General features: G+C 56.2%; 51 protein-coding genes and 4 tRNA genes (2 of these 55 running past the window's edge). 36 read left to right on the top strand and 19 right to left on the bottom strand.

All coding sequences use genetic code 11. From position 1 onward, the window contains the following. From IM313_RS04890 to IM313_RS04800, 19 genes are all read left to right on the top strand, one after another. Nucleotides 1-1,156, top strand: partial view of an anti-CBASS protein Acb1 family protein gene (locus IM313_RS04890; RefSeq protein WP_192971350.1) — the 3' portion only. The gene continues 194 nt to the left of window position 1, outside the view; 1,156 of the gene's 1,350 nt are visible here — the last part of the coding sequence; the start codon falls outside the window, past its left edge; the stop codon is at nt 1,154-1,156. Then, nucleotides 1,116-2,042, top strand: coding sequence for a phage minor head protein (locus tag IM313_RS04885; RefSeq protein WP_192971351.1), 927 nt, complete (start codon nt 1,116-1,118; stop codon nt 2,040-2,042). The genes IM313_RS04890 and IM313_RS04885 overlap by 41 nt, the downstream gene beginning before the upstream one ends. A 2-nt stretch (nt 2,043-2,044) precedes the next feature. Beyond that, nucleotides 2,045-3,310, top strand: coding sequence for a hypothetical protein (locus IM313_RS04880; protein ID WP_192971352.1), 1,266 nt, complete (start codon nt 2,045-2,047; stop codon nt 3,308-3,310). Between the two features lie 12 nt (nt 3,311-3,322). Beyond that, nucleotides 3,323-3,772: a hypothetical protein gene (locus IM313_RS04875; RefSeq protein ID WP_192971353.1), complete on the top strand. Its 450-nt coding sequence runs from the start codon at nt 3,323-3,325 to the stop codon at nt 3,770-3,772. Nucleotides 3,773-3,789: 17 nt separating this feature from the next. Next, entirely contained in the window at nt 3,790-4,866 is a 1,077-nt protein-coding gene (locus IM313_RS04870; RefSeq protein WP_192971354.1) for a major capsid protein, read from the top strand. A gap of 9 nt (nt 4,867-4,875) precedes the next feature. Beyond that, a complete protein-coding gene (locus IM313_RS04865) occupies nt 4,876-5,169 on the top strand; it encodes a hypothetical protein (protein WP_016245425.1) in 294 nt (97 codons plus the stop codon). A 62-nt stretch (nt 5,170-5,231) separates the two neighbouring features. After that, nucleotides 5,232-5,633, top strand: a complete 402-nt coding sequence (locus IM313_RS04860) for a hypothetical protein (protein WP_192971355.1) — start codon at nt 5,232-5,234, stop codon at nt 5,631-5,633. Further along, the gene (locus tag IM313_RS04855) at nt 5,633-5,806 is read left to right on the top strand and encodes a hypothetical protein (protein ID WP_061351789.1); all 174 of its coding nucleotides are present in this window, start codon (nt 5,633-5,635) and stop codon (nt 5,804-5,806) included. Before IM313_RS04860 ends, IM313_RS04855 begins: the two co-directional genes overlap by 1 nt. Next, the gene (locus IM313_RS04850; RefSeq protein ID WP_058648025.1) at nt 5,806-6,156 is read left to right on the top strand and encodes a hypothetical protein; all 351 of its coding nucleotides are present in this window, start codon (nt 5,806-5,808) and stop codon (nt 6,154-6,156) included. The genes IM313_RS04855 and IM313_RS04850 overlap by 1 nt, the downstream gene beginning before the upstream one ends. 2 nt (nt 6,157-6,158) lie before the next feature. Next, complete coding sequence (locus IM313_RS04845; protein ID WP_192971356.1) at nt 6,159-6,599, top strand: HK97 gp10 family phage protein; 441 nt, start codon at nt 6,159-6,161, stop codon at nt 6,597-6,599. Next, nucleotides 6,596-6,979: a hypothetical protein gene (locus IM313_RS04840; protein ID WP_109174252.1), complete on the top strand. Its 384-nt coding sequence runs from the start codon at nt 6,596-6,598 to the stop codon at nt 6,977-6,979. Before IM313_RS04845 ends, IM313_RS04840 begins: the two co-directional genes overlap by 4 nt. Before the next feature lie 62 nt (nt 6,980-7,041). After that, a complete protein-coding gene (locus tag IM313_RS04835; RefSeq protein ID WP_192971357.1) occupies nt 7,042-7,785 on the top strand; it encodes an Ig-like domain-containing protein in 744 nt (247 codons plus the stop codon). A gap of 57 nt (nt 7,786-7,842) precedes the next feature. Then, the gene (locus IM313_RS04830; RefSeq protein WP_192971358.1) at nt 7,843-8,514 is read left to right on the top strand and encodes a DUF6246 family protein; all 672 of its coding nucleotides are present in this window, start codon (nt 7,843-7,845) and stop codon (nt 8,512-8,514) included. A gap of 12 nt (nt 8,515-8,526) precedes the next feature. Beyond that, on the top strand, nt 8,527-11,469 hold the full coding sequence (locus IM313_RS04825; RefSeq protein WP_192971359.1) for a tail protein (tape measure): 2,943 nt from the start codon (nt 8,527-8,529) through the stop codon (nt 11,467-11,469). 1 nt (nt 11,470) lies between these two features. Continuing rightward, nucleotides 11,471-11,965 (top strand): hypothetical protein, encoded by a 495-nt coding sequence (locus IM313_RS04820; RefSeq protein WP_192971360.1) that lies wholly within the window; start codon nt 11,471-11,473, stop codon nt 11,963-11,965. Further along, nucleotides 11,965-12,435, top strand: coding sequence for a hypothetical protein (locus tag IM313_RS04815; RefSeq protein WP_192971361.1), 471 nt, complete (start codon nt 11,965-11,967; stop codon nt 12,433-12,435). Before IM313_RS04820 ends, IM313_RS04815 begins: the two co-directional genes overlap by 1 nt. Next, a complete protein-coding gene (locus IM313_RS04810) occupies nt 12,428-12,865 on the top strand; it encodes an NlpC/P60 family protein (protein ID WP_192971362.1) in 438 nt (145 codons plus the stop codon). The genes IM313_RS04815 and IM313_RS04810 overlap by 8 nt, the downstream gene beginning before the upstream one ends. Further along, the gene (locus IM313_RS04805) at nt 12,807-15,290 is read left to right on the top strand and encodes a host specificity factor TipJ family phage tail protein (protein ID WP_192971363.1); all 2,484 of its coding nucleotides are present in this window, start codon (nt 12,807-12,809) and stop codon (nt 15,288-15,290) included. The genes IM313_RS04810 and IM313_RS04805 overlap by 59 nt, the downstream gene beginning before the upstream one ends. 57 nt (nt 15,291-15,347) lie before the next feature. Further along, nucleotides 15,348-16,859, top strand: a complete 1,512-nt coding sequence (locus IM313_RS04800) for a hypothetical protein (protein ID WP_192971364.1) — start codon at nt 15,348-15,350, stop codon at nt 16,857-16,859. Here the strand turns inward: IM313_RS04800 and IM313_RS04795 are convergent. Together IM313_RS04795 and IM313_RS04790 are read right to left on the bottom strand one after the other, a co-directional pair. Then, entirely contained in the window at nt 16,856-17,971 is a 1,116-nt protein-coding gene (locus tag IM313_RS04795) for an SGNH/GDSL hydrolase family protein (RefSeq protein ID WP_192971365.1), read from the bottom strand. The genes IM313_RS04800 and IM313_RS04795 overlap by 4 nt on opposite strands. After that, the gene (locus IM313_RS04790) at nt 17,968-19,038 is read right to left on the bottom strand and encodes an acyltransferase (RefSeq protein ID WP_193034373.1); all 1,071 of its coding nucleotides are present in this window, start codon (nt 19,036-19,038) and stop codon (nt 17,968-17,970) included. The genes IM313_RS04795 and IM313_RS04790 overlap by 4 nt, the downstream gene beginning before the upstream one ends. Before the next feature lie 144 nt (nt 19,039-19,182). Between IM313_RS04790 and IM313_RS04785 the strand changes: the two genes are divergently transcribed. Further along, nucleotides 19,183-19,488, top strand: coding sequence for a hypothetical protein (locus IM313_RS04785; RefSeq protein ID WP_192971367.1), 306 nt, complete (start codon nt 19,183-19,185; stop codon nt 19,486-19,488). A gap of 1 nt (nt 19,489) precedes the next feature. Beyond that, nucleotides 19,490-20,755, top strand: coding sequence for a Y-family DNA polymerase (locus IM313_RS04780; protein WP_192971368.1), 1,266 nt, complete (start codon nt 19,490-19,492; stop codon nt 20,753-20,755). Here IM313_RS04780 and IM313_RS04775 read toward each other — a convergent pair. Further along, a complete protein-coding gene (locus tag IM313_RS04775; protein ID WP_192971369.1) occupies nt 20,748-21,419 on the bottom strand; it encodes an SOS response-associated peptidase in 672 nt (223 codons plus the stop codon). The genes IM313_RS04780 and IM313_RS04775 overlap by 8 nt on opposite strands. Before the next feature lie 405 nt (nt 21,420-21,824). Here IM313_RS04775 and dacD point away from each other — a divergent pair, with 405 nt between their 5' ends. The 4 genes from dacD (at nt 21,825) to IM313_RS04755 (ending at nt 25,229) form a co-directional block, all read left to right on the top strand. After that, complete coding sequence (gene dacD, locus IM313_RS04770) at nt 21,825-22,991, top strand: serine-type D-Ala-D-Ala carboxypeptidase DacD (protein WP_192971370.1); 1,167 nt, start codon at nt 21,825-21,827, stop codon at nt 22,989-22,991. A 119-nt stretch (nt 22,992-23,110) separates the two neighbouring features. Continuing rightward, complete coding sequence (gene sbmC, locus IM313_RS04765) at nt 23,111-23,584, top strand: DNA gyrase inhibitor SbmC (RefSeq protein WP_028013756.1); 474 nt, start codon at nt 23,111-23,113, stop codon at nt 23,582-23,584. A 92-nt stretch (nt 23,585-23,676) separates the two neighbouring features. Beyond that, nucleotides 23,677-24,735: an FUSC family protein gene (locus IM313_RS04760; RefSeq protein ID WP_028013755.1), complete on the top strand. Its 1,059-nt coding sequence runs from the start codon at nt 23,677-23,679 to the stop codon at nt 24,733-24,735. Between the two features lie 158 nt (nt 24,736-24,893). Next, on the top strand, nt 24,894-25,229 hold the full coding sequence (locus IM313_RS04755) for a DUF496 family protein (RefSeq protein WP_028013754.1): 336 nt from the start codon (nt 24,894-24,896) through the stop codon (nt 25,227-25,229). Between the two features lie 163 nt (nt 25,230-25,392). On the opposite strand, the gene IM313_RS04750 is transcribed toward IM313_RS04755, so the two are convergent. After that, nucleotides 25,393-25,468 (bottom strand) — tRNA-Asn (locus IM313_RS04750). 161 nt (nt 25,469-25,629) lie between these two features. Between IM313_RS04750 and emmdR the strand changes: the two genes are divergently transcribed. Both emmdR and IM313_RS04740 read left to right on the top strand, forming a co-directional pair. Beyond that, the gene (gene emmdR, locus IM313_RS04745; protein WP_120266864.1) at nt 25,630-27,084 is read left to right on the top strand and encodes a multidrug efflux MATE transporter EmmdR; all 1,455 of its coding nucleotides are present in this window, start codon (nt 25,630-25,632) and stop codon (nt 27,082-27,084) included. 103 nt (nt 27,085-27,187) lie between these two features. Further along, nucleotides 27,188-27,263, top strand: a tRNA-Asn gene (locus tag IM313_RS04740). Nucleotides 27,264-27,405: 142 nt separating this feature from the next. On the opposite strand, the gene IM313_RS04735 is transcribed toward IM313_RS04740, so the two are convergent. The 3 genes from IM313_RS04735 to shiA all read right to left on the bottom strand — a co-directional run bounded on the left by IM313_RS04735 (nt 27,406) and on the right by shiA (nt 32,035). Then, on the bottom strand, nt 27,406-29,172 hold the full coding sequence (locus tag IM313_RS04735; protein WP_192971371.1) for an aminopeptidase P family protein: 1,767 nt from the start codon (nt 29,170-29,172) through the stop codon (nt 27,406-27,408). Between the two features lie 18 nt (nt 29,173-29,190). Then, nucleotides 29,191-30,645, bottom strand: a complete 1,455-nt coding sequence (locus IM313_RS04730; protein WP_041909184.1) for an AMP nucleosidase — start codon at nt 30,643-30,645, stop codon at nt 29,191-29,193. Between the two features lie 73 nt (nt 30,646-30,718). Continuing rightward, nucleotides 30,719-32,035, bottom strand: a complete 1,317-nt coding sequence (shiA, locus tag IM313_RS04725; RefSeq protein ID WP_045260388.1) for a shikimate transporter — start codon at nt 32,033-32,035, stop codon at nt 30,719-30,721. Between the two features lie 255 nt (nt 32,036-32,290). On the opposite strand from shiA, the gene pagP reads away from it, so the two are divergent. Next, nucleotides 32,291-32,866, top strand: a complete 576-nt coding sequence (pagP, locus tag IM313_RS04720; RefSeq protein ID WP_041909188.1) for a lipid IV(A) palmitoyltransferase PagP — start codon at nt 32,291-32,293, stop codon at nt 32,864-32,866. On the opposite strand, the gene IM313_RS04715 is transcribed toward pagP, so the two are convergent. From IM313_RS04715 to IM313_RS04705, 3 genes are read right to left on the bottom strand one after another with little or no spacing between them, the layout of a single operon-like run. Beyond that, complete coding sequence (locus tag IM313_RS04715) at nt 32,863-33,828, bottom strand: acyltransferase (protein ID WP_045629806.1); 966 nt, start codon at nt 33,826-33,828, stop codon at nt 32,863-32,865. The genes pagP and IM313_RS04715 overlap by 4 nt on opposite strands. Then, entirely contained in the window at nt 33,825-36,887 is a 3,063-nt protein-coding gene (locus IM313_RS04710; protein WP_192971372.1) for an efflux RND transporter permease subunit, read from the bottom strand. The genes IM313_RS04715 and IM313_RS04710 overlap by 4 nt, the downstream gene beginning before the upstream one ends. Continuing rightward, complete coding sequence (locus tag IM313_RS04705; protein WP_192971373.1) at nt 36,887-37,972, bottom strand: efflux RND transporter periplasmic adaptor subunit; 1,086 nt, start codon at nt 37,970-37,972, stop codon at nt 36,887-36,889. Before IM313_RS04705 ends, IM313_RS04710 begins: the two co-directional genes overlap by 1 nt. A gap of 395 nt (nt 37,973-38,367) precedes the next feature. Between IM313_RS04705 and IM313_RS04700 the strand changes: the two genes are divergently transcribed. From IM313_RS04700 to ldtA, 3 genes are all read left to right on the top strand, one after another. Then, nucleotides 38,368-38,799, top strand: a complete 432-nt coding sequence (locus IM313_RS04700; protein WP_063154988.1) for a universal stress protein — start codon at nt 38,368-38,370, stop codon at nt 38,797-38,799. A gap of 47 nt (nt 38,800-38,846) precedes the next feature. Beyond that, nucleotides 38,847-41,540 carry a cation-transporting P-type ATPase gene (locus tag IM313_RS04695; RefSeq protein ID WP_192971374.1) on the top strand — a complete coding sequence of 898 codons (2,694 nt, stop codon included), beginning with the start codon at nt 38,847-38,849 and terminating at the stop codon, nt 41,538-41,540. A gap of 61 nt (nt 41,541-41,601) precedes the next feature. Continuing rightward, complete coding sequence (gene ldtA / locus IM313_RS04690) at nt 41,602-42,498, top strand: L,D-transpeptidase (RefSeq protein WP_192971375.1); 897 nt, start codon at nt 41,602-41,604, stop codon at nt 42,496-42,498. A 145-nt stretch (nt 42,499-42,643) separates the two neighbouring features. Here the strand turns inward: ldtA and IM313_RS04685 are convergent. Next, nucleotides 42,644-42,719 (bottom strand) — tRNA-Asn (locus IM313_RS04685). A 320-nt stretch (nt 42,720-43,039) separates the two neighbouring features. Between IM313_RS04685 and nac the strand changes: the two genes are divergently transcribed. Both nac and cbl read left to right on the top strand, forming a co-directional pair. Next, complete coding sequence (gene nac / locus IM313_RS04680) at nt 43,040-43,957, top strand: nitrogen assimilation transcriptional regulator NAC (protein ID WP_028013742.1); 918 nt, start codon at nt 43,040-43,042, stop codon at nt 43,955-43,957. Nucleotides 43,958-44,053: 96 nt separating this feature from the next. Continuing rightward, nucleotides 44,054-45,004 (top strand): HTH-type transcriptional regulator Cbl, encoded by a 951-nt coding sequence (gene cbl / locus IM313_RS04675; protein ID WP_192972127.1) that lies wholly within the window; start codon nt 44,054-44,056, stop codon nt 45,002-45,004. A 48-nt stretch (nt 45,005-45,052) separates the two neighbouring features. Here the strand turns inward: cbl and IM313_RS04670 are convergent, their stop codons facing one another. Then, nucleotides 45,053-45,973, bottom strand: coding sequence for a LysR family transcriptional regulator (locus IM313_RS04670; protein ID WP_192972128.1), 921 nt, complete (start codon nt 45,971-45,973; stop codon nt 45,053-45,055). Nucleotides 45,974-46,114: 141 nt separating this feature from the next. Here IM313_RS04670 and IM313_RS04665 point away from each other — a divergent pair, with 141 nt between their 5' ends. Together IM313_RS04665 and IM313_RS04660 are read left to right on the top strand one after the other, a co-directional pair. Then, nucleotides 46,115-46,504 carry a RidA family protein gene (locus IM313_RS04665; RefSeq protein ID WP_192972129.1) on the top strand — a complete coding sequence of 130 codons (390 nt, stop codon included), beginning with the start codon at nt 46,115-46,117 and terminating at the stop codon, nt 46,502-46,504. Between the two features lie 48 nt (nt 46,505-46,552). After that, complete coding sequence (locus IM313_RS04660) at nt 46,553-47,512, top strand: zinc-binding alcohol dehydrogenase family protein (protein WP_192972130.1); 960 nt, start codon at nt 46,553-46,555, stop codon at nt 47,510-47,512. A 92-nt stretch (nt 47,513-47,604) separates the two neighbouring features. On the opposite strand, the gene IM313_RS04655 is transcribed toward IM313_RS04660, so the two are convergent. From IM313_RS04655 to IM313_RS04630, 6 genes are all read right to left on the bottom strand, one after another. Further along, nucleotides 47,605-47,680: transfer RNA gene (locus tag IM313_RS04655), tRNA-Asn, on the bottom strand. A gap of 164 nt (nt 47,681-47,844) precedes the next feature. Continuing rightward, entirely contained in the window at nt 47,845-50,034 is a 2,190-nt protein-coding gene (locus tag IM313_RS04650; protein WP_192971729.1) for a TonB-dependent siderophore receptor, read from the bottom strand. A 26-nt stretch (nt 50,035-50,060) separates the two neighbouring features. Continuing rightward, a complete protein-coding gene (locus IM313_RS04645; RefSeq protein WP_192971730.1) occupies nt 50,061-51,386 on the bottom strand; it encodes a lysine N(6)-hydroxylase/L-ornithine N(5)-oxygenase family protein in 1,326 nt (441 codons plus the stop codon). Beyond that, complete coding sequence (gene iucC / locus IM313_RS04640) at nt 51,383-53,125, bottom strand: aerobactin synthase IucC (protein ID WP_370528567.1); 1,743 nt, start codon at nt 53,123-53,125, stop codon at nt 51,383-51,385. Before iucC ends, IM313_RS04645 begins: the two co-directional genes overlap by 4 nt. After that, nucleotides 53,122-54,069, bottom strand: a complete 948-nt coding sequence (locus IM313_RS04635) for a GNAT family N-acetyltransferase (RefSeq protein ID WP_192971731.1) — start codon at nt 54,067-54,069, stop codon at nt 53,122-53,124. The genes iucC and IM313_RS04635 overlap by 4 nt, the downstream gene beginning before the upstream one ends. Continuing rightward, nucleotides 54,069-55,811, bottom strand: coding sequence for an IucA/IucC family siderophore biosynthesis protein (locus IM313_RS04630; RefSeq protein WP_192971732.1), 1,743 nt, complete (start codon nt 55,809-55,811; stop codon nt 54,069-54,071). The genes IM313_RS04635 and IM313_RS04630 overlap by 1 nt, the downstream gene beginning before the upstream one ends. 138 nt (nt 55,812-55,949) lie before the next feature. On the opposite strand from IM313_RS04630, the gene IM313_RS04625 reads away from it, so the two are divergent. Continuing rightward, nucleotides 55,950-57,161, top strand: a complete 1,212-nt coding sequence (locus IM313_RS04625) for an MFS transporter (RefSeq protein ID WP_049000087.1) — start codon at nt 55,950-55,952, stop codon at nt 57,159-57,161. Here IM313_RS04625 and mtfA read toward each other — a convergent pair. After that, nucleotides 57,158-57,529, bottom strand: partial view of a DgsA anti-repressor MtfA gene (gene mtfA, locus IM313_RS04620; protein WP_192971733.1) — the 3' portion only. 426 nt of this gene lie beyond the right edge of the window; 372 of the gene's 798 nt are visible here — the last part of the coding sequence; the start codon falls outside the window, past its right edge; its stop codon occupies nt 57,158-57,160. The two genes, IM313_RS04625 and mtfA, sit on opposite strands and share 4 nt — an antisense overlap.

Genomic DNA, 57,529 nt, shown 5'->3' with positions numbered 1-57,529 from the left:
CGGTGCAGTAGAGAAGCTGGTGGGCAAGTGCTGGCAGACTAACCCGGAAATCATTGAGGGTGATGATGCCGACGAGAGCAAGGATGAGACTACCTGGGAGAAGATCACCAAAAAGGTTTTCACAAAGCGCCTATGGCGGGCCTTTGCTGAAGCTGACCGCCGCCGCCTGGTCGGTCGCTATGCTGGCATCCTGCTGCACATCAATGATTCCAGAGAGTGGGACCAGCCGGTTGTTCGTGGGAAGTCACTAAAAAAGGTGACGATCGCATGGGCTGGGTCACTAACAGTTAGCGAGTGGGTTACTGACCAGAAATCGGCAGATTACGGCCAGCCAAAGCAGTGGAAATACGTTGAGAGCTTGCCAAATGGCGGGACAAATAAGCGCTTCGTACATCCCGATCGCGTCTTCATCCTTGGTGACTATTCTAATGATGCTATTGGCTTCCTTGAGCCTGGCTATAACGCCTGCGTCAGCCTTGAGAAGGTCGAGGGTGGTTCTGGTGAGTCATTCCTGAAGAACGCCGCGCGGCAGCTTAATGTAAATTTTGAGAAGGAAATCGACTTCAACAATCTCGCGTCACTTTATGGCGTGAGCATTGACGAGTTGCAGGATAAGTTTAACGAAGTTGCCGGGGAAATGAACCGTGGTAACGATGTTCTGATGACAACCCAAGGGGCTACAGTCACACCACTGGTCACAGCTGTAGCGGATCCGTCAGCGACCTATAACGTCAACCTACAAACCTTCGCTGCATCTGTTGATATCCCTGTGAAAGTTCTGGTTGGGATGCAGACGGGTGAAAGGGCAAGCACCGAGGATCAGAAATATTTCAACGCGCGCTGCCAGTCACGCCGCGGTGACCTGTCATTCGAAATTGAAGACTTCAGTGACAAGCTCATTGATCTGAAAATTATTGATGCAGTCAGCGAGAAGACGGTTATCTGGGATGACCTCAACGAACAGACTGGAACTGAGAAGCTCGCCAATGCAAAAACCATGGCTGAGATTAACCAGACGTTCCAGGGCAGCGGAGAAAATCCGGCATTCAGTCGCGAAGAAATTCGCACAGCCGCCGGTTATGAAAACGTTGATGAATTCCCGTTAGGAGAAGAGGATGGCGACGAAGAAGACGAAGCCACCAATTCTACCGCGTAACTATCAGGATCCGACCGGAGCCGATGCGCTGGAACGCCGGGCAATGAAAGATTTCGCCAGGCGGATGAATAAGATTGGTAAAGCGTACAAATCAGCACTCGACAAAATACCTTCCTCCCTCGCAGTAAACGCCAGATACGAATACCAGCTAAACCCAACGCTACTCTCCATCATCCTGAACGATGCCAGTTACCTGGTGGATCAGGTGCTGCTTGAAGGTGGCGATTACGACCTGTGGTTTTACGAGTACATCGATCTGGCATCGGAGAAAGGGACCGGACAGTCGTTCTACAACCTCAGCCAGCAATCCCCGGTGTACGCCGCCGGGCGTGAGTCGCTGACGTCCATCCTCGCAAGCGACCCGTACCAGCAACGCATGGCGCTGGTGCATGCCCGTGTGTTTGAGGAAATGAAGGGACTGAGTGCGGAAGTTAAGCGCGACATGGCGCGCGTGCTGACTGATGGCGTGGGCCGTGGTCTCAATCCGCTGGACATTGCCCGCAACCTGACGGACCAGGCCGGTATCGAGAAACGCCGGGCGAACAGAATAGCGCGTACAGAAGTGACCACCGCGCTGCGCAGGGCTAAGTGGGATGAAGATCAAGAAGCGAATGACCTCTTCGGCCTGAAAACGCTGCTGGTTCACATCTCGGCACTCTCACCGACAACCCGACACACCCACGCAGTGCGCCATGCCCACCTCTACACCAATGAAGAGGTCCGTGACTGGTACAGCAAGGATGGCAACTCCATCAACTGCAAATGCAGCCAGCAGTCGGTGCTGGTGGATGCGGACGGTAAACCGGAATACCCGGACACCATCACGAAACTCAAACAGGAATATAAATCGATGCAGGCGCGCGGTTACGCCTGGGCGGAGAAATAACTATGCCTATGCAGGTCAACATCACCACGAAGGTGAACAGCCAGTCTATCCGGCGCGAAACATACAACGGGCGTGAGCATCTGGTGCTGCCGAGCTACACGCTGCCAGCAAACGTCGTCATGAATGGCGGCTTGTACACGCAAGAGCAAATCGACGCCCACTATAAGGGGCTGGAAGGCACCCTGGCACCGCTTGGGCATCCTCAGGTTAACGGTCAGTTCGTGTCTGCTTTCTCCCCAGAGGGGATTAACGCAGGCCATATCGGCGCGTGGAACCGCAACGTTAAGAAGTCCGGTAATCGCATCTACCTCGAAAAGTGGGTTGATGTGGCCCGTGCCAGTGAGTCAGAAGGCGGTAAAGAACTACTTGAACGTGTCGCTGCTATTGAGCGTGGTGAAGACGTTCCGCCGATTCATACCAGCGTCGCCGCATTCCTTGACCAACTCGAGCCCAACGAGCAGCAGCGCGCAACAGGTGCGGAGTGGGTTGCCGACATCCATGGCATGGACCACGACGCGATCCTGCTGCACGAAGTCGGAGCCGCCACCCCTGAGCAGGGCGTTGGCCTGATGGTTAACGCTGATCTGGCTCAGCCGCTTAAAGCGAACTCAGGCGCGCTGGTGGGTGAATCATACCGGGAGCGTGAACAGCGCCTCGATCGTGCAGCCAAAGCTAAGTTTGCGCCGGGTACGGATGAATATGCCTGGGTTGCTGACTTCACTGACTCGCAAGCGGTAATCATCAGCAACGGCGGAACCGCTGAGGTGTTTGGCTACAGGTCTGAGGGGGGCGTTATCACCTTCGACGATGCCGGAACCGCAGTAGCGCGCCAGGAATCGTGGGTGGCCGTCGTGGCCAACAAATTCAAAGCTCTATTCACACCGCAGGAACAGCCTGCACCAAACCACAAAACGGAGGGCGACATGCCTTTAACCACTGAAGAGAAACAAGAGCTGATCAGCGAAATCGGTAAAGGCCTGGCCGCTAACTTCGCCGATGCCCTGAATCCGATTAAGGATGCGATCACCGGTCTGCAGGCCAATCAGGACAAGCTTACCGAAACCCTGACTGCTAACTCTCGCGCCGAAGAGAAAACAAAGCGCGAAGCGGTTGCGAAGGTCCATGGCGATATCGTGGCCAACGCACTGTCAGGCGAAGCGCTGGACGCCATGTTCAAGTCGCTGGGCGAAGCTGCTCCGCTGGGTGCTAACAATGCACAGCAGCACAAAGAAACCGGCGCACCTGCCGCTGACGAACACTTCAAGTAAGGAGCCGGAATAATGCCTCGTTATCGTCGCGTTAATATCGACGGTCAGTCTCTGTACAAGACCGAAACCCGCACTACGGCCGCCGCGCTGCTTCCCGGTACTGCGGCAACTATCAACTCATCCGATAAATTCGCCCAGGCCACTGCGCTAAACGGCCGCCTGTACATCATCGATGTTGGTTATCACCAGGGCTTAACAATCACCGAATCAATCCCTGCCGGTGATTCTGCTGTCGGCAACTACGTCGAAGAAGGGCGTGAGCTGGCATTACGTTGCCTGCCTGGCGCGTATAAGAAAGACAGCCCGATCAAGCTGGGCACAGCTGGTCAATTCACCCTTGCCACCTCCGACACTGATTCAGTGATCGGCTACAGCCAGGATGAATATACCATCGCAGCCAGCACCACCGACTTCATTCGCGTGCGCATGCGCGTTGGCACTGTCGCCGCAGCTGGCGCGTAACAAAAGGACAAACACATATGTACTTCTCTAAAGAGACGCTGGCGACTAACTCCCGCCTCGGCGGGCACTGGAGCGAGCTGTGGGCAAACCGCAACATGTGGAACCTGCAGAACGATTCCATCATCGCGGCTAACCGCGCAATCATGACGCCTGATATGCTGGCTTGTAACGCTGTTGGCGGCTTCTCCCGTGACTTCTGGGCTGAGATTGACAACCAGGTGCTGCAACTGCGCGATCAGGAAGTTGGCATGGAAATCGTGAACGACCTGATCGGCGTTCAGACCGTGCTGCCGGTCGGTAAAACCGCCAAGTTGTATAACGTGGTTGGCGACATCGCTGACGACGTGTCAGTAAGCATCGATGGTCAGGCGCCATTCTCCTTCGATCACACTGACTACGCGAGCGACGGTGACCCGATTCCGGTGTTCACTGCTGGTTACGGTGTTAACTGGCGTAATGCTGCTGGCCTGAACTCTGTGGGTATTGACCTGGTGCTGGACTCGCAGATGGCGAAGATGCGCAAGTTCAACCAGAAGCGCGTTAACTACTACCTGAACGGCGATTCAAAAATTCAGGTTCAGTCCTATCCGGCGCAGGGCATCAAGAACCACCGCCACACCAAGAAGATAAACCTCGGTTCTGGTGCTGGTGGCGCAAACATCGATCTGACCACCGCTGACATGACCGCGATCTTTGCATTCTTCGGTAAAGGCGCATTCGGCACCACCGCACGCACGAACAAAGTCGCCGCATACGATGTGATGTGGGTTTCCTCGGAAATCTGGGCAAACCTGGCGCAGCCTTACGTGGTGAATGGCGTTGTAAGCGGCACTGTGTTGCAGGCTGTTCTGCCGTTCGCGCCGGTGAAGGAAATCCGCATGAGCTTCGCGCTGACCGGTAACGAGTTTATCGCGTACGTTCGTCGCCGTGACGTAATCTCTCCACTGGTGGGTATGGCTGTAGGCGTTGTTCCGCTGCCGCGTCCACTGCCTAACGTTAACTACAACTTCCAGATTATGTCTGCTGAAGGTCTGCAAATCACCGCAGACGATCAGGGCCTGTCTGGCGTTGTCTACGGCGCTAACCTGGCGTAAGGAAACAGCATGGCTAAATACGAAGTTGTGCGCCCATGGTTCGGCGTGAAGGTAGGACAGGTGGTGGAGTTGAAAGAACTGCACCCGGCGCTGAAGTCTAACGTCCGTCTCATGAATGGTGAGGCAGGCGGAGAACTTACCCCATCTACTCCTGATGCCGGTACCGGTGAGAAATCTCGCAAAGAGATTATTCAGGGCCGCCTTACTGAGTTGGGTATTGAGTTCAAAGGCAATTTGGGCGCTGAAAAGCTCAGTGAGCTGTTGCCTGATGGCGAGCTCGAAAAGCTTTTCCCTGCTGAATAACAGCCGCCGCTAAGGCGGTTTTTTTATGCCCCGCTCCGGCGGGGTATTTCACGGAGTCGATAATGGTAACTCTCGAACAGGCGAAGGAGTATCTGGAGAGCCAGGGAATTACCATTCCCGATTTTGTTCTTCAGGCTCTCGTCGACCAGGCCAACAGCATTCAGGAGTGTCTCGATGCGCATTATCCGGCATCGACAGCTCTGCTGATTCAACTCTATCTACTGGCGCTTATGGGGCTCGGGCAGGGAGATAAATACATCTCCAGCCAGACGGCTCCGAGTGGTGCGTCTCGCTCGTTCCGTTATCAGTCGTTTGCCGACCGCTGGAAAGCCTCCGTGAACATGCTGCGCGGGCTGGATAAGTACGGCTGCGCCACCTCTCTAATTCCTGCTGACCCTACCGCCGCCCCGGCATTCGCTGGTATCTGGATCGGGAAGGGCGGCTGCATGTGCGGGGATAAGTGATGACGTACAAATCAGTTAAGCACGGGCTACCGCGTTCCTTCACTCGCGTATGGGTGATTACCGACACAGGGCGGGAGACTACTGGCTACGTGAAATCGGACGGTGAGTGGCACATCAACTGCCCGCGCATCCGGGCGACTGGCGCGAAGGTGCTGCGCTGGAAGGAGGGCTGATGTCATCGGTAGCGAACTGGAGCTATACCGCCACGGCGACCATCTGGCGAAAGCTGGAAGGTAATGACGAATACGGCGATCCGCTGGGCTATGCCGAACCTGAGCAAATCCTCTGTGATTACGAGGGCGGGCTCAGCAAGAAGTTAGCCAGCCTGGGCGCCGAAATCGTCGTGAAGAACACCGTCTGGACGGAGTTCGCTCTGGCCGCCGCGGGTGATTATCTGCTGATTGGCGTGTCTACCGAACCCGACCCGGTCGTGGCAGGTGCCGACGAGGTGCGGCAGGTTATCCGTTACGCCGACACGTTTGAACGACTGGCGGATGATTACGCCATCCTGACCGGAGTGTAGCCATGGGCATCAAAGTGAAGGGCATCAGCCAGGCGAAGAAGCACCTGAATGATGTCATCAACGACGTTAAGGGGCGCAAGGTAATCCGTGCGTTGCAGTCGGCGATGATTCTCATCGGCGCCCGGGCAGCCTATTACACCCCGATCGACACCTCAACTCTGATTAATAGCCAGTTTCGGGAAATCGACGCTGGCGGCGTGTTCATTACCGGGCGCATCGGCTACTCAGCCAACTATGCTGCGTACGTCCATGAGGCGTCAGGCAAGCTGAAAGGCCAGCCGCGCGCGCACTTCGGTACGACCCGTTCAAGGCAGCAGTTCGGCGGCGGGACAGGAACGGGCAACTACTGGGATCCGCATGGCGAGCCTAAGTTCCTGACCAAAGGTGCGAATGACGAGCGCGATAACGTTGACGCGGTGATGCGCAAGGAGCTTTCGCTATGACACCCATGATGCACGAGCGGGTGCGCAACATGTTCGGCGACGCCGGGCTAACGACCGGATTCACGGTGCAGCAGTTGATGTACGACGACCCTGGCGACCTGTCGAAGGCGATCATGGTCTTCAGGCCAAACGGCGGGTCGAATATTCGAACTGACCTAGGCTCTGAGTATCACGTCCTGGTCGACGTCGTCGGCGCGAAGGACAAGCGCAAAGACGCGCTCAATGCCGTGCAGCGCATCGTCGATTATGTCAAGGCCAACCCCATGGCTGACGAGTGTGTCGGCTACATCCAGAACATGGGCGCAATTCCTGCGCCGGTGCTCACAGAAGAAGGGCGAATAGTCTTCCGACTCCAGTTCGCCTGTACTTACGGCGAATAGCCATCCCAAACAAATAACCCGCTCCGGCGGGTTTTCTTTTATACGTCAAAGAGGAGTTTCACATGGCTAATTGCCAGAACTCGAACGAGCGCCTGTTCGGCGGTGCGGTCGTGCTGGAAGTCGCCGATGGCTGCCCGGACGTCAAACCACTCGAAGGTGAGTGGATGGCGCTGGCCGCTGGTACGTCGAAGGGCTTCGACTTCAACCCGAACTCGGTTACCTCTGATGCGGATGACGGCGGCGGCTATGTCGAGACCATCATCACCAACAGTGACTTCACCCTGAGCTTTGAAGGCGAAGTGCGCAAGAAGGACAAACTGGATCAGTACGGCGTTGGCAAGTTCATCAAGTATTTCGCTGACGAGCTGAAGGCCAAGCGCCAGCCCGGTATCTGGGTGCGCATGGACTACGGTCCGGTCGAATTCATCGGCTACATGAACATCACGGCGCTGAGCTCTGACGGCGGCACCAACGACATCGTCACGTTCTCGACCGAGTTCAAAGTCGGCGACGCGAGCACCATCGAAGTGAATGAACTGACCGCAGTGGCAGTGACTGGCGTGACGGTAACCCCGGCAACCAGCACCGGCACGGCAGGCGGCACCAGCACCTTCACGGTGAATATCGCACCAACTGGCGCTACCAACAAAGACTTCACTGTAGCGACTACCGACGCGACCAAAGCAACGGCAACCGCCTCCGGAAACGCCGTTACCGTGACGCGCGTCGCCACCGGCAGCGCGCAGATCATCATTAACACCGAAGACGGCAACTTTGTGGCCGTGCATACGGTTACCGTTACCTAACGGATATTCCAAAGGGCGGCGTGCTGCCCTTGATAATGTCCGTTTACTGGAAGGCTTATGACCGCTTTAACCGATATTGGCGAACTCTCGATCAGCGACAGCCGCGAAGGTGGGAAGGATTACCTGTTGCGACCTTCATTCGAGGCCATGACCAGGATCGGCACTCCCGAAGAGATTGTGCAGGCGTACGCCACCATCCACGGCAATGATGTCGCTCAGCTCATGGAGGTGTGCGCAGGCGCGCTGGGGTACTTCCCCGCCTGGTTATCTCCATCATTCAATCGCGCCGCTGAGAAGCTGCTATCAACATGCATGCTGGTGCTGCAGGCGTGCTGCGAGGAAGACCTGACTCCAATGATCGGCGAGTGGAAAGGGTGGCGGCACTGCGTAGTCTACCGCCCGGGCCAGATGCCGAAGAACGACATAATCGTACTGGCGCAGCATCTCATGCAGCACGGTGTCGTCGGAAAGGCAAAGGTTCGCCAACTGCAGCGCCACGAAACAGGTGCGAGAACGAACGAATTTAAAGCCTTCGACTACATCAGCGCGGCACGCAGCCACTTTGAAATGAACCGAGCCGAGGCCTCTCAGTTAACGATGACCGAATTCCAGATGCTGCTGGCGTCGAAATACCCTGACCAGAAAGGCTTTACTCGCGAAGAATACGACAGCATCGCCGACGAGTACCTGGCTAAACAGGCCGCACGCAGGGCAAAAGCAAAGCAATAACCGGAGAATGACATGGCAGGTGAGAAGAACGCCGGTAGCATCGTGTATGAAATCAGCGCCGACGTTGAGCCGCTGCTACAGGGCGGGAAACAGGCCATTGATGCTCTGGACAAACTGGATGCTGCGGCCCAGCAGTCAGGTAAGGGAATGGACAACCTCGACCAGAGCGCGTCTCAAACCGGATCCGCATTTACTGAACTGGCCGGTTATGCCAACTCGATGGATAACCAGCTGCGCAAGCTGAACACCAACGTGAGCGGAATTGCCCGCGCAATGGAAGAGGCCCGCAGCGGTACCGGCGGTGCGAGCAGCGAATTCAGTCGTGCAGAATCAATCATCGAGGCGCTGGGTAACCAGCTGGCTGTGCTGGACGAAGCGCAGGAGAATGGCGCGCGTAGTGCCGCAGTCCTGGCTGCGCAGTTGCGTGCCGGGTCGAAAGCGACAGACGAAGAAAAGCAGAAGATCGGCGAGCTTACTGGTCGCCTGTATGACATGAAGACTGGCGTTGAAAATGGCGCAAAAGGCACTGGCAGCTGGAAGTCCAGCATGCAGCAGGCAGGGTACCAGGTTCAGGACTTCATTATCCAGGTGCAGGGTGGACAATCTGCTCTGGTGGCTTTCGCGCAGCAGGGGTCACAGCTTGCTGGTGCGTTCGGCCCTGGTGGTGCGATTGTCGGTTCAATCATTGCGCTGAGCTCGGTTCTTGCTGGTGTTCTTATCACCTCGCTTAATGGCGGTAAAAACGCCATGGAAGCTCTGAAAGATGCAGCTGAAGCGATGGATAAGGTCATTACCGTCTCTCAGAATGGTGTGGCCGCCCTCTCAGATAAGTATGCCAACCTGGCAAGAACTAACGCAGAGGCAGCAACCATCCTGAGAAATCAGGCAATGATTGAATACAACGCTGCCATTGCGAAGATCCCTAAATCAATCAACGATGCGTCAAACTCCATTGTTGGCTTCACCGATAAGCTGAAAACGTCATTCGTAGGCGGTATCGCGTCGATTGACGAATTCAATAAAAACCTTTCGACCGTCGGCGTAACTGCAGATGGCTATTCGAAAGCTATGGAGCAGGCGAGGAATGCCGGGGCGAAATTCACTGTTAACGCTAACGCGATCCAGAACACCGTAACCACACTTGCGGATAAATTTGGCGTATCGGAACAGCGGGCATTCGAGCTAAGCAAGCAACTCTCTGATGTGGCGAATAATCCTACGCCTGAAGCACTGCAAAGACTGGTCCTTGAGCTCCAGAGCACCGAAAGCTCGACTAAATCCGGTGCCGATGCAATCAGGACTTTCCTTGGGCCACTAACCGAACTCGTACGCGTTGCTGGTGAAGCACAGATCAATCTTTCTGGAATGAAAAAAGAGGTCGACAACCTGACCTCCGGCCAGAAAAACCTGATCAAGCAGTCTGAGCGAAACCTTGCTCTGTCGAAACTACAGGGCGAGGCCCGCGCGCGGCTGCAGGCGCAATACGCCGCCGAAGATGCCGGGTTTGCGAAGGATGATCCGCATGCCAAGCAGATGGAAGATGATGCTGCTGCTACGTACAAAAATACGCAGGCGCAGAAGACGCTTCAGTCTGAGCAGAAGAAGGGGGCTTCCCAAGCTGATTCTATCGCCCAGAAGCTGGCGAACCTGAAACAGCAATCAGAACTGGCGGCAGACTCAACGAACAAGCTGAGTCGCGAGCAGGCCATCCTGACTGCGCAGCAGTCGCTCGGGAAAGGAGCTACTAAAGAGCAGATAGCGCTGGCAGGTCAGTATGCGGCAAAAAAATGGGATACAGCCAACGCCATCAAAGCTGAAGCTGCAGCACAGAAGCTTCTCCCTGAAGCGGCTGAGAACGCCAGTTACAAACAGGATGTTGAGGATCTGAATACGGCGCTGGCTGCGAAGAAAATCAGCCAGGAACAGCACAACCAGACCTCAGAACGACTGGCGGCAACGCACCAGGCTAACCTCGCGAAAATCCAGTCTCAACAGGCTGTGACGCCACAGCAGGAAGCGGTCGGCGGAGTTGACCCTGTTCAGCAGCTGGCTAACGAGAACGCCAAGAAACTCGCGCTTATTCAGGCATACGAGCAACAGGGGCTTATTACTCACCAGAACGCCATGGCATTGCGTGCTGCAACTGACACGCAGTATGAGCAGGCGCGCATCGCTGCCCAGTGGGAGATTTTCCGCAACCAGAGTATGGGTAATGAGTTGCTGGCCGCGAGTTTTGACTCTCTCGCAGGCAATGCATCCAATGCCTTTACCGGGATCCTGACCGGAAGCATGTCGGCACAGGAGGCAATGCAATCTCTCGCCAGCAACGCCCTGAATAGCCTGATTAACGGCTTCGTTCAGATGGGAGTCGACTGGGTTAAATCAGCCGTGATGGGTGCTGCTGCGCAAACTTCTGCGATAGCCACAACCACTGCGGCGCAAACTGCTGGTTTAGCGACAACCACTGCGGCAAGCACCGCGGCGGCCACTACCACAATGGCGGTCTGGACCCCTGCGGCGGCCGTTGCCTCAATCGGTTCATTCGGTGGTGCTGCGGCTATCGGTATTGCGGCCCTTATTGCTGCTATGGCGATGGCTGGCGGTATTGCCGGGAAGCGTAAGAACGGCGGCCCGGTATCGGCTGGACGTACGTATCAGGTGGGTGAGGGCGGCATGCCTGAAATCTACCAGGCCAACAATGGCAGCCAGTACATGATCCCCGGCGACAACGGAAAAGTCATCAGCAACAAGCAGATGAATTCCGGTGCCGGCGGTAGTTCTGTGCCTGTCACTATCAACATTCAGAACTATACCGGTGCAACTGTCGACGCGCAGGCGACCCAGAACGGTAACGGTGTGACGATCGATATGATTGTTGCCGATATCAGCCAGGGCGGGCGCATCGGCCAGGCTATCCAGCAAAACCACCAGGCACCACGCAAAGCAAGGGGATAACATGCCAATTCCGTACCCTGACTGGTTGCCGCTGGCCCAGAAAGGGAAATCGCCAACCACCGATACCGGATTTCGCGTCGACCAGCCGACGGTCGGCGCGCCGGTATTTCAGAAATTAACCGACGACCTGAAGACGTCCTTCTCGTTGACGTGGATCTTCACACAGGATCAGCACCGGGCATTCATGCAGTGGTTACGCAGCCCAAACTACCTCGACAACTGCAATAAATGGTTCACGATGCCGCTCGGCACCGGGACAGGAGACACCGGCGTCGAGGTGCAGGAATTACACTTTCTCTCCTGGCCGTCATGGTCACAGTCCGGGTCAATTTTCACGTGGAACGGTGATGTCGTTGCGCGCGAGCTGGTTAACTCCGATGATGAGTTTGACGACATTATCGTTGAGCTGCCTCCACCGTGGGCCTCCTGGCTGGACATCATTGTCACGGGCTATCCTGACGGGCGCGACCCGGAGAGCTTACCGAAGGTGCCATAATGCCGACGCTCAGAGAATTCCAGAGCCGAAGGCCAAACCGAATCCTGTACGAAACGATTACGTTTTACAGCCCGGTCTTTGGCCATATCAGGCTCGTTAATAACCAGATTTTCCCCAAAACGCTTGGCGGTCAGGTCTACACACCATGCAGAATGGAGTTAACCGAAAGCCAGCAGAGCAACACGCCGATCCTCGACAGCACCGTCAAATTTGGCCGTCTGGCGCAGGACTTCAAGCAACAGCTCAAACAGTGGAAAGCCTACTCGCGCATCACGCCTATCTCGGCGACGTACCAGCAATTTGATGCAGCTGACATGTCCACGGCCATCAAGTCGTGGACGCTCTACGTCAGCGACTGCTCGATGGACGACAAGGACGTGACGTGCAGCCTGACGCGCGTAAACCCGCTTAATCGCAACGTCGGGCGGCTGTATACCGTCGAAGAATATCCGGGGCTCCAGAATGCTTAAAGACGAGTTTATATCACGTATAGAGGGCATCCCCTGGAGTGACCGCGCCTGCAGCTTTGAGGCTGCCGACTGCTGGGGCCTGGTGGTGCTCTATTACCGCCATGTCCTGGGAATTGAGATCCACCAGTCCGCGGATTACGAATCCGGGCGCGACTTCATGACGTGCTATGGCGCTGATGTCGTTTTCTGGAAGCCCGGCACCAAGTTCACCGAAGACGGAATCTTCGTCGCCTGGGTTGGCAGCCAGCCAGTGCACGTTGGATTGATTGTCGACGGTCGTGCGCTGCATAGCCGTGGGGAAAATGGACACGTCAGGTTCGACGCAATCAGGACCATTCAGAAGCTATTCACCAGAGTGGAGTTTTACACCTATGCCGGTAATCGAGATTCAGCGCGTTCCGGGGATGCCGAAGGACCGGGCGGTAGTTAAAAGCGGCACTGTATTTTCGGAGTGGCTGGAGCAGGAAAGTTTTCACCGCGATATCCGCATCAACGTTAACGGCAAAGAGCTGCATCCTGATGATGAGCTGAAGTTTGCACTTCAGGAAGACGACCGGGTAATCATTTTCGACCAGCCGAAGAGTGGCGGCCTTGTCGGTACGCTGCTAAACCCCCTTGAGCATTTCAACCCGATAAAGTTCACCCAGAAGGTGCTGTCTTCGCTGATGCCGAAGCCAAACACCAACGCCGCCAGCGGGAACAGCAAAACCTCTCCGAACAACAGCCTGAAAGGGCAGACGAACATAGCGCGCAATGGCGAGGCGAAGCCGGACAATTTCGGCCAGGTTCGTTCCTTTCCGGATCTGGCTCAGGAGTCGCTATTCGAATATATCAGCAACCTGAAATACATCACTGAACTGATGGTATTCGGTCTGGGGAAATACGATGTAACGTCTGTGCGCTTCTCAGAATCGAATCTCGGTTCTATGGCCGGTGCCAGTTATACCATTTACCAGCCAGGTGATGTCATTCCGGTTGTGAATGAGGGCTATCAGTTCGACGACGTTGACGGGCAGGAAGTGCCCGGTCTGAACGAAAGCGACGATTTCCCGATCGAGACGGCAACAGCAAACACCGTCATCAGTGGCGTTTATGCTGGCGGGCAGATAGCGATGAAAATCGTTAAACAGGCGGACTTCGACTACTTCGCTGACCTGACCTTCCCGCACCCGGTCACGTTCACAATCAACGTGACGTACCCAATCACCGGCGGAACGCGCACGGAAGACGTAACGCTTTCCGGTAGGCTCATCAGCTTTGCGGAGACAAACGATGGATCAGTTGTCAGCCCTGTTTACTATTACACTTTCACGTTCGACAACCTGAATGGTCCGTCTATTCCCATCCAAGACGCAACAATCAACACAACCAAGTTCATCTTGAACGATAACGCCGCGCTGATCGTCGGTCCGTTCTTCTCGCCGATACCCTCAAGTCAGCTGTGGCTGCATACGCAGTCCGGGCTCGGCGGGAACAGCGAAACGAACTGGGTGGTCAACATCTGGAAAGTGGACAATGACAACAACCTGATCCCAGGAACTGAACAGACGTTCACCTACCGTCAGACGACGCCGCACGACTACATGTCGGAGACGTTTAACCGGACCGACAAAATCACCCCGGCTGGCGGGTTTGGGCGCTATGCTATTACCTTCCAGAGGACGGATAACAGCAGCGACGCGAGCAAACTGCAGGTAGAAGAGATTCATGCCGTAAACGTCAGGACGAACGTTATTCATGCGGAAGATTCACTGGTTATGGTGAAGGTGCGCGCTACCGAGAACGCCACAAGCGGGCGTGACAGGAAGTACAACGCGTTAATCACCCGCCACGTCATCAGCTACAACATGACGACGCAGCAGGTCGACTACACGCTCAGGCCATCGCGCAAGTTTGCTGATATCGCGCTGTTTAACTGGCTGATCGTCGGGCAGCAGCCGGAGTCGAGCATTGATATCTACGGCCTGTACCAGATACAGGCTGAAATTGACGCTATCGATCCACGCCTGGGGTTTTTCGATTACACCTTTGACGATGAGGATGTGTCGCTCGGTTCTCGTATGGAGACCATCTGTGACGCTGCCAGCGTCTCGGTTTACGACGACAACGGCGTGCTGTCATTCACACGGGACAGCAAAAAGACATCTGCGGCCACGATTTTCAACCGCTCGAACACCAAACCTGATGGTTACTCGCTCTCCTACGACATGACGCTACCTGGTGGCTATGACGGGGTAGAGGTGCAGTATCGCAACCCGGACACCAATAAGCAGGACTTTGTCAGGTACCGGATATCCGGCAATTCAATCATTGAAGGATCGCCGGCAAAAGCGAAGAAGTTCGAAATGCTGTACGTCAGGAATCGCTTCCAGGCCGACGAACGAGCGCTTCGGGAATGCAAGAGACTCATCTACTCTCGTATGACCATGCAGATCACCGCTATGGCAGACGGAGAATGGGTGAACATTGGCGATATGGTGCAGGTGCCGGACACATACGACACCAACCAGCAGGCCGGTTATATCGTGTCGCGGGCCGGGAATGACTTCGAGACGAGTGAACGAATCAACTTCTCCGGAACTATGTTTGTGCAGGTCACGGATTCGTTCGGCGCCACCACGGCGCGATACCCGGCTTCTCCGCGTGCTGATACTGCGTTCGGCTTTACGGCAGCTATCCCGAATATCGAGCTCAACCTGTTTGATGGGGTAGATGTTCAATCACCATCTAGGTACGCCATCGCGACATCAGAAGAACTCGATGCAGGCAGATGGACGATTACTGCAAAACAGCCAGATGGAAAGGGCAGTACCGCGTTAACCCTCGATGAGTACAGCGATCTGATTTACCAATAAGACCCATCCCGATCACCTCAACCCGGCCACTGCGCCGGGTTTTTTTATGGAATCAATATGGCTACGCAACCGACGCAAGATGCAGTACCAAGCGAATCACCTCGAGACCTTAAATTTAACGCTGGCAGAATTGACGAATTCGTCACCTCATTTGTCAAGCAATACATTGACCGTTTTGGTAATGCCCATTACACGATTGAAGGGCTTAAACAGCTGGTGCTGCAGCAAATTTATAACCTCGGATGGAGTTTTGCAGGCTCTTTCCAGGATGGTGGCACTGTGACGTCCGCTGGCGATCTGTTGCAGGATGAAAGCACTAACATCTGGTACCGATGGGATGACCTCGAAACCCTGCCAAAAACTGTACCAGAGGGCTCTACCCCAGCGACTGCTGGCGGAGTCGGGGAAGGAAAGTGGCAGCCTGTCGATGTGAGTGATGTGCTCAGGAAGCAACTGGCACAAGACGACGGCATGAAGCTGATTGGGCAGAAAGTTAACTATGGAATTCCTTCCGGTTCGAGTTTAACGAGGGGGCTTATCTGGGCGTTTGATAAGATTAAGGGCTGGTTACGAGTAGGTGGGTCGGACCTCGAACCGCTTGATGACGAAAAAAACTATTGGCGCGGATTGCCTTCTAAAAACTCCTGGGGTGACCCTGCAAATATAGGTGACTATTCTATTTCATTTGGACGAAATGGGGCGTCTTTTGCTGTTTACACCGTGACGCTCGGGCATGACTGCGTCACTTACGGAGTGGCATCCTTAGCAGGCGGTGCAGGTAGTGCAACTGGTAACCCAGATGATATTACATCTCCAAATGGTGAGGGGTATTGCTCATTTGCGTACGGTAAAAACGTAATTGCACTCGGATCTAAATCAGCGGCTTTTTGCGAGGAAGTAGAGGCAAATTCACGAGCATCATTTGCTGCTGGGTATTTTACGCAGGCGCGAGAAGGATTAACGTCTGACCCGGGCGGTGTAGCCAGTGATGGGATCGGTGCTACTGCGTTAGGTTACAGCACACGCGCTGCGGGAGACGGATCTTTTGCTGTGGGTCGTGACATCCAGGCTTATGGCGGTTCTGTTGCGATAGGTTCAGGCATAAACCCAGGTAATCCGGCATCCAACCCTAACGCAAAATCTGTAGCGCTGTATAGTAACTCTGTAGTGCCAGGGATTACTGTTGCGCCAGCCGGAGGAGGGGTTTCTGATTTACCATTTGTTGGTATCCATACTTCCTACCCCAAAGAGCCTCTTGATATAGTAATGCCCAATGGGACTAATGCTGCTTTCAGGATTGGTGAAACTGGCACAGCAAGGATCAAACTACAGGGAACATCTAACAGCGGCGCTTCATTAGATATCGCTTCTTTGGAGTGGGCAAGCACAAATGGGGGAAGCGCGGTAGGAACTTTGAAGATCAACATGAACAACGGAGCGCAGAGTATTGAATTATCAGCTGATGGAATGGTGGTTCTGAAAAATGTTAAAACACTGGCTGAAATATCCGGTGCCCCTGCGGGCACCATCTATAAAGATGCGTCAAATTTCCTGAAAATTGTCGTTTAAGTGAAGTCATCGCCAAGGAAGGCTGTGAGCAGCGCTTCTGCGATCACCCTGTGACCCAGGTCTGCAGGGTGGTTAGCGCCATTACCTGTAATAGCGTAAATGTTTTTTCGCTGAAGCATCTGAACCCAGACGTTTGTTATATCTACAAATGTCACATGATTATATTTGAGAGATAACTTTTTCAACTCTTCGCTGTATAAAGGGAAATATTCTTTTTTAGGAAGTACCCACTCCGGGTTAGGAAGGGTAGAAGAAAGCAGTACGATACGCGCATGCTTATTTTTGCTTTTAATATTTTTTATCAAAGCATCGATGCTGAAATAGTATTCTTTCGGTGGCAAATCATTCGAATCGTTCATACCGAAAGAAATGATATAAACATCAGAATCAAGCTTCGTGAGTCTTCCATCAGTGCTGTAGTAGGCGTTATTAGAGGTCCATCCCGGCACCGATGGGTTGTAGTAATGATATTTGCCGCCCTTCATCATAGACATGTAAGCAGACACCAGTCCGACATATGGTGGCTGGTGCGGTTCTGAGTATATGTCGCTGGCATTCGCACCGAAAGTAATGCTATCCCCGTAATACGTCACCTTCATTTCCTGCAGGCTTTTAACGTAATTACGTAAGTCTGTAACCCCGCCACTCATTTTCAGGTAAAGGCGATCTGCCTTCTTGTAAGACGCCGAAATCTGATATTTCTGGTATTCAGTCGTGACGTTGATGTTAAAGTTTTTATCTTCTTTCAGCGGCTTTTTAAATCCTGATTTAGCTACCGGGATAGCAGAGCCATCAGGGATTGCTATTTTGTCGCCTGATACCCTGAAATCGGTACCGTTATGATAGAGCTCACCGGTAGTCTGATTGAACATCATGACCGGGCCGGTAGGCCTGAACAGCAGTTTTTCGCGTTTAAAATCCTCAGATGCGTAAATAGTATCCGAATAAACGAATTTCCCACCAAAGAAAGAAGGGTGAATATTAAATTTATTCACAATGTAGTTGCTGCACTTTACATCCGTGCACGTCGTGTAGTCATCAGGTGCAGCTGGTATTTCAGCTGCGGCACAAAATGACACAGACAATAGTGAAGCAATAATTAATTTTTTCATTTAGCTTTTCCGTATGCTTTTTTCTTTATCCAGCCATTAACAGGCTTTTCAATAAACTTATAGCAGGCAAGGGCGATAACCTGGCAGTAGATGTAATAGACGATAACATAAGGAACTATGCTCACTGTCTTATCGAGGCCAAGTTGCGTCCAGATAAACAGAAATACCGGCGCTGAGATACCGTGAGACAGATACAGGCTGTAAGATGAGTCGCCCAGCAGCAGGAAAGTGCGGTTGTGAGGAATAACCCCTTCAAGGCTCAGAGCCGACCAGACAATCACGAACGCCGGGATGCCCCATGTCAGCAGTCGGGAATAATCGTTATAAGCAAAAACACCCGAGTTAGCGAAAGCAAAAAACGGGAAGAAAGAAGCAATTCCCACCCACGCCAGCCACTTCGGCAGGACGCATCCTGCTGAGTACATGCGGTAAAGATACATACCGAGGATGAATTCGATAAACATCTGGCTGGACAGAGTTACCAGAACTTTGCTTTCACCGTGAGCCAGGGCGTTACCTGCGCCGAAAATTACCAGGGCGCAGACTGAATAAAACTCGAGTGAGTTGGCTTTTTTAATGCCAATCGCAAGCAGGCCGGCGAGTAAGAAATAAAACAGGAATTCAAACTGCAAAGTCCAGCCTATGCCAAGAATTGGCGGCTTATCAAAGTTCATGAACGTCATCGTTTTGATGATCCACACGAGGTCTAGCCGCGAGCCGTTGAAGATATATGCAAAATCTGCAGTAGGTTGGGATATGGCACCAGAATCAACCAGCCATGATATGAACACAACCACTAGTGTCGCCACAAGGTACAACGGCCATATGCGAGTAATGCGGCGCTTTATGAAACCCAGCGGCGTTAATTTTGGCGTCATGCCATCCTTATAGAGGCCGCCGTAAATGATATAGGGCATTATAAAGCCGCTGATGATGAAAAATATGTCAACACCAACACCACCAAGGTTTGTTATCTGTGGGGTGATGCCATAAACGGCAAGGTTTGCGTGAGCATAAATCACGAGGAAGGCGGCAAGGAACCGCAAGTACTGGATGTTGGCAATCATCGTCAACTTTCTTGTCTGTTAAAAGGCGAGTGATTTTAACAGTTAAGATGAATCCGATCATTCTCTTTGGTTTGAACGTTGACCTCCCTATCAACATTAATAATACTGTATGCGTATACAGTTATTTTTTGATGGGGGCCCAGAATGCACTCTACTACACCACGATTCAGGCTTGACGAGATCTGTAAAGTTAACGGCAACTCTCGCCTGGTAGAAACCACAGGTGGTTACGCTATCTTCCAGACTGACCATTTGCCGGGTAATGGCGCGCGCGTTTTGCTTTGCGTATCAGGTCGTCTGCAGTTTGCTGTTGTTATGGGCCAGTCACTCATAACTGAAGAAGGAGAGTGCATAGAGGGCGATATCCTGGAGGATGTTGTCGTGATGGGAGTCGTCACGTTCTTCATAAATGGCGCCACGGCATTCACTGATGAAAACCCGGTGATATGACATGTTTGCGCTTGTAGATGTCAACTCGTTCTATGCGAGCTGCGAGACAGTATTCAGACCGGATCTACGGGGGAAGCCGGTTGTCGTGCTCTCAAATAATGACGGCTGCGTAATAGCCCGTTCTGCTGAAGCCAAGAAGCTCGGCATTAAAATGGGCGATCCGTACTTCAAATGTAAGGATTACTTCCGTCAGCAGGGAGTGGTTTGCTTCAGTTCAAACTACGAGCTCTACGCTGACATGAGCAACAGGGTGATGACAACGCTGGAGGAAATGAGTCCTCGCGTCGAAATTTACAGCATCGATGAGGCTTTTTGTGACCTCACTGGCGTGCGTAACTGCCGCGTGCTGGAGGAGTTCGGCCATGAACTGAAAGATGCAGTGCGCAGGAATACCGGTCTGGCCGTAGGTGTGGGAATAGCTCAGACAAAAACGCTGGCGAAGCTTGCCAACCATGCCGCAAAAACATGGAAGGCCACCGGCGGTGTTGTAGACCTGTCGAACGTCGATCGCCAGAGAAAGCTCATGGCATTGCTGCCAGTAGACGAGGTGTGGGGCGTTGGACGCCGCATCAGCAAGAAGCTTGAAGCGATGGGCATTAAGACCGTGCTTGACCTGGCGGACACGCATATCGCCGTAATCCGCAAACACTTCAATGTCGTGCTGGAGCGAACGGTGCGCGAGCTACGCGGAGAGCCATGCCTTGAGCTGGAAGAGTTCGCTCCGGTGAAACAGGAAATCGTCTGCAGCCGGTCATTCGGCGAACGCGTGACAGAATACGAGCAGATGCGTCAGGCCATCTGCAGCTATGCCGCCCGCGGCGCAGAGAAGCTACGCGGCGAGCATCAATACTGTCGTTATATATCGGTGTTCGTGAAGACGTCGCCGTTTGCGCTGAACGAGCGATACTACGGCAATAGCGCATCGGTAAAGCTTCTGACACCTACCCAGGACAGCCGCGATATTATCAACGCCGCCACCAGGTGCCTTGATGCAATCTGGAAGGATGGACATCGGTACCAAAAAGCGGGGATCATGCTTGGTGACTTCTTCAGTCAGGGGGTTGCTCAGCTCAACCTGTTCGACGAGAACGCGCCGCGCGAAGACAGCGCACAGCTGATGCAGGTACTTGACCAGCTCAATGCCAAAGGCGGTAAAGGCACGCTCTATTTTGCAGGCCAGGGCGTGCAGCAGCAGTGGCAGATGAAGCGGGAAATGCTTTCGCCACGGTATACGACGAGATACTCAGATCTGCTTGTTGTCAGGTGACGGGCTCGATTAACTCCGGCCCCTGGTTCTTCACATTGCCAACGGCGCGCGTCACGGCGTGCCAGATAAACTTGTCGGCTGGCACGGCACCGTCGGCCGCTATCTCTTCAGCTTCTTTGCCTCCTACATCCTGACGCATCCACTCGCGCGCCGCTTCAGGTGACAGAACCAGCGGCCTGCGGTCGTGAATATCGACCAGACCTTTGTCAGCTGCAGACGTCACTATTAGGAATCCTTCCGCTTCATCGCCGCGCTCAAATGGAGTGCTGCCGATTGCCGCCATAAATATTGGCTGGTCGTCGGCCCGGTGAATGAAGTAGGGCTGTTTCTTGTCGCCTTCCTTCTTCCATTCGAACCACCCATCCGCAAAACAGATCGCACGGCCATGCTGCCAGAGGGGTTTGAACATGCGACTTGTGGCCGCCGTCTCGACTCGCGCGTTAATCAGTGGTGCTTTGTCCCACCACCCTGGCGCGTATGACCACAGGACCGGATCGAGATGCAGTTGCTCATCGCGTTCGCTCAGCAGCAGAACTTTGGTACCTGGTGCGAAGTTGTACCGGCCAATGGGTTCCGGGTCGTATGCGATGTCGCGATCTGCTTCGTCGGCCAGGTAAGCCAGATATTCTTCACGGGTTTGGGCTTGTGCAAAACGTCCACACATAGAAACCTCCAGTCAGTCAGACTGAAAGTATAGGGCAGGGAGCAAAATCAGCATTAGAGGTAAATTATTGGTTGTGTACCAAATTGCGTACCAAATAAAAGTGTGATGAGAGAGATGGCTTTAATCGCGCGGGGTTCGTGGCTGCTGCGCGTAATCGTGGAATAAAAAAGTCGGGCGTGCGGCAGAGTCAGACACCAGTAATACCATCCTGTTAAAAAATGACGTCACTATGGTAAACGATCGTGCGGGTCAGACCGAATAAAAAGCGCCGCCGCGGCGCAAATTTGCGAGACCGCTTCCGCGTAAAACCTGCGTTCTGTCACATTTTTTTGCAATTAAGCCAGGTAACGACATCAGAACTCCCGTAAAAAGGTCATCGATTTTTAATGACCTGAGGATATACCGTTGAAACGCCGTCTGTTTATTGCTGTTTCTTTACTCGCTTCGAGTGTCTCATCTGCTTTTGCGGCCGAACCACTGGATTTTTCGCCGCAGCCTCCGGCCATCCAGGCTGGCTCCTGGGTGCTGATGGATTACACGACTGGTCAAATTTTAACGGCGGGCAACGAACATCAGCAACGTAACCCGGCGAGCCTCACCAAACTGATGACGGGCTATGTGGTCGACCGGGCTATTGATAGCCACCGCATTACCCCGGATGACATTGTCACCGTAGGGCGTGACGCGTGGGCAAAGGGCAACCCGGTTTTTGATGGTTCGTCGCTGATGTTTCTGAAAGAGGGCGATCGCGTCACCGTGCGTGACTTAAGCCGCGGTCTGATTGTCGATTCCGGCAACGATGCCTGCGTGGCGCTGGCCGATCACGTGGCGGGCGGGCAGCCGCAGTTTGTGAAGATGATGAACGACTACGTGCAGAAGCTGAACCTGCGTGATACGCACTTTGAAACCGTCCACGGTCTGGACGCGCCGGGCCAGCACAGCTCGGCCTATGACCTGGCCGTGCTCTCCCGGGCCATCATTCACGGTGAGCCAGAGTTTTATCATATGTACAGCGAAAAGAGTCTCACCTGGAACGGCATCACCCAGCAAAACCGTAACGGCCTGCTGTGGGATAAAACCATGAACGTGGACGGCCTGAAAACGGGGCATACCTCAGGAGCAGGCTTTAACCTTATTGCCTCCGCGGTGGACGGTCAGCGTCGTTTGATTGCGGTGGTGATGGGCGCGGACAGCCCGAAAGGGCGCGAGGACCAGGCCCGCAAACTGCTGCACTGGGGGCAGCAGAATTTCGATACGGTGCAGATCCTGCATAACGGTAAAAAAGTCGGAACAGAGCGTATCTGGTACGGCGATAAAGAACAGGTGAAACTGGGCACCGACCAGGACTTCTGGCTGGCCCTGCCGAAAGCGGAAGTACCGAACATCAAAGCCAAATACGTGCTGGATAAAAAAGAGCTGGAAGCACCGATTACCGCGCATCAGCGGGTCGGGGAGATCCAGCTCTATGACCGCGACAAGGTCGTGGCGCACTGGCCTCTGGTCACTCTGGAAGCCGTTGATAAGGGAGGCGTATTCTCACGCCTGAGCGATTATCTTCACCACACGCTTTAACCGCTGATGGGCAGACTGGCAGGGTTGCGAGTCTGCTCACATAATAAACACTCCTCGTTTGCCGATAATAGAAACCCTGCTTTATAGTGTATAAATATACAGTGCTAATCGGAGGCAGCATGGACTACAGCATCAAGCAGCAACAGAAACGTAAGATTGCGGGTTTTCATCTTGTTGGGCCGTGGGAAAAAACGGTCAAGCAGGGTTTTGAACAGCTGGTCATGTGGGTAGACGGGCGTCACATTGAGCCGCTGGAGTGGGTGGCGGTCTACTACGATAACCCCGATGAGGTTCCGGCAGAAAAACTGCGCTGCGATACGGCCGTTACCGTACCGGATGATTTCGTCATCCCGGAAAACAGCGAAGGGGTGATGATGACGGAAATCGCGGCCGGTGATTATGCCGTGGCGACGGCGCGCGTGGAAAACTACGACTTTGCAACCCCGTGGTATCAGTTCTTTAATTCCCTGCTGCAGGATAATAAATATCAGATGGCGCTTAAGCCCTGCTTTGAGCGCTATCTCAATGATGGCAACGCGGACGGCTACTGGGATATTGAAATGTTTATCGCGGTAGAGCACAAAACGGTTTAAGCCTGCTCAATGAAGGGTTTTTCAGCCGGGAGCGATCCGCCCGGCTGAAAACACAGTACAATTGTGATTTGCCGTGTTGCTGGAGAGCGGGTGTGCGTCCCGACAAATCATTAACCCCTTTTGAAATTCGCTTATATAAACATTACCGCGTGGTGCACGGGTGTCGCATCGCGCTGGCGTTCGTGTTGACCTTTGTACTGGTCAGGTTGCTGGATATACCGGAAGGAACGTGGCCGCTGATCACGTTGGTGGTGGTGATGGGGCCAATCTCATTTTGGGGAAACGTTGTCCCGCGCGCCTTCGAGCGGATAGGTGGTACCGTGCTTGGCTCTGCTCTGGGGCTGATTGCCCTGAAGCTTGAGCTCATCTCATTTCCAGTGATGCTGGCATGGTGCGGTGCCGCCATGTTCCTGTGCGGCTGGCTGGCGCTGGGCAAACGGCCTTATCAGGCGCTGCTGATTGGTATCACTCTCGCGGTCGTGGTCGGCGCGCCAGCAGGGGATATGACCACGGCGATGTGGCGAAGCGGGGATGTTATTCTGGGCTCGCTGCTCGCCATGCTGTTTACCGGCATCTGGCCGCAGCGGGCTTTTCTGCACTGGCGTATCCAGATGGCTAACTACGTCACGGCGTTTAACCGCGTTTACCAGGCGGGGTTTTCACCGAATCTGGTTGAGCGTCCCCGGCTGGAAAAGCATCTGCAAACCATCCTCAACGACGTGGTCAAAATGCGCGGCCTGATAGTACCAGCCAGTAAAGAGACCCATATTCAGAAAGCGATTTTCGAAGCTATCCAGACGGTCAGCCGCAATCTGGTGTGCATGCTTGAACTGCAAATCAATGCGCACTGGGCCACGCGTCCCAGCCATCTGTTGATGCTTAACGCCCAGACCCTCAAAGAGACGCAGATGATGACGCAGCAGACCCTGCTGACCATCGCCCATGCGCTCTATGAAGGCAACCCGCAGCCCGTGCTGGCGAACAGCGAGCGGCTCAATGAAATCGTGGCGGAACTGAAGCAGTTAATCAACGAGCGGCAGGGCGATAACGTGGCGGAAACGCCCATTCACGGCTATGTCTGGCTGAGCCTGGAGCTAGCGCGACAGCTTGAGCTGCTATCGCACCTGATTTGTCGGGCGCTGCGCAAATAAAACGCGGATGTGACGCCTGCTGCTTCGATTCAGCAGCAATTGGGGTTATGATAGCTTTAAACGATATAGCCATTGTCATTCGCAGCCGCTGTCAGTAAGGTTATTGTTACAACGGTTGCTTTAACGAATCCGAATCTCACATTATCAGGGGTGTAAAAATGGAAACTATCAAGCCTTCGTTCCAGGATGTTCTGGAATTCGTCCGCCTGTTCCGCCGCAAAAACAAACTGCAGCGTGAAATCCAGGACGTTGAGAAGAAGATCCGTGACAACCAGAAACGTGTTCTGCTGCTCGACAACCTTAGCGACTACATCAAGCCGGGCATGAGCGTTGAAGCTATTCAGGGCATCATCGCCAGCATGAAGAGCGACTATGAAGACCGCGTTGATGATTACATCATCAAAAATGCCGAGCTGTCCAAAGAGCGTCGCGACATCTCTAAAAAGCTGAAAGTGATGGGCGAAATCAAAAACGCCGAAGCTAAAAGCGAATAATCGCAGCGAATTGTGAAAAAGGCTCTCTGGTGACAGGGAGCCTTTTTTATTTGACGATCAACGGTCCGCTGATTTGTAGGTCGGGTCAGGCGCAGCCACCAGCCGACAATTCTACCCGACGCAGAAAAGCAAAAAGCCTGCTACAAAGCAGGCTTTTTAAATTTGGCTCCTCTGACTGGACTCGAACCAGTGACATACGGATTAACAGTCCGCCGTTCTACCGACTGAACTACAGAGGAATCGTTGTGGAGGCTTATCTTAGCGGCGAAAAAACTTTTGTCAAACCTGATCTTAGGGAAAATCGACTGATTGCCGATTCTGTCGTCAGTTTGTTGTAAATACACACATCTTTTTCAGGAAAATACTTTGCAGGATTAGCATTTCTCCCCCATCATTTGAAATGGAGTTTCAACTATTCTCGCTAAGGTCCATTTTGAACGTCACTGCCCCTCTGCGCCAGGCGATCGTGCGCACGCCATGGTACGCAAAACGTAAAAGCTATCGTGTTCTGTTCTGGCGTGAAATCACCCCTCTTGCCGTGCCTATTTTCCTGGAAAATACCTGCGTTCTGCTGATGGGAGTGCTGAGCACCTTCCTGGTAAGCTGGCTGGGGAAAGAGGCGATGGCGGGGGTCGGGCTGGCAGACAGCTTTAACATGGTGGTGATGTCATTCTTTGCCGCCATCGATCTCGGGACGACGGTTGTGGTGGCCTTTAGTCTCGGCAAGCTGGATCCCAAACGCGCGCGCGAGGCTGCACGTCAGTCGCTGATGATCATGACCCTCTTTTCGATTGTTCTGGCGGCGGTGATCCACTATTTCGGTAAAGAGATTATCGATTTTGTCGCCGGGGAAGCCACGAACGAGGTGAAGGAACTGGCGCTGACCTATCTCGAAATGACCGTCTTAAGCTATCCGGCGGCGGCCATCGCGTTGATTGGCAGCGGCGCGCTGCGCGGGGCAGGTAACACCAAAATCCCGCTGTTGATCAACGGTGGGATGAATATCCTGAATATCATCATCAGCAGCGTGCTGATCTACGGCGCGTTCTCGTGGGATGGTCTGGGGTTCGTCGGGGCCGGGCTGGGATTAACCATATCACGCTATATCGGTGCGGCGGCCATCATCGGGGTGCTGATGACGGGGATTACCCCCTCGCTGCGTCTTACGCTTAAGAGCTATTTCCGGCCCTTTAATTTCGCCATTATCTGGGAAGTGATGGGGATTGGTATTCCCGCGAGCATTGAATCCGTGTTGTTCAACGGCGGGAAGCTGCTCACGCAGATGTTTGTCGCCGGAATGGGCACCGACGTTATCGCCGGTAACTTTATCGCCTTCTCCATCGCCTCGCTGATTAACCTGCCGGGTAACGCCCTAGGGTCGGCATCAACCATCATCACGGGTAAACGGCTCGGGAAAGGGCAGATAGGCCAGGCGGAGCGGCAGCTGCGCCATGTGTTCTGGCTGTCGACGATTGGGCTGACGCTGATCGCCTGGGGCACAGCGCCGTTTGCCGGGCTGATGGCCGCGTTCTATACCCACGAAGATGACGTGAAAGAGGTGGTGAAGATCCTTATCTGGCTCAACGCCGCCTTTATGCCCATCTGGGCGGCATCCTGGGTGTTACCTGCCGGGCTGAAAGGGGCGCGCGATGCCCGTTTTGCCATGTGGGTGTCCATGCTTGGCATGTGGGGGTGTCGCGTTGTGGCGGGCTATACGCTGGGCGTGGTGCTGGGCTGGGGCGTGGTGGGCGTCTGGCTGGGGATGTTCCTGGACTGGGCCGTACGCGGGGCGCTGTTCTACTGGCGCATGGTCAGCGGGCGCTGGCTGTGGAAATATCCGCGACAAAATGCCTGACAATTGCGCGAAATGGAGAATAATTCGGCAAACGATCGGAAATATGCATTCTGCCTTTGACATCATGGGGGAGCATCGATAATATGCGCCCCGTTCACACGATTCCTCTGTAGTTCAGTCGGTAGAACGGCGGACTGTTAATCCGTATGTCACTGGTTCGAGTCCAGTCAGAGGAGCCAAATTTAAAAAGCCTGCTTTTGAAGCAGGCTTTTTGCTTTTCTGCGTCAGGTAAATGCAAAACGGCAACCTTGTTGCCGTTTTTAGTGTTTTCACCCTCTCCCACGGGAGAGGGATGGGGTGAGGGCATCAGACCGCACGAAATTACACACGAACCGGCGCCGTCGCCGCCTCCAGCCACGAACGCGCCTCGCTATTCACCAGCGGCGTCAGCGCCTCACGTACCTGCTGATGATACTCATCCAGCCACTGCTTTTCCTGCTCGCTCAACAGATCCAGCTCGACCTGGCTTAAATCAATCGGGATCAGCGTCAGAGAAGCAAACTTGCAGAACCCCGGACGGCTCTCCACTATCTCCACCTGGTTTTCAATGCGAATACCGTGGCTATCGCCCAGATAGTATCCCGGTTCAATCGTCATGATATTGCCTGCCACCAGCGGCCACGGGTTGACCTTTTTGGCGATGCGATGCGGGTTTTCGTGGATCAGAAGCTGGTGGCCCACGCCGTGCCCGGTACCGTGATCGTAATCCAGCCCCATCTCCCACAGCGGACGACGCGCGAAAGCATCCAGCTGGTGCCCCTGCGTACCGGAAGGGAACTGCAGGGTAATCAGCGATAGAAAACCCCTCAGCACGGCGGTGTAGTGCAGACGCTGCTGCGAGGGGACATTACCCCACGCCAGCGTGCGCGTGGCATCGGTGGTGCCGTTAGCGTACTGACCGCCCGAATCGTTCAGGTAAAAATGGTTATGGCCGAGGGGCTTGTTGCTGGCCTCGCTTGAATGATAGTGGCACATCGCCGCATTGCTCGAAGAGGCGGAAATGGTCGCGAAACTCTGCTCAATAAAACCGGGCTGCTGTTTGCGAAATGCCAGCTGCTGCGCCTGCACTTCCAGCTCCGTTAGCGGTTGTCCCGCCGCCGCACGCAGCGGCACTTCGCGGCTCAGCCAGGCCAGGAAGTTGACCCACGCGGCGCCGTCCTGGAGATGGCACTCGCGATACCCTGCCAGCTCGACCGGGTTTTTGGTAGCCTTAATGAGGGTAATGGGATCGGTTCGCCAGACAATTTCACCGCGCGGTTCAATGGCAAAGCGCAGGGCCACCGGCGCGGAGTCGGCATCAACCATCACCCGCTTCCCTTCAGCAAGTTGCTGACAGCGCTCAATAAAAGTGTTCTGTGGCGCAATCGTGAAGGCGTTCAGAACTGCATCAGGGAGTTCTGCGAGCTTATTGTCGTTAACAAACCACTCAACGCGGCCGTCGCGACCGAGCAGGGCAAATGAGAGCGGTACCGGACTGGTGGGGATATCTGAGCCGCGCACGTTGAGCATCCACGCAATGTTATCCGGCAGCGTAACGGCCAGGTAGTCAGCGTTGTTCGCGGCCAGCACGGCGGCAACGCGCTGACGTTTGTCTTCGCTGCTTTCACCGCTTATCGCAACCGGCATCTCACGGATAAGCCCCGCCGGTGCGGCAGGGCGATCGGTCCATAAGGCGTCAAACGGTGACGCGTTCAGCGGCACGAGCGTGCACGGTGTGGCAGACAGCTGCGTAAACTCGGTATTCGTCATCAGCATTGGGTCAAAACCAATGCGCGTGCCCGCCGCGACGTTTGCCGTCAGCCAGTCTGCCAGCGGCTCGTTGTGCAGATGGTGGATCTCAACCTCATCCATATTCACCTGAACGCGGGCCTGCACCTGATAGCGCCCGTCGACGAACAGCAGCGCTTTATCCCTCAGTACCAGCGCGACGCCAGCAGAGCCGTTAAAGCCTGTCAGCCAGGCCAGCTTTTCGTCGTTCGACGCGCAATTCTCGCTTTGCCAGGCATCGGTGCGCGGAACGATCATCCCGTCGAGGCTGTTTTCCTGAAGCCACTGACGCAGGGCAGAGAGCGGAGTAGGGGTGTGCATGGTTTTTCCTTATTGTTATTAGCGGAACGGCGGCTCGTTGAAGGTGCGCAGCTTGCGCGAATGCAGTCGGTCGCCTTCCGCCCGCAGCAGGTCGATGGCGCGAATGCCGATCTGCAAATGTTCGGAAATCGCCCCTTCATAGAAACGGTTGGCCTGACCCGGCAGCTTAATTTCGCCGTGCAGCGGCTTATCGGACACGCACAGCAGCGTGCCGTAAGGAACGCGGAAGCGATACCCCTGGGCGGCGATGGTGGCGCTCTCCATATCAATCGCCACCGCTCGGCTCAGGTTGAAGCGCAGCGCGGAGGCGGAGTAACGCAACTCCCAGTTGCGGTCATCCGTTGTCACCACCGTACCGGTACGCAGGCGCTGCTTCACCTCTTCACCCGGCATGCCGCTCACCTCTTTGGTGGCGTCATACAGCGCGCGCTGTACTTCGGCGATGCTCGGGATTGGGATATCCGGCGGCAGTACCGCATCCAGCACGTGGTCGTCGCGCAGATAGGCGTGGGCCAGCACGTAATCGCCAATCAGCTGGCTTTCGCGCAGGCCGCCGCAGTGGCCAATCATCAGCCACACGTCGGGGCGCAGCACCGCCAGATGGTCACAGATGGTTTTGGCGTTCGACGGGCCGACGCCGATGTTGATCAGGGTGATCCCCTGACCGTCGGCGGTGATCAGGTGCCAGGCGGGCATCTGGTGTTTTTTCCACGCCAGATCGGAGATGGCCTGCTCGGGCGCTTCGGTCTCGGCGGTGATCCAGATCCCGCCCGCGCAGGAGAGGGCGATATATGGACTGTCCGGATCAAGGATCTGGCTACAGCCCCAGCGAACGAACTCGTCCACGTAGCGGGTGTAGTTGGTAAACAGCACAAACGGCTGGAAATGCTCGGCGGGCGTGCCGGTGTAGTGGCGCAGGCGCGCCAGGGAGAAATCCACCCGACGGGCGTCAAAGTGCGACAGGGGGGAAAACTCTGCCGGGTGATAAATCCCGTCAGCCGTCTCATCGCCAATCTGTGACAGCTCGGTCGTTGGGAAGTGGCGGGTCAGTCCCGCGCTCATGGAGCGGTCAAGAGTTAGCGCCGAACCGTCAATCACGTACGGGTACGGGATCTCATGCTGTGAAGGCTCCACGGCAATGTGCGCGCCGTAATCCTGATACAACAGCGTTAGCTGCTCTTCCAGATAGGGGCGGAACAGTGCAGGGCGGGTGACGGTGGTGCTGTAGCAGCCGGAGTGGGTAAAACGGGCGTAGGCGCGGGTTTTCGGCGTCGTGCTTGCGCTGCCGTCCCAGGTCACAGAGAGCGATGGATAAACAAAAAGGCCTTCGTTTCTGGCCTTTTGATCGGGAAGTTTCCCCGTTTCGATGTATTCGCTGATGGCGCTGCGCAGCGCGTTGACGGACTGTTCATACAGCGCGTCGAGTTTTTCCAGCGCCTGAGCCGGGGTCAGGCTGGAGCCCTTATTATTCATCTCTGTCTCCTTGTTCCACAGGTGTGCGACTCTATCCGATAGTATGTCACACGCCTGTGAAACAAAAGGGAGATCAGCGGTGGCTCGTCTCTTTCATCAGAAGCGCCGTCGCTGCCGACAGCAGGCAGCCGGCCAGCAGATAAATCGCCACGCTGTGCCAGTTACCGCCGGAGAAGGTCACCAGCGCGGCGGCAATAAACGGCGTAAACCCGCCGCCGACCACGCTTGCCACCTGGTAGCCCACGCCCGCGCCGCTGTAGCGGTAGCTGGCGCCGAACAGTTCGGTAAACATCGGCTGCTGCACGCAGACCACCATATCGTGAGCGATGTTGGCGAGCATAATGGCGAAGAAGACAATCCAGAACACAGACTGCGCCTCCAGCGCCATAAAGAACGGCCAGGCGCTGAGGGTGCCAATCAGCGCGCCGGTGATGTAGACGCGGCGGCGACCAAACCGGTCCGCCAGCCAGGCGAAGCAGGGGATGGTCAGACAGCTGATCCCGCCGACCAGCAGGCCGATATTCAGGAACAGTTCGCGCGGCAGGCCGAGGTTCTGCGTCGAGTAGTTCAGCGCAAACGCGGTAACGATATACATCGTCAGCAGTTCGCACAGGCGCAGGGCGATGATTTTCAGAAAAGCGCCAGGGTGCCGAATCAGTGCTTCCATCACCGGCAGCCGTTTTTTGACGGACGGCTCCTCACGCTGTTGCTGTTCGAACTCTGCCGACTCATCCATCCCGTTGCGGATCCACAGCGCGGCAATCACCAGCACGATGCTGAAGATAAAAGGGATGCGCCAGCCCCAGCTCAGAAACTGCGCGTCGGTGGTGAGCTGGCTGATTAACGATACCAGCCCGGTGGAAAGCAACAGCCCGACGCCGTACCCGACCTGCACGCCGCTGCTGTAAAACGCTTTCTTGTTTTTTGGCGCGCTCTCAACGGATAACAGCGCCGCGCCGCCCCATTCGCCGCCCACGGCGAAGCCCTGAATGGCGCGTAATGTCACCAGCAGCACAGGCGCCCACCAGCCAATAGCGGAAAACGAAGGAAGAATGCCAATCAGCGCGGTGGCGATCCCCATCATCCAGACGGTAAGCATCAGCATCCGCTTGCGGCCAAGCCGGTCGCCGAAGTGGCCGAAAATCACCCCGCCCAGCGGGCGAAACAGAAAGCCGACGCCGAAGGTGGCAAACGCGGCAAGCGTGCCCATCGCGGGGCTAACCTGGGGAAAAAACTCGCGGTTAAACACCAGCGCGGCGGTAATGCCGTAAAGCAGAAAATCATACCAGTCGACGACGGCACCCGCGAAGCTGCCGAGTGCAGCGCGGCGGGCGCGATTGAGCGAAGGTGTCTCCTCGTTGGGACGATCGGAGATGAGGGTGGAGTCCATAGTTATCCTGTCCGTACTGTTTTTTATTATTGGTATAAGAAAATGTCACTCACATAGCTGCCGTCATATAAACGGAACCTATGAGACTACCGCGACAAAACGCCTGAGAAAACGTTTTTATCTTTCCGGAAGGCGCTGAATAAATAAATTTCATTTTCCCCTGCCTCGAGATAAATCAGTCTGTTTGGCTCCGGTTCGTGCTGAATGGATTACAGTAATAGATACCGCTGCGTGACTAAAGCTGAGGGAAAAACGATGCAACGTAACTTTTCGGCATTCTGGATGGTCCTGTTTTTATTCGCCGCACCGCTTCATGCCGAGCCGAAAGTCTATGGCGAACAGCGTATTAGCGGCTGGTGGAATGCGCTGACGGATGATATCTCCCAGACCTGGGAAGAGCCGCAACGTTACGATTTGTACCTGCCGTTTCTGAGCTGGCACGCCCGCTTTATGTACGACAAAGAAAAAACCGACGAGTACAACGAAATGCCGTGGGGCGGCGGCCTGGGCGTGTCCCGCTATAACGAAGAGGGCAACTGGAGCGCGCTTTTCGCAATGATGTTCAAGGACTCGCACAACGAATGGCAGCCCGCGATGGGCTATGGCTGGGAGAAGGGCTGGTATCTGGATAATGCCAAAGATTTCCGCCTTGGGCTCGGTGCCGCCGCGGGCATCACGGCGCGAGATGATTTTGCAAACTATGTGCCTCTGCCGTTCATCTTCCCGCTGTTTTCAGCTGGCTATAAGCGCGTTACCGTCCAGTTCACCTATATTCCCGGAACGTATAACAACGGCAACGTGCTCTTTGCCTGGCTGCGCTTAGGCTTTTAAAGGGTGATCACCTTTTTTGCCACGGCGTTAGACAATACCAGCATGGAGAAGAGAACAGAGGTGACGAACGTAAGCACAATCAGCGCCAGCTTCATGCCGAGAGAGGTCACCGGTATCAGCGCCGTCAGCAGATGAAACACCGAGTAATGCACAATATACACGCCGGTCATCGTTTTGCTGATGGCGGCCAGAATGGACTCCTTTAATTCAGCATTGCGGCGAAAGCGAACGCCGTTCGCCGCAATCACCAGGGCAATAATCAGGATGTAGATCTGCGAGCCGGTGAGAATAAAGGCGTTTCTGTCGGCCTTAAACAGGGCAAAAAAGAAGTGGCGCTCGTAAAACCAGGTGAAGAGATAGATAAACGGGATGGCGACAACCGCCGCCCGGACCACATTTTTGCGGCTTATCCACTCAGCGACTTTTGGGTCGCAGAAGAGCTGCCCGGTCAGATAAAACAGCAGCCATGTCCACAGCCGATACTGCGGCGAAAGCGAAAGGACGTGCGTTTCAGGATAAAGCGCTGATAGTAGATCGTATCCGTAGGAAAAGCACAGCAGAGCAGCAATCGCGCCGCAGAACAGCGATCTCCGCTGGCTAAGCCACTCCACCGCCGGGTGGAAGGTGTAAATCACGACAAAGGCGAACACGAACCAGGGCTGAATTAAATACCCGCGCTGATAAGGCTCCCAGAGGTAGTAGATCGTTATCCAGAACAGAAAAACAATCACCAGACTTTTTATTTTACCCAGCTGCCAGCGTGTACCGTGCCGGGATTGCCCGTCGAGATAGCCCGACACCACAAAAAACAGCGGCGTGGCGATGGTCGAGATAAAGGTTAAAAAGCCCAGGATCCAGTGATAGTCATAGTCATAATGATCCCAGGTATTGTAGATGGTGAAGAAGGTGACCGCCGTCATACAGCCCAGCGTCTTGATAATGTTCAGCCCTGTCGCATTCATTGTTGTTTGGCTTCGTCCTTACGATGGAAACACGCATAGATCACGGGGAGTACCAGCAGCGTCAGGATTGTAGCAAACCCCAGTCCAAACATAATCACAACGGCCATGCTCTGGAAGAAAACATCCAGCAGCAGCGGTGCCAGGCCAAGTACGGTCGTGAACGCGGTGAGCAGGATAGGGCGCAGGCGCGAGGTGGCGGCATAAACGATCGCGCTGTGCTGATCCTTGTGCGTTTTCTGCTGTTCAATCTCTTCCACCAGCACGATGCCGTTGCGGATGAGCATTCCGCTCAGGCTCAGCAGACCAATCAGCGCCATAAAGCCAAAGGGAATGCCGGTAATTAAAAATCCTGGCGTGACGCCAATCAACGCCAGCGGTACGGTCAGCCAGATCGCGACGGCATTTTTTACCGAGCTGAACATCAGCACCGTAATAACAAACATCACCAGATACCCGAGAGGTAGCGTAGTGAACAGCCCTTGCTGCGCTTCGCTGGAGTTTTCCGCGTCGCCCCCCCACTCGATGCTGTAGCCGTGTGGCAGGGGAAGGGCATCCACCTGCGGCTTCACGCGGGCGAGAATATCACCGGAGGTTTGCTGGCTCAGCGGGTCCGGATCCGTCTGAACCGTTAGTACCCGCGAGCGGTCGCGTCGAAGGATGAGCGGATCTTCCCACTCCAGCGTGAAGCTGCTGACGACGTTACTTAGCGGGATATACTGCTGCCGCGCCTGGCTCCACACCAGCACGTTGTTCAGGTGGCTGGCGTCCAGCCTTTCGCTTTCCGGGGGCCTCACCACCACGGGCAGCAGGTCACTGCCTTCCCGATACAGCCCCGCCCGGCTGCCGGAGAAATTCATCTCCAGCGCGTTGTCGACGTCCTGCTTATCCACGCCAAGCTCACGTCCCAGCGCGGCGACGTACTGCGGACGGATCACTTTGCTGCGGTTTTGCCAGTCGTTTCGGACGCTCCCCGTGGCCGGGTCGCGCGCCAGGATATCGTCCACCTGGCTGGCAATCAGACGCAGCCTGTCAGGATCCGGGCCTTTAATGCGCACTTCAATGGCGCTGTCGCCGGAGGGCCCAAACATCACCCGTTTCGTGCTGGCGTTGACCTGCGGGTAGTTACGCGCGATGTACTCATCCACGTAGCGCGTCAGCGCGGAGATGCTGCGCTGGTCATCCATACGCACCATGATCTGCGCGTAGTTGCTGTACTGCCGCTGTCCGCTGTAGGTCAGAATAAAGCGCATGCTCCCCTGACCGATGGTCGAGACGGTGGTTTCCACGCCGGGCCGTCCCTTGATGGTTTTCTCAATATCGCCGGTCATTTTCTCGGTCCATTTGATATCTGTCCCGTAAGGTAACCAGAGGTCGACAAAGAAAATCGGCGTATTGGACGACGGGAAAAAGTTTTGCCGCACCGCGCCAAACCCCCAGACAGACGCGGCCAGCAGGGCGGCCATCACTACCAGCGTCGGCGTTTTATGGTGCAGCAGTGCGTTCAGCAGGTGCTGGTAGAGGCGGTAGAGACGTTTGTCGTAAGGATCTGACTCGTCAGTAGTGTCCGGCGCGCTGTCGTTTTTAAACAACCACCACTTAATCAGCACCGGGGTGAGGGTGAGCGCCGAGAACCAGCTCAGCATCAGGGAAATCAGCAGCACCTGGAACAGAGATTTACAGTATTCCCCGGTGGAATCCTGCGATAGCCCGATAGGGGCAAACGCAAGGATGGCGATCACCGTCGCCCCCAGCAGCGGCAGGGCGGAGCGGCGGATGATGTTGTTTACGGCGGTTAACAGCGGGGAGCCCTGCTGCCGGGCAATCAACACCCCTTCGACAATCACGATGGCGTTATCCACCAGCATGCTGAGGGCGATAATCAGCGCCCCGAGCGAGATGCGCTGTAGCTCAATGCCACACAGATACATAATCAGCAGCGTGCCCAGCACGTTAAGGGCGAGAGAAACCGCGATGATGATCCCGCTGCGTACCCCCATAAAGATCAGCAGCACGCCGATGACAATCGCCAGCGCCATCAGGAAGTTAATAATAAAACCGTTAACAGAATGGCCCACTTCGGCTGCCTGATCGTAAAACAGATCTATCTGTATGCCTGCCGGTTTTTCCGCCGACATCTGGTTTAGCTTCGCCTCCAGCGCGTGGCCCACGTCGATCACGTTCACGCCGGGAATAAACGAGACGCCCATGGTAACGGCTTTTTTGCCGTTGGCATGGTAGATACTGGCGGGCGATTCGTTCAGCCCGCGCGACAGCGTGGCGATATCCCGCAGGCGCGTCGCCGCCCCGGTGCCGGAAGGCGTGATGATGAGATCCGCCAGTTCATCGAGATTCTCGAACTCACCGGTCGGGTGCAGACGAATGGATTCGCTGCCGGAGGTGATTTCTCCGGCGCTGGAAACGACGTTGAGCCTGCTGAGCAGGGCGGAAAGCTGGTTCAGCGTAATGCCGCGCGCGGCCATTTTGGTCAGGGAAATATCGATGTTGACCTGTTGGCTAATGGCCCCGCCGATGGCGACCTTCGCGACGCCGGGAACCAGAATCAACGCGCGGCGCAGCTGCTCTGCATATCTCACCAGTTCAGGATTACTGAATTCATCCCCGGAAACGGCGAAGAAGAAGCCGAATACGTCGCCGAAATCGTCATTCACAAAGGGCGTGACGACGCCGGGCGGGAACTGACGCGAGGCATCGCCCACGCGGCGGCGCAGCTCATCCCAAATCTGCGGCAGTTCGTTCGAGTGATAGCGTGAAGCGATATTGACGGTGATTTGCGACAGCCCGTTTGAAGAGATGGAGCTTACGTTGTCCAGATAAGGCAGCTGCTGAAGGGCATTCTCCAGCGGCAGCGTCACCTCTTCTTCAACCTGCTGAGCGGATGCGCCGGGGTAGTGGGTAACCACCACAGCGGTTTTGATGGTAAAGGCGGGATCTTCCAGCCTGCCGATATTCAACAGGGCGAAAATCCCCCCAATGCCCAGCAGCAGAATCGTTAGCCAGACGCGAACCGGGTTATTAATAAATTGACGAGTGATATCCATTACAGTCCCCGCTCACGCGTCCAGATACGCACCGGCTGGTTAGCATGGAGCTCTCCCACGCCTGCGGCCACCACGCGCTCGCCCGCCTTAAGCCCGCTGGTGATCGTCACGCCTTCGGTTATCACTTGCCCCACGCTGACCTTGCGGTCTTCAAGATGGAGCGTGTCGCCTTCTCCCGCCACAACCCAGACGTGCGGCTCATTGCGTGGGCTGTTGTCCGGGTTAAAGACGGCCTCAACCGGTACAACCAGCGCCTGAGCGCCCGCGCCAGCCGGGAGGTTGGTTAAATTGATGGTAACCGTACCGCTTACGCCACCGACGGCGGGAAAATCCTCTGGTCGCGGCATGGTCAGTATCACCTGCCAGGTCAGGGTATTACTGTCGCTGCTGCCCGAGTGCTCTTTGTAGACGGCGGTAAATTCCCGATCCGGAATGGCGTTAATTCTCACGACCGGACGATACTGCGCGTTGCGGATATCAAAGGTCTTAAACAGGTTTTCAGGGATGCTGAATACCACGTCAAGCAGATCGGTGCGGGTTAACGTCGCGATGGGCTGACCGGCAGACACCACCTGATGGTTTCGGACATGTACGCTGGCCGCCGTCCCGCTGAAGGGGGCGACGAGCGTCATCTGATTCAACTCTTCTCGGGCAATCTGCAGCGCCGCATTCGCCGAATCGCGGTTCGCACGCTGCACGTCCATTTCGGCTTTCGAAATCGCCTGGCGGCCCGCCAGCGTCTGGAAGCGATCGAACTGCCTCTGGGCCAGCGTCGCCGCCGTCTGCCTGTCGTTAACCCGCTGCTGGGCTTCACGGGTGTTCAATCTTGCAAGCTGTTGGCCCTGCTTGATGGCTGCGCCCTGACGCACATCGAGCGCTTCAATTTGACCAGCGCGCTTGAAGGAAAGGTCTGTGGCATCGCCCGATTCAATGCGGGCGGGAAAAACGCGCTGCTGGGCATGACCGGGAACCGTCACCTCCGCCACTTTAACCATTCTGGGCAGGGGGGAGGCTTGTTCAGGTTTAGGATCGCACGCCGTGAGCGTTAACAAAACGAACGGTAAAAGAGAGAGGTAGCGGTTCACTGTATTCCCCTAATAAATAACTGTTTTATTTATTCCATAACCTGGACAGGGGTGACACTATTCTGCCAGAACAGTGACGACCATATAGGTAAATAAACCAATCGCCGTGCTGGCGATAATGGCAAGCGCAATAAACATACCCAGTCGGATCAGGCTTATGCCATACATACATTCCTCCATGAGCCGGAAGCGGTAACTCACTATGAGCATAGTCGGCGAAAAGATAAATGTTAAATAACCATTAGCAGTGGGGACGCGCTAAACCTGAAATTCCTGTGCTACGTTTAATATTATTCATCTCTTTTACCGTAACTGGCATTAAGGGCAACCCCCTGCATTTAATGCGTTTTTTTGCTTCATTCACTCTCATGTTGGTTATAAAAAGGATGCTCGATATGTATAAAAATATTCTCGTTCCGGTGGATGTCTATGAGACAAGCCTGGCGGATAAAGCGTTGCAGCATGCACATTTTCTGGCGCAAAGCGCATTGGGTGACATTCATTTGCTGCACGTCATGCCAAAATTTTCAGCCGAGCTGACGCGCGGTTTTATTTCAGATGCGCGAAAGATGGATGAATATATGATTAATAATTCAAAAGAAAAACTGTCTGACCTGGTCAAAAAATTGAATTTGCCAGAAGAGCGCGTTCACCTCCATGTTCGCAGCGGAAATGTTCGTGATGAGGTTATTAAGCTGGCGGATGAACTTGCTGCTGGCGCGATTATCGTCGGCTCCCGCAATCCAAATATTCAAACCCATTTGTTAGGATCGGAGGCGGCAAGTATTGTCCGTTACGCCCATGTTCCTGTTTTCGTTATTCGTTAATTTCATGAAAGCAAGGTGATTTCTGAATAGAACCTGAGGAAGTAACAATGAAAACAGGAAAACCTGAACGTCCGTATTATCAACAAACCGTTGATGAAACCCTGTCGAATATCCACTCCACTCTGGAAGGACTTAGTGGCACTGAGGCATCAGCCCGACTTCAGCAGCATGGTGAGAATGCGTTACCGCAAAAAAAGGGCAAACCCGCCTGGCTGCGCTTCCTGGCGCATTTTAACGATGTACTGATTTACGTTCTGCTGGTGGCCGCGTTGCTTAAGCTCTTTATGGGCCACTGGGTAGACATGTTTGTGATCCTTGGGGTTGCCATCATTAACGCGCTGATCGGCCATATCCAGGAGAGCAATGCTGAAAAATCGTTGCAGAGTATTCGCAATATGCTCTCCAGCGAAGCCGTGGTGGTACGACAGGGGAATCATGAAACGATCCCCACTACGGCGCTGGTCCCGGGCGATATCGTGGTGATCCGCGCCGGGGATCGTATCCCTGCGGACCTGCGCGTGATTGAGGCGCATAACCTTCGCGTGGAGGAGGCCATCCTGACTGGCGAATCCACCGTTGTTGAGAAAAACAGCGATGCGTTAAGCGGGGAACTGCCCTTAGGCGATCGCTATAATCTGCTCTACTCAGGCACCACCGTCAGCTCCGGCGGCGGTAAAGGCGTGGTGGTGGCAACCGGGGGCGAGACCGAGCTTGGCCACATCAATCAGATGATGTCCGACATTGAAAAGCACCGCACGCCGCTGATGGTGCAGATGGACAAGCTCGGTAAGACCATCTTCATCACTATCCTGGTGATGATGGTAGCGCTGTTCGTCTTTAGCTTCCTGTTCCGGGATATGCCGGTTTCTGAACTGGTGCTGTCGCTTATCAGCCTCGCCGTTGCCGCCGTGCCGGAAGGCCTGCCGGCCATCATTTCCATCATCCTTTCGCTTGGCGTACAGGCCATGGCGCGTCGCAAGGCCATTATTCGCAAGTTGCCCACGGTGGAAACCCTGGGCGCAATGACGGTCATCTGCTCGGATAAAACCGGCACCCTGACGATGAATGAAATGACGGTCAAAGCGGTGATTACCGCTGACACGACCTATCGCGTGGAGGGCGACAGCTACGAACCGGTGGGGAATATTCACCCCGTAGATGACCCGACGCCCGTCAGCGTGACGCAGGGTTCCCTGCTGGAACGCTACCTGCGCACCATTGACCTCTGTAATGACAGCCAGCTGATCAAAGACGAGCAGGGGCTGTGGAAAATCACCGGAGGACCCACCGAGGGCGCCCTGAAGGTGCTGGCGGCGAAAATCCCGCTCCCACCGCTTGAGACGGAAATGCGCAGTAAAATCCCGTTTGATTCGCAGTATAAATACATGTCCACGCTCTACCGACTGGGTGAAGAAGAGGCGATTTTAATCACCGGCGCGCCGGACGTCCTGTTCCGCCTCTGCCAGTACCAGCAGACGAATGACGGACTGCAGCCGTTCGATCAACCTTACTGGGAAGGGAAGATTGAAGAGTATGCCCGGGAAGGGCTGCGCATGGTGGCGGCGGCCTGGAAACCTGCCCGCGAGGGACAGCGCGAGCTGGATCACCCGGACCTCCATGATGGCGTGATCCTGCTGGGTATTGCAGGAATGATGGATCCGCCGCGTCCGGAGGCCATTACCGCGATTGCCAACTGTCTGCAGGCCGGAATTCGCGTGAAAATGATCACCGGCGACCACCCGCAAACGGCCATGAGCATCGGGCAAATGCTGGGGATTGGTAACGCCGCAAGCGCGATCACCGGACGCGAGCTGGAGGCAATGGACGACCGTCAGCTGAGCGACGCCGCGCAGCAGTACGATATTTTCGCCCGAACCAGCCCGGAGGATAAATTCCGCCTCGTGCAGGCCCTGCAAAGTAAACAGGAAGTGGTGGGCATGACCGGGGATGGCGTAAACGATGCCCCGGCGCTCAAGCGGGCGGATGTGGGTATCGCCATGGGAATTAAGGGGACTGAGGTCACCAAGGAAGCCGCCGACATGGTGTTAACGGATGACAACTTTGCCACCATTGCCAGTGCGGTCCACGAGGGACGGCGGGTTTACGATAACCTGAAAAAAACGATTCTGTTCGTTATCCCGAGCAACATCGCGCAGGCCCTGCTGATCATCATCGCGCTGCTGGCGGGGAATCTGATTCCGCTGACGCCGGTCCTGATCCTGTGGATGAACATGGCGACGTCGGCAACCCTGTCGTTTGGCCTGGCGTTTGAAGCGGGTGAGAAAGACATCATGAACCGGCCACCGCGCAAGGCGAATCTGCATGTGATGGACGGCTACGCTATCTGGCGCGTGGTGTTTGTCGGTCTGATGATTGCCATTAGCGCCTTCGTGCTGGAAGCCTGGCTACAGCCGCGCGGCTACTCGGCGGAATTCATCCGCACCGTGCTGCTGCAAACCCTGGTGACCGCGCAGTGGTTCTACATGCTCAACTGTCGCGTTAATGACGGCTTCTCGCTGAGCAAAGGTCTGCTGGCGAATAAAGGGATTTGGATCGTGAGCGGCGTACTGCTGGCGCTACAGCTTCTTATCATTTACGCCCCGTTCATGCAGATGCTGTTTGGCACCGAAGCGCTGCCGTTCCGCTACTGGGTCATTACCTTCCTGATTGGTTTTGTGATGTTCCTTATTGTCGAGGCGGAAAAAGTGCTGACGCGCAGATGGCGTAAAATCGAAGCGTAATAGCGTAAACTGAGAAAGCCTGCCTGAGTCCAGGCTTTCTCTTTTGTGAGCACAGGAAATTATGATGCGACTTACCTGGTTCGTCCTTACGCTGTGTGCCGCTGTTCCCAGTGCGTTTGCCGTAACCTATACCCTGCCGCCGGAAGGCAGTCGGCTGGTGGGAACCCCGATTACCATCACCGTTCCCGAGCGCAATACGTTACCGCTTGAGGCCTTTGCTGCACAGCACGGGCTGGGGCTCAGCAATATGCTGGAAGCGAACCCGGGCGTGGATCCTTTTTTGCCCAAATCCGGCACCCGGCTGGTCATTCCTCAGCAGCTGATTTTACCCGACACCGTGCGCGAGGGGATTGTCGTTAACGTGGCGGAAATGCGTCTTTACTATTACCCGCCGGGCAGCAATACCGTCGAAGTACTGCCCATCGGCATCGGTCAGGCCGGTCGCGAAACCCCGCGTAACTGGGTCACGGCGGTTGAGCGCAAGCAGGAGGGCCCCACCTGGTCACCTACGCCGAACACGCGTCGTGCCTATGCGGCAGAGGGGAAAACGCTGCCCGCCTTCGTGCCCGCCGGGCCGGATAACCCGATGGGGTTGTATGCGATATATATCGGCAGGCTATATGCCATACACGGCACAAACTCCAATTTCGGCATTGGGCTGCGGGTGAGCCAGGGCTGTATTCGTCTGCGTAACAACGACATTAAATATCTTTTCGATAATGTCCCCGTGGGCACCCGCGTGCAGCTTATCGATCGCCCCGTTAAGGTGACCACGGAGCCGGACGGCAGCCGCTGGGTGGAGATTCACGAACCGCTGTCACGTAACCGGGCGGAATTTGAATCGAGCCGGAAAGTGCCTCTGCCCATCTCCGCCGCACAGCAGACACAGTTGATAAACGAGGGGGCGGGCGCTGAACTGGAACGGCGGTCGGGGATGCCGATTAAAATCGGCATGTGAAGGCATAGTGCGGGCTGGTGCCCTCACCCCAACCCTCTCCCACGGGAGAGGGGGAACACACTAAAAACGGCAACCCAGTTGCCGTTTTGCATTTACCTTGCGCAGAAAAGCAAAAAGCCTGCTTTAAAAGCAGGCTTTTCAAATTTGGCTCCTCTGACTGGACTCGAACCAGTGACATACGGATTAACAGTCCGCCGTTCTACCGACTGAACTACAGAGGAATCGTGTGAACGGGGCGCATATTATCGACCTGCGTTCGCCTTGTCAAAGGGTGGATCAACGCCTTTTGATCGTTTGCTGACAAAATCGGCAAAATGATGTTTTTGACAGCGGAATGCACCGTAATGGTGCGGATATACCTCTAATGGGGCAGATCGTAAACTGCTGTTTCAGTAATAAATCCCCCCTCCATGATTAGGTTTCCTTATTTTCAGGCGCTTAGCGCCCGATTCAGACCGTACGGTAAAAGTGGCATTCATATTGCAAAACCTGTTCAACAACGACAGCCGGTTCCGGCAATGCATTTCGAACAGGGGGCAAAATGAATTTAAGACGACTGAAATACTTCGTAAAAATCGTCGATATCGGCAGCCTGACTCAAGCGGCAGAAGTGCTGCACATCGCGCAGCCTGCGCTGAGCCAGCAGGTGGCTACTCTGGAAGGCGAGATGGATCAGCAGTTACTGATCCGCACCAAACGCGGCGTCACGCCAACGGAAGCAGGCAAGATCCTGTATACCCATGCCCGCACTATCCTGCGTCAGTGTGAACAGGCGCAGCTGGCGGTGAACAACGTGGGCCAGACCCTGAGCGGGCACGTTTCTATCGGGCTGGCGCCGGGAACGGCGGCGTCCTCTATTACGATGCCGCTTCTGCAGGCCGTCCGCGCTGAGCTTCCGGAAGTGCTTGTCTATCTGCATGAAAACAGTGGCTCTGTACTGAATGACAAGCTGCTCAACGGCCAGCTGGACATGGCGGTCCTTTACGATCGCTCCCCGGTTGCCGGGATCACCAGCCAGCCGCTGCTGAAAGAAGATCTCTACCTCGTGGGTACCCGCGACTGTCCGGGCCAGAGCGTCGATCTTACCGCCGTGGCAGAGATGAACCTCTATCTGCCGCGCGACTACAGCGCCGTGCGCGTGCGTGTGGACGAAGCGTTCTCCCTGCGCCGCCTGACGGCCAAAATCATCGGCGAAATCGACTCAATCTCCACGCTTACCGCGGCCATTGCCAGCGGAATGGGTGTCACCGTACTGCCGGAATCCGCCGCGCGCTCGCTGTGCGGTGCGGCAAACGGCTGGATGGCGCGGATCACCACGCCTTCGATGAGCCTGCCGCTGTCGCTGAACATGTCCGCTCGCGGCTCGCTTTCGCCGCAGGCGCAGGCGGTAAAAGAGATTTTGATGTCGCTGGTCAGCAAGCCATCGCTTGAGAACCGTGAACTCCAGCTCGTGAGCTGATATTCCAGAAAAGCATAAGATGCTGGTTTTTATTATTTGTTCTGCAGCTCGGCTGACTCTAACAATAGAGCTATGTCAGATGCGCCGGAGTGAATCGTGAATTTCCAGCAACTTAAAATTATCCGTGAGGCGGCCAGGCGGGACTACAACCTGACCGAGGTCGCCAATATGCTTTATACCTCTCAGTCCGGCGTCAGCCGCCATATCCGCGAGCTGGAAGAGGAGCTGGGCATAGAGATCTTTATTCGTCGCGGCAAGCGGCTGCTCGGCATGACGGAGCCGGGTAAAGCATTGCTCACCATCGCGGAGCGGATCCTCAACGAGGCCAGCAACGTGCGTCGCCTGGCGGATCTCTTCACCAACGATGCCTCCGGCGTGCTCACCATCGCCACCACCCACACCCAGGCGCGCTACAGCCTGCCGCCGGTAATCAAAGCCTTCCGCGAACTTTTCCCAGACGTCCGTCTGGAGCTTATCCAGGGCACGCCGCAGGAAATTGAAGGGCTGCTGCAAAACGGTGGGGCAGATATCGGCATTGCCAGCGAGCGATTGAGCAACGACCCGCTGCTGGTGGCCTTTCCCTGGTTCCGCTGGTACCACAGCCTGTTGCTCCCGATCGATCATCCGTTGAATCAGGTTTCACCGCTGACGCTGGAAGCGATCGCGAAATGGCCGCTGATTACGTATCGCCAGGGCATAACCGGACGCTCGCGCATAGACGAGGCCTTCAACCGTAAAGGATTAACGCCGGACATCGTGCTGAGCGCGCAGGACTCTGACGTGATCAAAACCTACGTCGAGCTGGGTCTGGGCATTGGCCTGGTGGCGGAACAGTCCAGCGGAGAACGCGAAGACGGGAACCTGGTGCGCCTGGATACGCGGCATCTGTTTGACGCCAATACAGTGTGGCTGGGCCTGAAGCGCGGGCAGCTGCAGCGCAACTATGTGTGGCGCTTTATCGAGCTGTGCAATGCCGGGCTGTCGGTGGACGAGATCAAACGCCAGGTAATGGAGCCGGAAGAAGTGGCGATTGATTATCAGATTTAGGTTCGGGCTTGCCAGGTAGCGCTGCCGAATCAGGGGGCAGGGATGTCGTCACTTATTGTAAGTTGTGGGGACATGCCGCTGCATCAACTCAACGATCCAGTCAATAAAAACGCGCAGTTTAGCGTTGACATGGCGGTTAGGCGGGAATGCCAGGTACAGGGGCATTGGAGCAATACGCCAGCGTTCAAATAGAGGAATCAAGGCACCGCGAGCCTGATGTGCTGCCGCCATATAGACCGGCAGCGCAATCACGCCTAATCCCGCTAGTCCAGCTTCGAGGTAAGCATTGCCATCATCCACAGCAAGCACATAGTTGCCCGTAATTTCAATACGTTCACTCTCACCGTGCAGCACCAGAGGATCAATCTTACCGGTGCATGAGGACAAGAATCCCACGATGCGATGGTCCGTGTTTTCCAGCTCTCGCGGATGCGCGGGGGCGCCGAGGCGTTCCACATAACTCGGTGCGACGTAAACACCGATTTGCAAATCGCCAACATGGCGCGCGATCAGTGACTGGTCATTGATTTCGCCACCCCGCAGGACGCAATCCACGTTGTCGCCGATCAGATCCACCACCCGGTCACTCACGCCCATGTCGAACTGGATATCAGGGTAGCGCGCGTGAAAAGCCGGTAGCGCGGGCACCAGCACAAGGCGGGCGAGAGGAGTGGGCACATCCACCCTTAACCGTCCCCTGGGCGTCATCGCCGCACTGGACAGGCTGTTTTCTGCATCTTCCATGTCCGCCAGCAGGCGGATAACGCGCTCGTAGTAGACCGCGCCATCGGGAGTGACGCCGAGCCTGCGGGTGGTGCGATGGAGCAGCTTGACGCGCAGGCGCGCTTCCAGCTGCTGAATAAGCTGCGTCACCGTGGTTTTGCTCATATGGAGCGTTTGGGCAGCCTTTGTGAAGCTGCCTGCCTCCACCACGCGAGCAAAGGCGCGCATCGCATCAAAACGATCCATCCCATGTCCTCTCTTTTCACCGATTGTTTGGATATTACAAACAATGATGGACAAAGTCGCCTGTTTATCCCTCTGCTTCAGCAGCTGTAAAGTCTCTTTACGTTCACCGGGCAGAGTTCGCCCCATTACAAAGGTACAAATATGACAACACGCGAAGCCGTTTTTCCCTTCGGGCGCCAGGCGCTCTATGAGCGCAATCGCTATTCACCCGCCATCAAATCTAATGGCTTCTTGTTTGTTTCGGGGCAGGTGGGTAGCCGGGAAGATGGTTCGCCTAAAGAGGATATAAAAGCGCAGATCCGTCTGGCGTTTGATAACCTTAATGCTGTTCTCACGGCTGCGGGCTGCACGTTCGATGACGTGGTTGACGTTACCCTTTTTGTTGTCGATCCCGAGTCAAACCTCGACGCTATCTGGAGTGTCCTGCCAGAATATTGGGGGGAAGCACCTTATCCGACGCTGACCGGGATCGGCGTGACGTGGCTGTACGGATTCCAGTTTGAGATAAAGGTGATTGCCAGGCTACCCTGAGCGTTACGGATCTTTCCGACGGTCAAAAGGCAAGTCAGAGGAAAATTTATGAAGGCAGCGGTTTATGACGAGGAAGGCGCTCCCGGCGTCCTGCAATATGTCGATGTTCCGGATCCGGTCGCAGGACCTGACGATGTGCTGATTTCAGTCGAGGCTATCTCGATTGAAGGGGGAGATCTGATCAACCGACGTTCAACTCCGCCGCCTTTTCCTTCATGGATCGTTGGCTACGCGGCCGCGGGGACGGTGGTTGCCGTCGGGTCGAAAGTCCGTAGCCGCAAGGTTGGAGACAGAGTGACTGCTTTTAGCATGCAGGGATCGCATGCGGAACGTTGGGCTGTGCCTGCGGAACGAACCTGGCTTATACCAGACGGAGTGGATGCAGCAGAAGCGGCGGTGGTACCGATCTCCTTTGGAACAGCATATCACTGCCTCTTCACACGAGGCATGCTCCGGCACGGAGAAACCGTTCTGATTCAGGCTGCAGCGGGTGGCGTGGGGCTCGCGGCCGTTCAGCTTGCCTCACAAGCTGGCGCGACGGTCATCGCCGTGGCAAGCGGAACGCAGCGAAAAAACCGTTTGCTGGAACTGGGGGCCGATCATGTTGTGGATCGTGTAGAGAATAACGTCGTGGAGAGTGTCCGACAGGTCACTCGTGGCACCGGTGTTAACCTCGTCATCGATCCGGTAGGGACGACGTTGCCTGCGTCGCTTTCTGCACTCGCGCCGGAAGGGCGTCTCGTTTTCGTCGGTAATGCGGGCGGTGGCAGCCTGACAGCCGACTTATGGCCGGCAATGCAGTCTAACCAGACGCTCATGGGGGTATTCATGGGCCCCCTTTTTGAAAGGCCTGAGGTTCGGGCAAGCGTGGACGAGATGTTGCAGGCTGTAGCGGCAGGGCGCATCAGGGTTGTCATTGATCGAATCTTCCCCCTGGCTAACGCCGCCGCGGCCCATGAATACGCCGAGACAGCGAAACCGCTTGGCCGTATTGTTATGAAGCCATGATGGGGGGACCTCAACCTGGCTCCGAAATTCTCCCGATGCGGAGGGGAAAATGAAAAGCAAAAAGCCTGCTTCAAAAGCAGGCTTTTCAAATTTGGCTCCTCTGACTGGACTCGAACCAGTGACATACGGATTAACAGTCCGCCGTTCTACCGACTGAACTACAGAGGAATCGTGTGAACGAGGCGCATATTATCGACCTCGGTACGCCTTGTCAAAGGGTGAAAACGCGCTTTTTGTTCGTTTGCCGACTATTTCAGCAAATCGCTGATTTTATAGCAAATTTGCGTTGAAATTACACAACGAAATGCGCCGCCCGCAGGCGGCGCGAAGGATCAGAACAGCACGGAGTAGTTCAGACCAAACGTACGTCCGCGGCCTTTATAGGTGTACAGGCCCGGTGCACCGTAGGTTGGGCTATACAGTCCCGGTGCGCGCTGGCCCCAGGCGGTGGTGTAGTCTTTGTCCAGCAGGTTTTCCACGCTGAAGCTGACTTTCCCCACCGGCAGGGCGTAGCTGCCCAGGAAATCTACCGTGTTATAGCCATCGATCTTCTTGCCGTCAGCGTCAGACACGTCAAAGGTCTGCGTGCTCTGCACGCGCAGGGTCCAGTCGCCCGGCGCCCAGTTGACCCATGTGCTGGCTTTCGACGGGCTGGCGCTGTCGACCGTCAGCTTCTCCCACTTACCGTTTTCGCGGGTTTCAGACTTGATGGCGTTAAAGTTCGCGCCGGTGCTCCAGTCGCTGTCGGTGAAGAAATAGTCCACCTGGCCTTCAATCCCGTAGATACGACGCTTGTCGTCTTCCAGGTTGATGGTCATATCCGTCTTGTTGATGGTGATGGTTTTATCCGAGAGCGAGTAATACGCCGCTACCTGCGTGCGCAGGTTGTCACCAGTGTAGCGCCAGCCCAGCTCGTAGGCATTGACCTTGATGCCGTCGAGCGTTGAGTCGTTGACGTTCACGCTGTTCAGCAGGCGATAGTGGCCGTTGCTGAGTTGGTAGGTGCCGGAGCCGTAGTACTTCGCCAGGTCAGGAATTTCAAAGCCCTGGGAGAAGTTAAACCACAGCTGCTGCTGTTCGGTCAGACGACCGAGGATCCCGGCGTTAAACAGGAAGTTGCTGTAATCGGTTTTCCCGCCCGGCACCGCGTCGGCGGAGGTGGCTTTCCCGGTGGCGATGGCTTGCTGCTGGGCGTAGCCAACAAAATCATCCACCTTGTTTTCGGTGTACTGGTAGCGCACGCCGCCGCTCAGGGTGATGGCGTCAATGTCATAGCTCGCCTGCAGGAACGGAGCGAGATTGGTGATGCTGTAGCCAGGATAACGGCCCACGTTGTAGGCGTTGTCCAGCTCCATGCCGCCGCTCGCCGCCGCTTTGCTCAGGTCAAAGAACTGCTGGTTGGCGTCGAACGTTTCGTGGTCGGCATCGACACCCCAGGTCAGCGTCAAATCGTCCACCGGCTTGCTGTTCAGCGTCAGCTTGCCGCCGTAAAAATCGGTTTTCTGCTGCGACGCGCCGATGCTGCTCACCACGCCTTTGGTCAGGGTCGGGAACGGGTAGTAGGTCAGGCTCTCGTCACGGTAGTAAATCTGCGCGACCAGATCCTGGCCCCAGAAATCAGTATTGGAGTACTGCAGGTTAATCAGATGGCGCTCGGTGCCCGGCACGCGGTCAGAGTCGAGATTATCCTTGTTGTACGCGGTGGCATCGCCCGTTACCGCCGAGAAGTTCTTCCCGAGATACAGCCCATGCTTGCCGTCGGACTCGCTCTTGTAGTACTGGGTAGTGAGCTGCAACTGCTGGTGATCGTCGATGTTGAGGGTGCCTGTTCCCATCACATCAATACGGTCGGAATACTGTAGGCCGGTCTGGGTGTTATCGATGATCACCTCATCGCCGTTGCCGTCATACCAGCCGCCGTAGCGCTGATACGACACCGACAGACGACCGGAGGCGTTGTCGTTGCCGCCGCTGACCGCAGCCGACACGTTCTCATCGTGGTCGTTGTGGCTGTTAAACCCACTTTTTGCTCCGGTCTGGAACTCAACTTCGGTCTCCGGCTGGCCCTTTTTGGTGACGATGTTCACCAGGCCGCCGGTGCTGCCGCCGCCGTACAGTGACGTGGCGCCGGAGATGACTTCGATGCGGTCAATGTTGAACGGGTCGATGGAGTCGAGCTGGCGGCTGTCGCTGCGGGACGAGTTCAGGCGCACGCCGTCCACCATCACCATCATGGAGCGGCCGCGCAGGTTCATGCCGTAGTTGGTACGCCCCTGGCTGCTGACGTCCATACCCGGGATCAGCTGCGCCAGCACCTCTTTAATCTCTTTCCCGCCCTGAACCTGCTGCTCGATCTCAGAGCGTTCAATGACCCAGGTGGTCTGCGCCATCTCGGCCACGCTGCGGTGCGCGCGGCTGGCAGAGACCACGATATTTTCTTCCTTTTGTTCTTCCGCCCACGCAGAGGTAGAAAGCATTGCAAGCAAGCAAGGATTTAAAACCCAAAGATGAGAACGTTTCATTGTTATGTTGATCCTGATTGTGTGTGTCAGTACTCAGTGGTTTTTGCTAACGATTTAAAAACTTGGCTGCTCTCCGGGCTGGTGGTGCTCCGCCAGTGGATAACGCCAGGGGTGGTGGCCAGTTCAAACGGCTCGTCGGCATGTGCGCGATTCAGAATTCGCGCCGCGCGCCAGGCCATCAGGCTGAGCTGGGGTTCGGCAATGCCGAGACGGTGCATCCCGGCGTTCACGGCGAACAGGCGGTTGCTCTGCGGACCGTCCCATTCGAGGGTGAAATCGTTGTTAATGCAGAACGCTTCGTCCGCATCCAGATGCAGGCGGTGAGACAGCGGCGCGAGGAACGCGGGCTGCACGGCGCGGTAGCCGGTGGCAAAAATCACCACGTCGCTCTCCAGTTGCTCGTGGCCGCCGTCGAGGTGATGCTGAATGCTCAGGCGATGTCCGGTTTCCTGACGCGTCAGGGCCGTAACCGAGCGGGACGGCATCAGGTGTGCCCAGGGTTTTTCACGCAGCACTTCGAAGCGGTGATACATGGCGCGATAAATCGCCAGCAGGGACTCGGTGGTGATGCCGTCGGAGGTCATCTTCTGCTCGTGCAGCATCTGACGACGCGACTCTTCACCGAGCGTGGAGAAGCTGTCCACATACTCCGGCGTGAAATACTCGTTAGCAAAGGCGGCTTCATCCAGCGCGTTGTAGTTGTTGCGGCGCGAGACCCAGTTCAGGCTCAGCGGCTGGCCCCATTCGCCGCGGAAAATATTCAGGAACAGGTCGGCGCCGCTCTGGCCGCCGCCGACGACGGTAACGCGTTTGCCCGTAAGGTCCGGCGTGCGCAGCATCATCTCGCTGGCGTGGAAGCAGGTATCGTCCTGCGCAGTGACGCAGTCAGGCAGGTTGATCTGTTTGCCAATCCCCACACAGACGTGGCGCGCCAGGAAGCGGTCGCGCTGGGTCACCACCTCAAACAGGCCACGTTGCTCATCAAAGCTCACCTGCTGCACCTGCTGGCTGAAGGCGAGGTTGGTGAGGTTGTCCGCCGCCCAGCACAGGTAGTCCGCAAATTCTTCGCGGGAAACCGTGCGCTGCTCGGTGGTCAGGAAGCGGTAGAACTTTTTGCGCTGCACCAGGTAGTTCAGAAAGCTGTGGCGGTTGGTCGGCTCCACGGCGCTGACCAGATCCTTCAGGAAGCTGGTCTGCATGTGGCAGTCCGGCACCATCATGCCCGGGTGCCATGAGAAGTGCGGTTTACGCTCAAGGAACAGCGAGCTAAAGCCGTCCAGACCTTCTGCGAGGGCGGCGACGCTGAGGTTAAACGGGCCAATACCAATGCCGATGAAATCATAGGTTTTCATTGCGCGGACTCCCGGGAGGCCAGAAAAAGAGGGTTATCAAGATCGGTAACGTAGTTCGGCAGCATGCGGCTGCCGCCGTCGTGTTCGGAGAAGGTCAGTTTGACCGGGTTAAGGATCACCCGAATAATCTGCGGCTTAAACAGATCGAATTTCGCAAAGCGCTCCGCAAGCTCCGGGTGCGCGGCCATATAGCGGTGCAGCACCCCGGCGAGGATCTGATAGAAACGCATTTCGCTGACGCCGCTTTGCAGCGTGAGGCGTGAAATAAAGCGCAGCACCGTCACAAAGTTGCCGGTTTGCAGGTCGTGGATGATGTAATCCGCGCTCAGGCGCGCCGTCACCGTTTTTACCTGCTCCGGCAGGCTCTGCGCCTGTGGGAAATCCTCCTCCACCAGGCGCATATCGCCCTGGAAATCCTTCAGCAGGATGCGCTGCGGGACGTAGTCCTTCATCACCAGCGTCACGTTCTGGCCGTGGGCAATCAGCGCCACGCCGTAGCGGCAGAGCAGGTGGTAGAACGGGATCACCGTTGCCTCGAACAGCTTTTCCAGCCACGCGTCGGCGGTTAACCCCGAGCGCGTGATCCACGCGTCGATCAGCGGACGCCCGGCGTTGTCGGTTTCCATTAGCGCCGCCATCAGCACCGCCTGTTCGCCGTCCTGCAGATAACAGGATGGGTTCTCGCGCCAGATCACGCCCAGCATCTCCTGGTAGCGGTAGGGCGCTTTCGGCAGCGCCGCGTAGCCCGGATGCGACAGATACCCGGCAGCGGGTTCGCCCAGCACCTGCGCGCCAGAGCGGATCAGCGTGGCGTCAGCGGCGAACTGCTGCTGCAGCCAGCGCGAAGCCAGAGGCCCGGCGGCAATGTACTTGCCCGGAATGCCGCGATAGCAGGAGGTGTTGTAGATGGTCAGCGGCAGCTTGATGTCATACGGCGCGCGGCGGCTGGCGTTGGTGAGCGTGCGCAGGGACTGCTGGGCCAGGTACTCATCGCCAAACTCGCCCAGCTCAACCATTTCACCGCGCGCCAGCTGCGCAAGGAAATGAAGGGCAATTTTTTGCTGCCACTGCCACGGGTGCAGCGGCACGGGCAGCCAGCCGTCGTCGAGACCCAGCGCTTGCCAGCGAGCGTCAAACCGGGCGCGCTCGGCATCGTCCATGGTGCTGGCCAGCAGAGCGTGAATGTCGCAATCGGCGTCGCTGCTCCAGACCAGATGTTCACGCTGGACGGCGACCCAGTGCAGGCGGAAGCGCCCGCGGTATTCCGGCGCGTACTGGCGCAGCGCGTCCAGACCCCAGCCGCGGCGGCCTTTGTTGAAAATAAACTTTGGGTGGCCGCTCATCAGACACTGTAATTCGTCCGGGTCGAGGTGGATCAGCGCGTCCGCGTCCAGCGCTTCACGCGCCTGCAGCAGTTGCATGTCGCCGCGCAGCGTGGCGTAGAGATCTTCCATGTGCTCCGCCGTTTGCGCGTCGCTCATCTCCAGCACCGTCGCCAGCTGCAGCAGCGCGCTTTCCGCTTCCACGGCAGCGCCGCTGGCGGTGGTCAGGCTGTCCGGGTCGATATGCAGCCAGCCCCAGATCCCGCGCGTGGCGCGAAACTGCCAGCACTCGTTGCCCATGGCGATGCGCCAGCCGTCCGATGAAACGGGCTCAGCGCGCAGGGTGCGTTCGTATTCCAGCTCCGCGAGGATCTTCGCCACCATCTCGCGGTTCACTTTCTGCCAGAGCGCGTTCACAGACCCACCTCGCTGAAGAAGCGGTGACGCTGGCTCATGATGAGGCGCGAGCGCTTATGCGGGAAGTCGAACTCTTTCACCGTGTCGAAACCGGCGGAGGCCAGATGGCGGAACAGGCGCTGGTTGTCGAAGCGCGGCTCGGCCACGATGCGCGCGGTGCGCGGTTCATCGAGATACATATAGTGGCTCAGGCCGCGCAGCCAGCTGCGGATATACTGCGCGCCGCGCCAGTTTTCTTCGCCCACCAGCATGTGCAGCCCGCGGTCAAACGGCTGCCAGCGGTAGTGGCGGCCAATGCGGTCTTCTGCCGCCCAGTAGAGTTCAAAATAGCCAAACGGCTGGTCGTCGAAGCAGCCGATAACCGGGTAGCAGTAGGTCGAGTCAAGCTGGCGGCGCAGGTAGTTTTCCTGCTCGGCCTGCGGGCCCGCCATCTCCCAGAAGGCGTTCACGCGCGGGTTATTCATCCATTGAGTGAAACGTTCGCCGTCCAGCGCCACGTCCGCCACGCGGAAGCTTAAAGTGCGCTTGATTTGCGGATCGTAACGGCGATACACCTCGCCCTGTGGGCGACGAGGACGCAGCGGGAAGTACAGCTGGCGGCTCTCATCAAACTGCATCCCACCGCTTGCCTGCGGACGTTCGCCTTGCAGCCACAGCGGTAGCTGCCAGAAGGTTTCTCGCGCCAGATAATCCCCGTGGGCCTGGCTAAACAGCGCCTGCGCCTGGGGTTCATCCTGCCAGTCCGCCCACGGCAGGGTAATGCCGGTCAGGGCGGGCGCGGCAACAAACAGCTGATCGAGGGCTTCCACCAGCCAGCCGGCCGGGATCCCGGTCAGACGCTCCAGCACCGCGCTGCCGTCAAGACCCAGCGTCAGCGGCAGATTTTGTTCCGTTGCGGTGCAGCGAAAGCCGTAGCCGGAATGGACGATATTCGCGATGGCCATCACGCCTTCTCCTTGTAAAACGGGTTGCTAAAGTCGAAATAGATCACCGCCGGATCGACGATGGTGTTCTCATTGCGATCGTGCAGGTAGCAGAAGAAGTTGCCTTTGCAGTTCCAGGTTGGGCTGTCGAGCACGTAGTCGAGGCAGCGGGTCTGCTTCGCCGTCGTGCGCAGCCCGGCCAGCGCGTCACGCACGCGGGACATCAGGTGCTCTTCGCTGTCGAAACCGGCGGCGGCGAGAGCGGCGGTGACGGCAAGGGTGGAGTTCAGCAGCAGGTAATAAGGGAAGTAGCGCAGCAGCTGGCTTTCACCGAAGCGGTTTTCCACGTCGGTTTCGCCCGCCTCTTTCAGCCACGCGTCGGCCCCTTCGGTCCAGGCGCTGCCCTGGCAGTCGCGGTAGATCAGCCCGACGGGGAAATCCTGCTGCATCTCAACGAGGATATTTTGCTGGTGTGCCAGCAGCACCAGACCGTAGTCCGCCTCGGCGCTGAACAGCGGAAGCAACACGCGGTCGCAGTAGGCGTCCAGCCAGCAGCGGGCGGCCTGGGCGAGCGGTAAATCCAGACGCTGGCTTAGACGGCGTACCGCTGCGGCCAGCAGGCTGTCGCCGCCGTCAGGCGCGGCCTGCGTCAGGCTGACCAGCACGTTGGTCTGGGTGTCTGGCGTATCGAACAGCAGGTTAACGCGCAGGGCCATCAGGCTCTCTTCCTGAACGACGCCGTTTTCATCACGCAGTCCCGCCCAGCCGTCTTCCTGCATCACGCGCATGGTCGGGTAGCGGGCCTGTAAATCTTGCCAGCGTTCTGTTTTCGCCAGCCGCGCCAGGCGCATGCCGCGCTTCACCTCTTTCACCGACAGCGTGCGCACGGAGTTGGTCAGGCGCACGCTGAGGGAGAATTTAATCATGTCGCTGTTGGTCTCGCTGTACAGCGAGCGGGAGGAGCTGGTGGGCAGCCACTGTGCGCCCGCTTCACCCAGGTCCTGCAACGAACCGTTTTCCACCAGACGCTGGCACCAGTCCTGCTCCAGCAGATAGTCGGCCTGCCACGGATGCATCGGCAGCAGCCAGCGGGTGTCGGTGAAGTGGCCGAGCAGTTCGGGCGCGCTCTGGGCGGCGAAGCGCAGCAGACGCTCGCGCAGGGAGACGTTCAGGCTGTCGCCGGCAACGAGCGTGCTCTCAACGGCAAACCAGCGCATCGGGAAGCGGGAGCCGAAATCCGGCAGATACCGGCGCGCCTCGGTTTCGTTGAATGGCTCGTGGGATTTTGGCGCAGGGTGAAACGCGTGGCCCACCAGCAGCGCCTGTTCCGCTTCGGCAAACGTCAGGGGCTTGTCGCGCAACGTTGCCCAGCCGTGGCGCAAATCAATCGCCTGCCAGGTATGGGTATGACTTTCCAGCGCGCGCTGTTTAAAACGCGTCAGCGTATCGGCATCCAGTGAGCCTTTTACTGAGGGTTTTTCAAGAATTAAATCAATCAGTTGAGTGAAAGTGACGGCGTCACCACTGTCGCTATCACTCTGAATAAGCGTTGCCGGGAAACGGTACTGATGATGCTGGGTTGGGGAGAAATAGCGTACCGGAACCCGAAGGGCCTGGGAGGAAGAGAGTGGAATATGAATGTGCGCTAACTCATCCGCTGCGGCTGCAGGGAGATAGCGCCAGTCCTTCGTTTCGCGTAACAGGGCGTTTAAAAAACACTGGGCTGCAACGTCTGTACCGGCAGAGCGGGGCAGAGCACGCATAGATGTACCTCATTCCATGACTGATAATAATTCTCGTTATGATATTCATTCTGTTTACAGTGGCAACTATTTTTGCAATATTTGTTTTCATTAACTTCATAATTTCCACACATTTATTGACACTATGTTCACATTTTCATGCGCGCTGATTCTGAAACGTTGACCGAAAATATCACCTCCAAAGCCAACTGGCCCCTGGCGCTCTGCGCGGGCCTGCTGGGCATCGGGCAAAACGGGTTGCTGGTCATGCTTCCGCAGCTGGTGACCCTGACCGGACTTTCACTCTCGGTCTGGGCCGGGCTGCTGATGTTCGGCTCCATGCTTTTTTTACCCGCGTCCCCCTGGTGGGGACGCCAGAGCGAGCGCCGCGGCTGTAAGGTCGTTATGGTGTCCTCCCTCAGCGGCTATCTCGCCAGCTTTGGCGTCATGGCGCTGGTGGTCTGGGCGATGGCGGCAGGGAGGCTGGAAAGCACCTGGGGGCTGGCGGGGCTGATCCTCTCGCGTCTGCTGTATGGCCTGACGGTGTCGGGCATGGTGCCTGCCGCGCAGACGTGGGCCATTCAGCGTGCGGGCCTGGATAAACGCATGGCGGCGCTGGCAACCATCAGTTCCGGCCTCAGCTGCGGCCGCCTGCTGGGGCCTCCGCTGGCGGCGCTGATGCTCAGCGTTAACCCGGTCGCGCCGCTCTGGCTGATGGCGATCGCGCCGTTAATCGCTCTGCTGCTGGTGCTGCGGGAGGTGGCGGATCCGCCGCTGCCGCCGGTGGCACACCAGGCGACCCGCCTGCAGATGTCCATGCTGCCGTTCCTGCTGCTGGCGATGCTGCTGGCGGCGCTGGTGAGCCTGATGCAGCTCGGCCTGTCACCGCACCTCAGCCCCTTGCTGGACGGCAACGCCCGGGATATCAGCCATCATGTTGCGCTCCTGCTGAGCCTGGCCGCGCTGGCTACGCTCGCGGCGCAGTTCCTGGTGGTTCGTCCGCAGCATTTCAGCCCGCTGACCCTGCTTTGCATGGCGGCGGTGCTGATGGTGGCTGGGCTGGCGCTAATGTGTATCGCCGAACTGGCGCTGTTCTATGTGGGGATTGCTATCACTTCGCTCGGCGCGGCAATGGCAACGCCGGGCTATCAGCTGCTGCTGAACGATCGCCTGACCACGGGGAAGGGGGCGGGCGCTATTGCGACCAGCCACACGCTGGGCTATGGCGTCAGCGCGCTGCTGGTGCCCGTTGTGACGCGCTTTTTCGGCGAACACTATTTAACGACGGCGGCCTTTGGCGTGGCGGCGCTGTTTTTAGCGCTGAGCATCGGGGTACGGTTAACCGAGCGTACCCCTGTCGAAAAAAATTAATGGACGTGGTGGGATGAAGGGCCGCCAGCGCCCTCATTTTGCCGCAGGCGCTGGAGCGGATCCTGCTGATAAAACTGGCTGAAACGCTGCCACAGCGCCGGGAAACGGGGCGCGAAGAGTTCGGGGGCGCTGTAGAAGTACTCCGAGAGCACCGCAAAGCACTCGGCGGGGTCAGTTGCCGCATAGGCATCAATGCTGGCCGCGCTTTCGCCCACCATGTCTATCTCATCCTGGATGTTATCCATTGCCGCATGCAGGTCGTGCTCCCATCCTGCGACTTCACGTAGCGGAATAAAAGGCACGCCGCTGGCGCGATCGCCGTTGCGGGTATCAAGCTTATGCGCCACCTCGTGAATAATCAGATTAAA

This window comes from Enterobacter cloacae complex sp. P2B (genome assembly GCF_014895985.1).
GTDB classification, from domain to species: domain Bacteria; phylum Pseudomonadota; class Gammaproteobacteria; order Enterobacterales; family Enterobacteriaceae; genus Enterobacter; species Enterobacter bugandensis.
This window is presented reverse-complemented; position numbering and strand designations above follow the sequence as displayed.

Excerpts from the sequence above, each read along its gene's own strand:
- IM313_RS04885 (WP_192971351.1), top strand. The coding sequence starts at position 1,116 with ATGGCGACGAAGAAGACGAAGCCACCAATTCTACCGCGTAACTATCAG.
- IM313_RS04880 (WP_192971352.1), top strand. The coding sequence starts at position 2,045 with ATGCCTATGCAGGTCAACATCACCACGAAGGTGAACAGCCAGTCTATC.
- IM313_RS04875 (WP_192971353.1), top strand. The coding sequence starts at position 3,323 with ATGCCTCGTTATCGTCGCGTTAATATCGACGGTCAGTCTCTGTACAAG.
- IM313_RS04870 (WP_192971354.1), top strand. The coding sequence starts at position 3,790 with ATGTACTTCTCTAAAGAGACGCTGGCGACTAACTCCCGCCTCGGCGGG.
- IM313_RS04865 (WP_016245425.1), top strand. The coding sequence starts at position 4,876 with ATGGCTAAATACGAAGTTGTGCGCCCATGGTTCGGCGTGAAGGTAGGA.
- IM313_RS04860 (WP_192971355.1), top strand. The coding sequence starts at position 5,232 with ATGGTAACTCTCGAACAGGCGAAGGAGTATCTGGAGAGCCAGGGAATT.
- IM313_RS04855 (WP_061351789.1), top strand. The coding sequence starts at position 5,633 with ATGACGTACAAATCAGTTAAGCACGGGCTACCGCGTTCCTTCACTCGC.
- IM313_RS04850 (WP_058648025.1), top strand. The coding sequence starts at position 5,806 with ATGTCATCGGTAGCGAACTGGAGCTATACCGCCACGGCGACCATCTGG.
- IM313_RS04845 (WP_192971356.1), top strand. The coding sequence starts at position 6,159 with ATGGGCATCAAAGTGAAGGGCATCAGCCAGGCGAAGAAGCACCTGAAT.
- IM313_RS04840 (WP_109174252.1), top strand. The coding sequence starts at position 6,596 with ATGACACCCATGATGCACGAGCGGGTGCGCAACATGTTCGGCGACGCC.
- IM313_RS04835 (WP_192971357.1), top strand. The coding sequence starts at position 7,042 with ATGGCTAATTGCCAGAACTCGAACGAGCGCCTGTTCGGCGGTGCGGTC.
- IM313_RS04830 (WP_192971358.1), top strand. The coding sequence starts at position 7,843 with ATGACCGCTTTAACCGATATTGGCGAACTCTCGATCAGCGACAGCCGC.
- IM313_RS04825 (WP_192971359.1), top strand. The coding sequence starts at position 8,527 with ATGGCAGGTGAGAAGAACGCCGGTAGCATCGTGTATGAAATCAGCGCC.
- IM313_RS04820 (WP_192971360.1), top strand. The coding sequence starts at position 11,471 with ATGCCAATTCCGTACCCTGACTGGTTGCCGCTGGCCCAGAAAGGGAAA.
- IM313_RS04815 (WP_192971361.1), top strand. The coding sequence starts at position 11,965 with ATGCCGACGCTCAGAGAATTCCAGAGCCGAAGGCCAAACCGAATCCTG.
- IM313_RS04810 (WP_192971362.1), top strand. The coding sequence starts at position 12,428 with ATGCTTAAAGACGAGTTTATATCACGTATAGAGGGCATCCCCTGGAGT.
- IM313_RS04805 (WP_192971363.1), top strand. The coding sequence starts at position 12,807 with ATGCCGGTAATCGAGATTCAGCGCGTTCCGGGGATGCCGAAGGACCGG.
- IM313_RS04800 (WP_192971364.1), top strand. The coding sequence starts at position 15,348 with ATGGCTACGCAACCGACGCAAGATGCAGTACCAAGCGAATCACCTCGA.
- IM313_RS04795 (WP_192971365.1), bottom strand. The coding sequence starts at position 17,971 with ATGAAAAAATTAATTATTGCTTCACTATTGTCTGTGTCATTTTGTGCC.
- IM313_RS04790 (WP_193034373.1), bottom strand. The coding sequence starts at position 19,038 with ATGATTGCCAACATCCAGTACTTGCGGTTCCTTGCCGCCTTCCTCGTG.
- IM313_RS04785 (WP_192971367.1), top strand. The coding sequence starts at position 19,183 with ATGCACTCTACTACACCACGATTCAGGCTTGACGAGATCTGTAAAGTT.
- IM313_RS04780 (WP_192971368.1), top strand. The coding sequence starts at position 19,490 with ATGTTTGCGCTTGTAGATGTCAACTCGTTCTATGCGAGCTGCGAGACA.
- IM313_RS04775 (WP_192971369.1), bottom strand. The coding sequence starts at position 21,419 with ATGTGTGGACGTTTTGCACAAGCCCAAACCCGTGAAGAATATCTGGCT.
- sbmC (WP_028013756.1), top strand. The coding sequence starts at position 23,111 with ATGGACTACAGCATCAAGCAGCAACAGAAACGTAAGATTGCGGGTTTT.
- IM313_RS04755 (WP_028013754.1), top strand. The coding sequence starts at position 24,894 with ATGGAAACTATCAAGCCTTCGTTCCAGGATGTTCTGGAATTCGTCCGC.
- emmdR (WP_120266864.1), top strand. The coding sequence starts at position 25,630 with ATGGAGTTTCAACTATTCTCGCTAAGGTCCATTTTGAACGTCACTGCC.
- IM313_RS04735 (WP_192971371.1), bottom strand. The coding sequence starts at position 29,172 with ATGCACACCCCTACTCCGCTCTCTGCCCTGCGTCAGTGGCTTCAGGAA.
- IM313_RS04730 (WP_041909184.1), bottom strand. The coding sequence starts at position 30,645 with ATGAATAATAAGGGCTCCAGCCTGACCCCGGCTCAGGCGCTGGAAAAA.
- shiA (WP_045260388.1), bottom strand. The coding sequence starts at position 32,035 with ATGGACTCCACCCTCATCTCCGATCGTCCCAACGAGGAGACACCTTCG.
- pagP (WP_041909188.1), top strand. The coding sequence starts at position 32,291 with ATGCAACGTAACTTTTCGGCATTCTGGATGGTCCTGTTTTTATTCGCC.
- IM313_RS04715 (WP_045629806.1), bottom strand. The coding sequence starts at position 33,828 with ATGAATGCGACAGGGCTGAACATTATCAAGACGCTGGGCTGTATGACG.
- IM313_RS04710 (WP_192971372.1), bottom strand. The coding sequence starts at position 36,887 with ATGGATATCACTCGTCAATTTATTAATAACCCGGTTCGCGTCTGGCTA.
- IM313_RS04700 (WP_063154988.1), top strand. The coding sequence starts at position 38,368 with ATGTATAAAAATATTCTCGTTCCGGTGGATGTCTATGAGACAAGCCTG.
- IM313_RS04695 (WP_192971374.1), top strand. The coding sequence starts at position 38,847 with ATGAAAACAGGAAAACCTGAACGTCCGTATTATCAACAAACCGTTGAT.
- ldtA (WP_192971375.1), top strand. The coding sequence starts at position 41,602 with ATGATGCGACTTACCTGGTTCGTCCTTACGCTGTGTGCCGCTGTTCCC.
- nac (WP_028013742.1), top strand. The coding sequence starts at position 43,040 with ATGAATTTAAGACGACTGAAATACTTCGTAAAAATCGTCGATATCGGC.
- IM313_RS04670 (WP_192972128.1), bottom strand. The coding sequence starts at position 45,973 with ATGGATCGTTTTGATGCGATGCGCGCCTTTGCTCGCGTGGTGGAGGCA.
- IM313_RS04665 (WP_192972129.1), top strand. The coding sequence starts at position 46,115 with ATGACAACACGCGAAGCCGTTTTTCCCTTCGGGCGCCAGGCGCTCTAT.
- IM313_RS04660 (WP_192972130.1), top strand. The coding sequence starts at position 46,553 with ATGAAGGCAGCGGTTTATGACGAGGAAGGCGCTCCCGGCGTCCTGCAA.
- IM313_RS04650 (WP_192971729.1), bottom strand. The coding sequence starts at position 50,034 with ATGAAACGTTCTCATCTTTGGGTTTTAAATCCTTGCTTGCTTGCAATG.
- IM313_RS04645 (WP_192971730.1), bottom strand. The coding sequence starts at position 51,386 with ATGAAAACCTATGATTTCATCGGCATTGGTATTGGCCCGTTTAACCTC.
- IM313_RS04635 (WP_192971731.1), bottom strand. The coding sequence starts at position 54,069 with ATGGCCATCGCGAATATCGTCCATTCCGGCTACGGCTTTCGCTGCACC.
- IM313_RS04630 (WP_192971732.1), bottom strand. The coding sequence starts at position 55,811 with ATGCGTGCTCTGCCCCGCTCTGCCGGTACAGACGTTGCAGCCCAGTGT.
- IM313_RS04625 (WP_049000087.1), top strand. The coding sequence starts at position 55,950 with ATGCGCGCTGATTCTGAAACGTTGACCGAAAATATCACCTCCAAAGCC.